The sequence below is a fragment of the Leptolyngbya sp. PCC 6406 genome (assembly GCF_000332095.2).
Taxonomy (GTDB): Bacteria; Cyanobacteriota; Cyanobacteriia; order Phormidesmidales; family Phormidesmidaceae; genus PCC-6406.
The window spans coordinates 2,735,583-2,792,598 of the sequence record NZ_KI913949.1 but is presented as its reverse complement, the minus strand read 5'-3'; the positions used below and the strand labels follow the sequence as shown (position 1 = coordinate 2,792,598).

52 protein-coding genes (2 of these 52 only partly in view) are annotated in these 57,016 nt (G+C 55.4%); 13 read left to right on the top strand and 39 right to left on the bottom strand.

Translation table 11 applies throughout. The features are described 5' to 3' along the window. A protein-coding gene (locus tag LEP6406_RS0212415; RefSeq protein WP_008309034.1) for an EAL domain-containing protein crosses the window boundary here: on the top strand, positions 1-1,984 show its 3' portion. Its footprint begins 383 nt before the window's first position; the window shows 1,984 of its 2,367 coding nt (coding positions 384-2,367); its start codon lies beyond the left edge, outside the window; it ends in the stop codon at positions 1,982-1,984. A gap of 57 nt (positions 1,985-2,041) precedes the next feature. Here LEP6406_RS0212415 and LEP6406_RS0212410 read toward each other — a convergent pair whose 3' ends face one another. Then, complete coding sequence (locus tag LEP6406_RS0212410; protein ID WP_008309031.1) at positions 2,042-3,466, bottom strand: aromatic ring-hydroxylating dioxygenase subunit alpha; 1,425 nt, start codon at positions 3,464-3,466, stop codon at positions 2,042-2,044. Between the two features lie 265 nt (positions 3,467-3,731). Between LEP6406_RS0212410 and LEP6406_RS0212405 the strand changes: the two genes are divergently transcribed. Beyond that, complete coding sequence (locus LEP6406_RS0212405; RefSeq protein ID WP_008309030.1) at positions 3,732-4,862, top strand: geranylgeranyl reductase family protein; 1,131 nt, start codon at positions 3,732-3,734, stop codon at positions 4,860-4,862. Positions 4,863-5,000: 138 nt separating this feature from the next. Next, entirely contained in the window at positions 5,001-7,739 is a 2,739-nt protein-coding gene (locus LEP6406_RS0212400; RefSeq protein ID WP_008309029.1) for a COG1470 family protein, read from the top strand. Positions 7,740-8,143: 404 nt separating this feature from the next. Here the strand turns inward: LEP6406_RS0212400 and LEP6406_RS0212395 are convergent, their stop codons facing one another. The 3 genes from LEP6406_RS0212395 to LEP6406_RS0212385 form a co-directional block, all read right to left on the bottom strand. Continuing rightward, a complete protein-coding gene (locus LEP6406_RS0212395; protein WP_008309028.1) occupies positions 8,144-9,589 on the bottom strand; it encodes an SEC-C metal-binding domain-containing protein in 1,446 nt (481 codons plus the stop codon). Further along, positions 9,576-10,811, bottom strand: a complete 1,236-nt coding sequence (locus LEP6406_RS0212390) for an ISL3 family transposase (RefSeq protein WP_027268755.1) — start codon at positions 10,809-10,811, stop codon at positions 9,576-9,578. The genes LEP6406_RS0212395 and LEP6406_RS0212390 overlap by 14 nt, the downstream gene beginning before the upstream one ends. Before the next feature lie 112 nt (positions 10,812-10,923). Further along, positions 10,924-12,711 carry an NB-ARC domain-containing protein gene (locus LEP6406_RS0212385; protein ID WP_008309303.1) on the bottom strand — a complete coding sequence of 596 codons (1,788 nt, stop codon included), beginning with the start codon at positions 12,709-12,711 and terminating at the stop codon, positions 10,924-10,926. A 1,315-nt stretch (positions 12,712-14,026) separates the two neighbouring features. Here LEP6406_RS0212385 and LEP6406_RS0212380 point away from each other — a divergent pair. Further along, a complete protein-coding gene (locus tag LEP6406_RS0212380; RefSeq protein WP_008309301.1) occupies positions 14,027-14,662 on the top strand; it encodes a 2OG-Fe(II) oxygenase in 636 nt (211 codons plus the stop codon). Positions 14,663-14,848: 186 nt separating this feature from the next. On the opposite strand, the gene LEP6406_RS0212375 is transcribed toward LEP6406_RS0212380, so the two are convergent. From LEP6406_RS0212375 to LEP6406_RS27825, 9 genes are all read right to left on the bottom strand, one after another. Further along, entirely contained in the window at positions 14,849-15,127 is a 279-nt protein-coding gene (locus LEP6406_RS0212375; RefSeq protein ID WP_008309299.1) for a hypothetical protein, read from the bottom strand. Positions 15,128-15,335: 208 nt separating this feature from the next. Then, positions 15,336-15,542: a hypothetical protein gene (locus LEP6406_RS0212370; RefSeq protein WP_036028377.1), complete on the bottom strand. Its 207-nt coding sequence runs from the start codon at positions 15,540-15,542 to the stop codon at positions 15,336-15,338. A gap of 143 nt (positions 15,543-15,685) precedes the next feature. Next, positions 15,686-17,140, bottom strand: coding sequence for a GTP-binding protein (locus tag LEP6406_RS0212365; protein WP_225886516.1), 1,455 nt, complete (start codon positions 17,138-17,140; stop codon positions 15,686-15,688). Then, on the bottom strand, positions 17,124-18,755 hold the full coding sequence (locus LEP6406_RS27830; RefSeq protein ID WP_008309293.1) for a DUF697 domain-containing protein: 1,632 nt from the start codon (positions 18,753-18,755) through the stop codon (positions 17,124-17,126). Before LEP6406_RS27830 ends, LEP6406_RS0212365 begins: the two co-directional genes overlap by 17 nt. A gap of 174 nt (positions 18,756-18,929) precedes the next feature. Then, the gene (gene lipA, locus LEP6406_RS0212355; protein ID WP_008309290.1) at positions 18,930-19,811 is read right to left on the bottom strand and encodes a lipoyl synthase; all 882 of its coding nucleotides are present in this window, start codon (positions 19,809-19,811) and stop codon (positions 18,930-18,932) included. 13 nt (positions 19,812-19,824) lie between these two features. Beyond that, on the bottom strand, positions 19,825-20,379 hold the full coding sequence (locus LEP6406_RS0212350) for an SRPBCC family protein (RefSeq protein WP_008309289.1): 555 nt from the start codon (positions 20,377-20,379) through the stop codon (positions 19,825-19,827). A 63-nt stretch (positions 20,380-20,442) separates the two neighbouring features. Beyond that, complete coding sequence (locus LEP6406_RS0212345; protein ID WP_008309288.1) at positions 20,443-21,411, bottom strand: glycosyltransferase family 2 protein; 969 nt, start codon at positions 21,409-21,411, stop codon at positions 20,443-20,445. Positions 21,412-21,616: 205 nt separating this feature from the next. Next, positions 21,617-23,410, bottom strand: coding sequence for a peptide ABC transporter substrate-binding protein (locus tag LEP6406_RS0212340; RefSeq protein ID WP_008309287.1), 1,794 nt, complete (start codon positions 23,408-23,410; stop codon positions 21,617-21,619). Positions 23,411-24,166: 756 nt separating this feature from the next. Next, entirely contained in the window at positions 24,167-24,751 is a 585-nt protein-coding gene (locus LEP6406_RS27825; RefSeq protein WP_071992319.1) for a pyroglutamyl-peptidase I family protein, read from the bottom strand. A 67-nt stretch (positions 24,752-24,818) separates the two neighbouring features. On the opposite strand from LEP6406_RS27825, the gene LEP6406_RS0212325 reads away from it, so the two are divergent. After that, positions 24,819-25,793, top strand: a complete 975-nt coding sequence (locus tag LEP6406_RS0212325) for a ChaN family lipoprotein (RefSeq protein ID WP_008307892.1) — start codon at positions 24,819-24,821, stop codon at positions 25,791-25,793. Here the strand turns inward: LEP6406_RS0212325 and LEP6406_RS0212320 are convergent. From LEP6406_RS0212320 to LEP6406_RS0212305, 4 genes are all read right to left on the bottom strand, one after another. After that, a complete protein-coding gene (locus LEP6406_RS0212320; RefSeq protein ID WP_008307890.1) occupies positions 25,780-26,565 on the bottom strand; it encodes a glycoside hydrolase family 24 protein in 786 nt (261 codons plus the stop codon). The genes LEP6406_RS0212325 and LEP6406_RS0212320 overlap by 14 nt on opposite strands. A gap of 14 nt (positions 26,566-26,579) precedes the next feature. Next, positions 26,580-27,482: a metal ABC transporter permease gene (locus LEP6406_RS0212315; RefSeq protein WP_008307888.1), complete on the bottom strand. Its 903-nt coding sequence runs from the start codon at positions 27,480-27,482 to the stop codon at positions 26,580-26,582. A gap of 17 nt (positions 27,483-27,499) precedes the next feature. Next, positions 27,500-28,210 carry a Uma2 family endonuclease gene (locus LEP6406_RS0212310; RefSeq protein ID WP_008307886.1) on the bottom strand — a complete coding sequence of 237 codons (711 nt, stop codon included), beginning with the start codon at positions 28,208-28,210 and terminating at the stop codon, positions 27,500-27,502. A 373-nt stretch (positions 28,211-28,583) separates the two neighbouring features. Continuing rightward, positions 28,584-29,423, bottom strand: a complete 840-nt coding sequence (locus LEP6406_RS0212305) for a metal ABC transporter ATP-binding protein (RefSeq protein ID WP_008307885.1) — start codon at positions 29,421-29,423, stop codon at positions 28,584-28,586. Positions 29,424-29,495: 72 nt separating this feature from the next. Between LEP6406_RS0212305 and LEP6406_RS0212300 the strand changes: the two genes are divergently transcribed. Continuing rightward, entirely contained in the window at positions 29,496-30,584 is a 1,089-nt protein-coding gene (locus tag LEP6406_RS0212300; RefSeq protein WP_155834685.1) for a metal ABC transporter solute-binding protein, Zn/Mn family, read from the top strand. 112 nt (positions 30,585-30,696) lie between these two features. Here LEP6406_RS0212300 and LEP6406_RS0212295 read toward each other — a convergent pair whose 3' ends face one another. After that, positions 30,697-31,515, bottom strand: a complete 819-nt coding sequence (locus tag LEP6406_RS0212295) for a GDSL-type esterase/lipase family protein (RefSeq protein ID WP_008307881.1) — start codon at positions 31,513-31,515, stop codon at positions 30,697-30,699. A 107-nt stretch (positions 31,516-31,622) separates the two neighbouring features. Next, entirely contained in the window at positions 31,623-32,027 is a 405-nt protein-coding gene (locus LEP6406_RS0212290; RefSeq protein ID WP_008307879.1) for a hypothetical protein, read from the bottom strand. Between the two features lie 39 nt (positions 32,028-32,066). Here LEP6406_RS0212290 and LEP6406_RS27820 point away from each other — a divergent pair, with 39 nt between their 5' ends. Further along, entirely contained in the window at positions 32,067-32,297 is a 231-nt protein-coding gene (locus LEP6406_RS27820; RefSeq protein ID WP_008307877.1) for a hypothetical protein, read from the top strand. A 79-nt stretch (positions 32,298-32,376) separates the two neighbouring features. On the opposite strand, the gene LEP6406_RS0212280 is transcribed toward LEP6406_RS27820, so the two are convergent. From LEP6406_RS0212280 to hemE, 5 genes are all read right to left on the bottom strand, one after another. Further along, a complete protein-coding gene (locus LEP6406_RS0212280) occupies positions 32,377-33,375 on the bottom strand; it encodes an IS110 family RNA-guided transposase (RefSeq protein ID WP_027268693.1) in 999 nt (332 codons plus the stop codon). A gap of 351 nt (positions 33,376-33,726) precedes the next feature. Continuing rightward, a complete protein-coding gene (ftsE, locus tag LEP6406_RS0212275) occupies positions 33,727-34,563 on the bottom strand; it encodes a cell division ATP-binding protein FtsE (protein ID WP_008309750.1) in 837 nt (278 codons plus the stop codon). A 219-nt stretch (positions 34,564-34,782) separates the two neighbouring features. Beyond that, a complete protein-coding gene (gene ruvB, locus LEP6406_RS0212270) occupies positions 34,783-36,006 on the bottom strand; it encodes a Holliday junction branch migration DNA helicase RuvB (protein ID WP_008309749.1) in 1,224 nt (407 codons plus the stop codon). Between the two features lie 35 nt (positions 36,007-36,041). After that, entirely contained in the window at positions 36,042-37,016 is a 975-nt protein-coding gene (locus tag LEP6406_RS0212265; protein ID WP_036030295.1) for an NAD-dependent epimerase/dehydratase family protein, read from the bottom strand. Between the two features lie 136 nt (positions 37,017-37,152). Then, a complete protein-coding gene (gene hemE / locus LEP6406_RS0212260; RefSeq protein ID WP_008309747.1) occupies positions 37,153-38,217 on the bottom strand; it encodes a uroporphyrinogen decarboxylase in 1,065 nt (354 codons plus the stop codon). Between the two features lie 173 nt (positions 38,218-38,390). Here hemE and LEP6406_RS0212255 point away from each other — a divergent pair, with 173 nt between their 5' ends. Continuing rightward, positions 38,391-38,912, top strand: a complete 522-nt coding sequence (locus LEP6406_RS0212255) for a phycobiliprotein lyase (protein ID WP_008309746.1) — start codon at positions 38,391-38,393, stop codon at positions 38,910-38,912. On the opposite strand, the gene LEP6406_RS27815 is transcribed toward LEP6406_RS0212255, so the two are convergent. After that, positions 38,855-41,077: a substrate-binding domain-containing protein gene (locus LEP6406_RS27815; protein ID WP_008309745.1), complete on the bottom strand. Its 2,223-nt coding sequence runs from the start codon at positions 41,075-41,077 to the stop codon at positions 38,855-38,857. The two genes, LEP6406_RS0212255 and LEP6406_RS27815, sit on opposite strands and share 58 nt — an antisense overlap. Before the next feature lie 118 nt (positions 41,078-41,195). On the opposite strand from LEP6406_RS27815, the gene LEP6406_RS0212245 reads away from it, so the two are divergent. After that, a complete protein-coding gene (locus LEP6406_RS0212245) occupies positions 41,196-41,405 on the top strand; it encodes a Nif11-like leader peptide family natural product precursor (protein WP_008309744.1) in 210 nt (69 codons plus the stop codon). Between the two features lie 149 nt (positions 41,406-41,554). On the opposite strand, the gene LEP6406_RS27810 is transcribed toward LEP6406_RS0212245, so the two are convergent. The 4 genes from LEP6406_RS27810 to LEP6406_RS0212225 all read right to left on the bottom strand — a co-directional run bounded on the left by LEP6406_RS27810 (position 41,555) and on the right by LEP6406_RS0212225 (position 44,770). Next, a complete protein-coding gene (locus LEP6406_RS27810) occupies positions 41,555-41,884 on the bottom strand; it encodes a hypothetical protein (protein WP_008309743.1) in 330 nt (109 codons plus the stop codon). 424 nt (positions 41,885-42,308) lie between these two features. Further along, positions 42,309-43,298, bottom strand: a complete 990-nt coding sequence (mdh, locus tag LEP6406_RS0212235) for a malate dehydrogenase (protein ID WP_008309740.1) — start codon at positions 43,296-43,298, stop codon at positions 42,309-42,311. Between the two features lie 118 nt (positions 43,299-43,416). Then, the gene (locus tag LEP6406_RS27805) at positions 43,417-44,283 is read right to left on the bottom strand and encodes a PHP domain-containing protein (RefSeq protein WP_008309738.1); all 867 of its coding nucleotides are present in this window, start codon (positions 44,281-44,283) and stop codon (positions 43,417-43,419) included. Then, positions 44,276-44,770: a hypothetical protein gene (locus tag LEP6406_RS0212225; RefSeq protein ID WP_008309737.1), complete on the bottom strand. Its 495-nt coding sequence runs from the start codon at positions 44,768-44,770 to the stop codon at positions 44,276-44,278. Before LEP6406_RS0212225 ends, LEP6406_RS27805 begins: the two co-directional genes overlap by 8 nt. Positions 44,771-45,472: 702 nt before the next feature. Between LEP6406_RS0212225 and aroC the strand changes: the two genes are divergently transcribed. Together aroC and dacB are read left to right on the top strand one after the other, a co-directional pair. Then, complete coding sequence (gene aroC / locus LEP6406_RS0212220; RefSeq protein WP_008309736.1) at positions 45,473-46,564, top strand: chorismate synthase; 1,092 nt, start codon at positions 45,473-45,475, stop codon at positions 46,562-46,564. A gap of 71 nt (positions 46,565-46,635) precedes the next feature. Then, positions 46,636-47,568 carry a D-alanyl-D-alanine carboxypeptidase/D-alanyl-D-alanine endopeptidase gene (dacB, locus tag LEP6406_RS27800; protein ID WP_051463681.1) on the top strand — a complete coding sequence of 311 codons (933 nt, stop codon included), beginning with the start codon at positions 46,636-46,638 and terminating at the stop codon, positions 47,566-47,568. A gap of 307 nt (positions 47,569-47,875) precedes the next feature. On the opposite strand, the gene LEP6406_RS0212210 is transcribed toward dacB, so the two are convergent. The 3 genes from LEP6406_RS0212210 to LEP6406_RS0212200 are packed head-to-tail and all read right to left on the bottom strand — an operon-like array spanning position 47,876 to position 50,359. Then, positions 47,876-48,985, bottom strand: coding sequence for an AI-2E family transporter (locus LEP6406_RS0212210; RefSeq protein ID WP_008309892.1), 1,110 nt, complete (start codon positions 48,983-48,985; stop codon positions 47,876-47,878). A gap of 46 nt (positions 48,986-49,031) precedes the next feature. Further along, on the bottom strand, positions 49,032-49,901 hold the full coding sequence (locus LEP6406_RS0212205; RefSeq protein WP_008309893.1) for a M48 family metalloprotease: 870 nt from the start codon (positions 49,899-49,901) through the stop codon (positions 49,032-49,034). Beyond that, positions 49,901-50,359 carry a BlaI/MecI/CopY family transcriptional regulator gene (locus tag LEP6406_RS0212200; protein ID WP_008309894.1) on the bottom strand — a complete coding sequence of 153 codons (459 nt, stop codon included), beginning with the start codon at positions 50,357-50,359 and terminating at the stop codon, positions 49,901-49,903. Before LEP6406_RS0212200 ends, LEP6406_RS0212205 begins: the two co-directional genes overlap by 1 nt. 320 nt (positions 50,360-50,679) lie before the next feature. On the opposite strand from LEP6406_RS0212200, the gene LEP6406_RS27795 reads away from it, so the two are divergent. Next, positions 50,680-51,258 carry a hypothetical protein gene (locus LEP6406_RS27795; RefSeq protein WP_008309895.1) on the top strand — a complete coding sequence of 193 codons (579 nt, stop codon included), beginning with the start codon at positions 50,680-50,682 and terminating at the stop codon, positions 51,256-51,258. Positions 51,259-51,482: 224 nt separating this feature from the next. On the opposite strand, the gene LEP6406_RS0212190 is transcribed toward LEP6406_RS27795, so the two are convergent. The 6 genes from LEP6406_RS0212190 to LEP6406_RS0212165 form a co-directional block, all read right to left on the bottom strand. Further along, positions 51,483-52,130 carry a HupE/UreJ family protein gene (locus LEP6406_RS0212190; RefSeq protein WP_008309896.1) on the bottom strand — a complete coding sequence of 216 codons (648 nt, stop codon included), beginning with the start codon at positions 52,128-52,130 and terminating at the stop codon, positions 51,483-51,485. Between the two features lie 33 nt (positions 52,131-52,163). After that, positions 52,164-52,529, bottom strand: a complete 366-nt coding sequence (locus tag LEP6406_RS0212185) for a nitrile hydratase accessory protein (RefSeq protein WP_008309897.1) — start codon at positions 52,527-52,529, stop codon at positions 52,164-52,166. Positions 52,530-52,552: 23 nt separating this feature from the next. Further along, complete coding sequence (gene nthA, locus LEP6406_RS0212180; protein ID WP_008309898.1) at positions 52,553-53,182, bottom strand: nitrile hydratase subunit alpha; 630 nt, start codon at positions 53,180-53,182, stop codon at positions 52,553-52,555. Positions 53,183-53,438: 256 nt separating this feature from the next. Further along, complete coding sequence (nthB, locus tag LEP6406_RS0212175; RefSeq protein ID WP_008309901.1) at positions 53,439-54,185, bottom strand: nitrile hydratase subunit beta; 747 nt, start codon at positions 54,183-54,185, stop codon at positions 53,439-53,441. Between the two features lie 138 nt (positions 54,186-54,323). Beyond that, the gene (locus tag LEP6406_RS0212170; protein WP_008309903.1) at positions 54,324-54,857 is read right to left on the bottom strand and encodes a DUF1097 domain-containing protein; all 534 of its coding nucleotides are present in this window, start codon (positions 54,855-54,857) and stop codon (positions 54,324-54,326) included. A gap of 29 nt (positions 54,858-54,886) precedes the next feature. Further along, positions 54,887-55,843 (bottom strand): CobW family GTP-binding protein, encoded by a 957-nt coding sequence (locus LEP6406_RS0212165; protein WP_008309904.1) that lies wholly within the window; start codon positions 55,841-55,843, stop codon positions 54,887-54,889. A 445-nt stretch (positions 55,844-56,288) separates the two neighbouring features. Between LEP6406_RS0212165 and LEP6406_RS0212160 the strand changes: the two genes are divergently transcribed. Next, positions 56,289-56,783: an Lrp/AsnC family transcriptional regulator gene (locus tag LEP6406_RS0212160; protein ID WP_008309906.1), complete on the top strand. Its 495-nt coding sequence runs from the start codon at positions 56,289-56,291 to the stop codon at positions 56,781-56,783. A 201-nt stretch (positions 56,784-56,984) separates the two neighbouring features. Here the strand turns inward: LEP6406_RS0212160 and LEP6406_RS0212155 are convergent, their stop codons facing one another. After that, positions 56,985-57,016, bottom strand: partial view of an ABC transporter ATP-binding protein gene (locus LEP6406_RS0212155; RefSeq protein WP_008309907.1) — the final stretch only. 805 nt of this gene lie beyond the right edge of the window; only the last 32 of its 837 coding nucleotides appear in the window; its start codon lies off the right edge, out of view — the gene reads right to left on this strand; its stop codon occupies positions 56,985-56,987.

Below are 57,016 nucleotides of genomic sequence, written 5' to 3'. Positions count from 1 at the left end.
GACGGTACTTCAGCGGGCTCTAGATGAGGCGACACTGCGTCGCCAAAAGCAGGCGGCCATCACCCAAGTGGAGGAGCAGGCTTGGCGGGAATCTATCCTCAACCAGATCGTCCAGGCTATGCGGGAAACCCTGGTGCTGGAGGAGGTGCTGCAAAATATGGTGGATCAGCTCCATCTAGCCCTGGGGGTGGACTACTGTGCGGTGGTTAAGCCCACCCCCGATCAACGCATGGTGATCCGGTTCCTGAGTGCCCAAAGTGGCGATGGTCAGGGACCAGCCCAAAGGGGCTATCGCGATCAACTTCTGGGACAGCCCTGCGATGTCTATGCCCAATATGCTTCCATTCTCAAAACCCATGGGCAGATCATTCTGAATGCTGACGATCCGCAACTCGCGTCAGAGGCGGCCAAGTTTTTTGCCACGAGTGGCACCCAGTCGCTATTAGCCACCGCTCTGACCTATAACCACACCCCCTACGGCATCCTCTCCCTTCACCAAATCCAATACAGTCGCCGCTGGACCACCTCGGAGTTGTCTTTGGTGCGGGCTGTTGCCGAGCAATGTGCGATCGCGATTTATCAAGTCGCACTCTACCAACGCGCCCAAAAAGAACTTGCCCAGCGCCGCCGCATGGAGGATCAACTCCGTCACGACGCCTTCCACGATGCCCTTACGGGCCTGCCTAACCGAGCCTTATTTCTAGATCGCCTCACCCACGCCCTGCAAATTGCCCAGCGCCACCGCAACACGACCGATAGTAGTATCCGCAGCTTTGCCGTCCTCTTCCTCGATCTTGACAACTTTCGCATGGTCAACGACAGCCTCGGCCATGATGCTGGAGACACCCTGCTCAAGGTCGTAGCCAAACGGCTGAACCGATGTATGCGCGCTGGGGATACCCTAGCCCATACCAGCGGCGACGAATTTGCCATCCTGCTGGAGGGCATCAGCGGCATCGACGATATCACCCACATCGTCGAGACCATCCACACCGCCCTCAAAACGTCCATCCAGCTAGACACCCAAGAGGTCTTCGTCAGCGCCTGTATCGGGGTTGTGTTCAACGGCGACGACTACAGCGATGCCGCCCAATTTCTGCGGGATGCCGACACCGCCATGTACCAAGCCAAGGGGCAGGGACGCGGCCAATACCAAGTGTTTAACGAGTCCATGCACACCCAGGTCAAAGAACACCTGCGGCTAGAAAACAGCCTACGGCGGGCCATCTCTCGCAGTGAACTAACCGTCAACTACCAGCCCATTCTGCACCTGCCCAGCCAGCGTCTCTGCGGGTTTGAGGCTCTCGTGCGCTGGCAAGATCCCCAATATGGTCTGCGTCAGCCAGACCACTTCATTCCTATTGCGGAACAGACCGGACTAATCCTGCCTATTGGGCAGTGGGTTTTGGAGGAAGCCTGTCGCCAATTGCAACAGTGGATTCACCAATGGCCCGCCACCGATGGGTTACACATTGCGGTCAACCTTTCCGCCAAGCAGTTTGCCCAGCCCAACCTCATTGAGCTGGTGGATCAGGCCCTAGCGGCGGCTAACCTCTCGGGTCGTCATCTGCATCTGGAGGTGACTGAAAGTGCCCTGCTCGACAACGAGGAAACCGCCCTCCACACCCTCCAAGAAATTCGTCAGCGCCAGATCCAGGTGGCCATGGATGACTTTGGCACCGGCTACTCTTCCCTCAGCTACCTGCTGCGCTTCCCCAAAGATGTGCTCAAAATTGACAAGTCCTTTGTCTCTCAACTGGAGGAAAACCTAGAGCATCAGGAAATTATCAAAACCATCCTCACCCTAGGCAGCAACCTAGGGCTGGCGGTGGTGGCCGAGGGCATTGAAACCGCTGAGCAGGCTGAATTTCTCCTCAACCATGGTTGTCTCTATGGCCAAGGCTACTGGTTTTATCCCCCCCTCAATGCCGAGACGGCGGGGCAGTTGTTGGCAGCGGAGCAGGGTAGTGGAGCAGGGTGTTGAGGCTAGGGCGTGGGGATCATTCCGGGCCTTCCTAGCGTATTGCGCTACCGGACCTCCCTACAGATTACGCGGGGGAATTCGGCGACCCTCGGAGAATTGGGGCTCTAGGGTGCCCAGCCAAAACCACAGGGCGGTGGTGGCCAGGGGAATTCCCGCGAGCAAAAGGCTCGTCCCCAGGGATAGGCTACCCGCAAGGGCGATGGTGAGGGGAATCAGGGACCATGCGATCGCACTGATCCCCAGAGCGACCTGACGGATTTGCTGAATCCGCCTCAGGGCCGTGCGGCAGCTTCCACAGTGTTGGGTGTGGGACTGGTAGCGATCCAACAGGGCAGCCTGGGACCACTCTGGCGGTAGAGATTCCCCCGCAAAGGGATCAGCCTGGAACTGCTGCACCCACTGGCGAAAGGCAGTTACATAGCGATCCGCCTGGGTAGGCAGATAACAGGTTTGGGCATAGGGCTGGTCCCCCGCCTGGGCCAGGAATCGCTCCTGGAGGTGAAGGAAAATCTGATCATCCTCCAGCACGCCATTGTTACCGATGTGGCTGAGCCAACGGGGGATGACTCCGATGAAAAACCGGGGTAGTGGTGACGAAAACTTGAAGGGAAAACGAGCAAATAGGCGACATTCCCCCTTGCGGATGGGCGTAGCGTAAACCACCGTCAAGGTGCGGCCAAACTGCTTTGAAGTGAGGTCGTGGTACATCAGTCCCGGTGCGACAAAGCGGGTGGATTGGGTGCCCAGTTTTCCCTTGCGCGGCCCCTCCGGCCACAGCCCCTGGAACCCCTGTTTGCCGGGATCAATCACCGTCATCTCCATGGGGGCAGCATTCTCCCGCTTGCCCACAGTTTTGTGGTGGGTGTAGGGAATGTGGCTGGCGTCTAGGACGTTTTCCAACAGGGTCAGGGCATCGTAGGGTAGATCCCGAAAGGTGTTGAGCATCACCCAGCCCTCGGGCTCCGCCTCCACCGCCTCAATGATGGGGACGGGCACCTGGGGCGCGTTTTCTACCCGACCGGGATAGACGAACAGCAGCCCCTGGCGTACCGCTGTGGGCAAGGAATGGGCACAGGCTCGGGGAGAGCGATGGGCCGCTGTCTCCGGAGACTGCTGGGGAATCTGTTCACAGGCTCCACTGCCGGAGAAGGTCCAACCGTGGTAGGGGCATTCCAACTGACCCGCTTCATTGATGCGCCCTTCGGAAAGGGGAGCGAGACGGTGGGGGCATTGGTTCGCAAAGACCCGCCATGCTTTTGCCTGGGGCTCCCACCAGATCACCAAATCCTGACCCAGCAGGGTGAAACGGGTCGGTCGCTGGGGATCTAAATCTTCGACATAGTGGACTGGATACCAAGCCTCGGCCCAGTCAAACTTGTCTGGATCTGGGCCACCAGGGGCGAGAGCCTGGGGGCTGGGATCAGTGGAAATTTTTGATGGGGCCAGGGTTTGGACTCTGGGGGCGTCTTGGGTGGCGGTCATGATTTCAATAGTTCAATACAAGGGTGGCAACACTGGCATCACGGGCAACGCTGGAAACGCTGTACACACAATGGCGTGCAGCCTACCTTCATTGTGTTGCAAAACTTCATGGTTGACCGCCACGCGCTATATCCTGGGCGCAAAAATTTCTTTACCCGTGCAATGGGGTACCGTGCAAGTGCTGCCGAATTGGGCAACTTAAAGGGGATCATCGGGGGTAGCTCGCCCCTCGCCTTGCCCCATGCGACTACAGGAGTAATCTGGGATGTACGACTGCATTATTGTTGGTGCTGGCCCCGCTGGCAGCACTGTGGCCTATCACTTGGCCAAGCAGGGTCATACTGTTCTGTTGTTGGAACAGGCAGTTCTGCCTCGATACAAGCCCTGTAGCGGAGCCTTGTCCCCCAGTGTGGCCCAGTGGTTTGATTTCGATCTGGCTCCTGGCCTAGAGCTGACGACGCGCAAGCTGCGCTACACCTGGAAGCTAGAGGATGAGGTCTGCGCGGAACTCAAGACCCAGGAGCCGATCTGGTTGGTGCGGCGGGATGTGTTTGATCAATTTCTCGTTACCCAGGCCCAGGGAGCAGGCGCTGAGGTGCGGGACCAGACTCCTGTGACGGGGATTGCGTTGCAGGGTGACCATTGGCAAGTCCATGTCCCTGGGGAAACCCTGGAGTGCCAATATTTGGTCGGGGCCGATGGGGCCACCGGACCCATGGCAAAGTGGCTGGGCTTCCCGGAGCAAAAGTTGCGGACGGCGGCAATTTTAGAGGTGGATGCCGATGGTCCGGTGGTGGATTCCTTTGCCCTGAACTTTGAATTTGGGCTGGCGAAAAATGCTTGTATTTGGGGGTTTCCCCGGCAGCAGGGCTATACGTTTGGTATTGTCAATTTTCTGGGGGGCAAGATCAAAGATCTCCATGCTCCCCTGCGGGACTATGCCCAGGGCTTGGGGATTGACCCGGCTCAAGGGCAGGAGTATACCCATCTGGTCAAGCTCTGGGATGGTCATCAACCCCTCCATTGCGATCGCGCCCTTTTAGTGGGAGAAGCGGGGGCCATTGTCGATCCCCTCACCGCCGAGGGGATTCGTCCCGGTGTCTTTAGCGGCGTCAAGGCCGCAGCGGCGATTCACCAAGCCCTAGGGGGAGAGGCCAATGCCTTAGCCCAGTACACCGAGATCATTCAACAGGAATGGGGGAATGACATGCAGTGGGCGCAGCGTATTGCTAGCGTTTTCTACCGGGTACCGGGAATTGCCTACCGCGTCGGGGTTAAACGCCCTACAGCTACAGAGCGCCTAGGCCAGTTGCTGACCGGGGATATTCGCTACGGCGATATCGCTAACCGGGTCATTAAGCGGCTGTCTACGGGGCTGCTGCCGGGGCGGCGGTAGAGGGGATTGGCTGATCAAAAACTGGAGAGTCGCGCTTTCGCAGTTTGCTATTCTATTCCACAACGTTGCTCCTTCGGAGCCGCTACGCGAACAGGGCAGGCTTCTGCCTTTCGGTACTAGCCCTCTCTCTCTCTGTTAATGACCTATTCTTCGACTGATTCTGGCAGCTCTGGCTTCGCGCCTGCCGCTCCTGAGAGCTTGGCAGAACTCCTGGATTTACCAGAAGGGCAGCGGCGGCTAATGCTGTGGATGCTGCGCCAAGGCATTGTGGACTTTGATGCGATCGCAGTCCAAATGGAGCTACCAGAGCTAGAGGTGCGATCTCAGATAGCAACCTTGATCCAGCAGGGCTTGGTTATTGTTTTAGGGGAAGACCGCTACCGGGCCTATTCTCCCCAGCGTCGCCAGCAGGAGGTGGCCGATAGTCTGTTGCAAACCCTCAGCCCCACCAAACCCCTAGCGGTGATTCTGAGTTCCCCCGGACGGGATCTAGTCACCCCTGGTAAACCTTTTGAACTAGGCATTACCGTTAGCAATCGCGGCCCCCGGAGCGCCATTATCCATGTCTTCATCGACGACATGTCCCCAGCGCTGAGACAGTGGTGCCAAGACAGCCAGGGAGCCTTAGCCCTCGCCCCCGATCAGTCAGGAGAAGTGGTCTTTCGCTTCAAGATTCCGGTGGATGTGATGCCGGGACTCTTGAACTACCTGGTGGTGGTAGATGCCCCAGAGCATTACCCCGAGTTTCCCCCCGCTCGATATTCCCAACAGATCCAGATCCTACCCACCGTCCAGGACCGGACCCAGACCGCTGACCCCACCTTCGCCATCACCCCCGTCAGCAGTGCCCAGTCACCCCTGCCGGTGCTACCGGGAAACCACCTGCAATTCCAAATCCAGATCTTTAACCGATCTGAGCAGGTAGACCGCTTTCGCCTGATCTGTCTAGATCTAGCCCCTGACTGGGTGAAATTTGACTACCCTCAGGATCCCGAAGGGTTGGGACTGTTGATGATTGCTGACAGCCTAGGGCTCAACCCCGGCGATCGGGGTGTGGTCATGCTCACCCTTTCGCCACCAGAGGCAGCTCTAGCGAGTATCTATACCCCCACGCTGCAACTGCTTTCGGAAAATAACCCTGACCTAGCCCTGCTGGATCTGATCTACCTGCAAGTGAAGCCGATCTATCAGCTCCAGCCTGAGCTGATTACGCTGGCCAATCAGGTTCGCACCCAACCCGCCCTCTTTCAGCTTTTTCTGGCCAACCAGGGCAATAGCCCCCGCACCCTGAACCTGGGAGTCCGGGGGCTGGGCAATCCCGAACTCTGCACCTGCACCCTAGAGGCGGAGACCGTGACCCTGGCTCCCCGCCAAACTCGCCAAGTGGGGGTGACGGTCCTGCCCAGCCGCTCTCGCCAGCGTCCCTTTATCGGCAATGGGCAGTTGTTTAACTTTCAGGTCGATATCGCCGATGCCGACGCCCTACCCTTGCCCACCAAGGGGTTCCAGGGCTACTTCACCTGGATGCCGCGCCCCTGGTGGCATCTGCTGCTCGTGATTTTGGCGGGGCTGGGGGTCTTAGCGCTGCTGATATGGCTGGTGTGGTGGCTATTTTTTCGCCCCCCCGCTGTGCCTACGGCCCTGAGCTTCTTTGTGGAAGATGAACGCTATTCCGCCGCCAAGGGGGATCGGGCGCGGGTGGGTTGGCAAATTCAGCATTCCCACCGCCTCCAAACCCTGCGTCTCACCGGGCTCACCCCCGATGGAGCCGTCCTTAGTGGACCGTTGGAATACGACCTCTCCGGCGACGAACTGCCCCGTGCCCTGGCCCCCTTTTGCACCTTACAAGCTCGTCTCCTCAGTTGCCGCAATGTCTACACCGACGCCCGTCAGCCGGGGGAATACATCTTTGAACTGACCCTGATTCCCAAGGATGGTCAGCGGGATATTGCCCCCATCCGCACCTCGGCGATTGTCATCGATCCCGTTCCCCTACCCACCGTGCTGGAATTGGTGCCGGGGCAGGCCCAATATGCAGAGCAGGGCACCCCCTTTGATGCGGAAAATCCTCAAGGGTTGCCCCCCGTCACTGCCGACGGCATTCTCCTAAATTGGGTGCTGGCAGCGCCAGAAAATCTGCAAGATCTCCTGCTAGTGGTACGCCCTCAGGATGGCTCGGTTCTGGGGGGACGGCGCTATCGTTTCCGCGATCCGGAAACTGGAGAATTTGTCATCCCTAGTGAGTTAGAACCCTTTTGCACGGTTCAAGTACGGCTGATTTGTCAGAATGTGGCGACGGGGATTGGGGAAGTGGGGGAGTACACCTTTGAGCTGAGTCCGGTAGCCTTTAGTGAGCCGGATAGTTCGGCAGAACCCATCGTCACGGATTTGGTCAAGGTAATTCCCCGCCCTATTCGCTTGCTGTCGTTCCAGATTAACGGCCAGGAGGCCCAGCCCAAATATTTGGTTCCTGTGGTTCAGGGGCAGGATCCGCCAGTGTTGGTGATTTCCTGGGAGATTGAAGGGGGATCGACGGCGGTGGCTGAACTGTCACCTTCTCCGGGCACAGTGGGACTCCGGGGCAGTGCCCCCTTTCCCCTCAGTCAGGATCCGGGCAGCATTACGCTGACGCTAAAAGTCAGTAATGGCATCGGGGAGCCGATTCTGCGATCGGTGACGGTGGAAACCTTTGATCCCAATCCTACCGATCCGGCAGCGGCGGCGGCGGCAGCGGCAGCAGCAGCGGTTCAGGCGGGCGCAGGGGCAGGCAATGGGGCTGGGGCTAGCGGCGACAGTGCTCCCCCCGCTCTCGATCGTCCTGCCCCCAGTGATCCCGGTCGCCTCTCTCCTTCGGAAACTCCACCCCAGTTTGATTGAGATGGGGAAATCGCTGTAGGGGGATGAACGAAATTTCATGAGTCTGAAGCCCCTAGAGTATTCCATCTAAAAAATCGTGCCTTGGATCGGTTAAGCCTGCTGCCCTAGGGCAGCAGCGCAGCAGGGGATTCTCATACAAAGACTCGGTCAACTCAATGCGAGTCTTTCTGCGAGACTTGCTAGTCCCATCTATTTGGACTGCTAGTCTTACACGACTTATACTAAATCCTGCTTAGTTACCCCCGATTCAAAAGGGCGAATGGCATTCGCCTCTACAGTTTGACCGTTTGTGAATCGGGGTTATGTGACTCGGATTTGGCATTATTTTTCTGCGAGTCCCTAAGGCTTTTATAGAACCAAACTGAATTTCAGTAAGGAAAATATTTTCACGACTTTAACAAAGCTCACTTTCGGCGCTTCCCACAACAAGACTTATATTTTTTCCCACTTCCACACGGGCACTTCTGATTTGGAGAAGCCTTAGAAGGGCCAAAGCCTCGCGCAGCAGGTCTTTCAAAGGTAAGCAGCTCTAAAGATAAAGCCTCTTGCTCTAAATCGGGTCTACGCTTGATTATGCTTGTTACAGCTACTTGCATAACTTCTTGGATTTTATACTTCTGAGGAAGCAGTAACATGAAAGCTTGATTTTCATGAAACTCATAAAAATCAACATCCTTTGTAAGAGAGCACTCATCCATAAAAGAGAAAAAGTATGGGTGTTTTTTCTCTAATCTAGACATAGAGTTATGTTCCAAATAAAATTCAAATGCCTGTTCATAGTATTCAAGGTACCAAGAAGTTACGGTTAACCATGCAAGGGTATGCCTTTCTGCTCCATCATCTTTAATCTCATGTTGGCGGATGATGCCTAAGGATTCACGCAGATTGTTATGAGCATGATCAAAAATTTTCAATAAACATTGATTTTTTCCCAAATGATTTAAGGAGTGGGCCAAACGATGATCAACATTTATGGTGCGGTCTATTTCAACACATTTCTCCCAATATGGGACACTCTCTTGATGTCTTTTTAGCCTACTGTATGCTTTGCCAAGTCCTGAGGATATAAAATACTCAGCCTCAACGTCATAAACATTGAGTTTTTCTTTCATATATTTTTGGATAGATTGGCTTTCTTCCAAATATTTAATTTGTTTTTCAAACTCATTTAAACTCTCAAAAATTTGTGATAAGTGAAAGTTGATGCCAGACACCAGCTCAGGAAAGCCTTCTTTTTTAGCTATATCTAAAGCATCTAGAAGTATTTCTAAGCCTTCATTTTTTTCGCCAAGATTAACTTTTATACTACCTAAAATAGATAAAGCTCCAAGCCTTATTCTCGGTTGATCACAATTCAATAAATCAATACAGTATTCTGTAGCAAGCTCATACAATTTTGATTTGTCTTGCCCTTCTCTTGCTGACATTTTAAGTAGAACACTAGCTATTTCACTTTTTGCTGAAATTCTATAAAATTCGTTGCCTGCTTTAGATAAGCAAATTTCATATTCTCTTCTTGCTTCTTCAAGTTTCTCCTTGAAGCGAAAAGCACGACCTCGAAAATGATTGACAAAACCCCAATCGCGTACTTTCGGATTCTTAAGAAGGCCCAAGGAAATATCCAAGGCGTAATCATATTTACCACTATTTATTGAACTCGCTAATACCTGCTCAGCTGTTTTTATTGCAGTTTCATCTAATTCAGCCTCTAGGGCATGATGAATTAACTCTAAAGCATCCAAGTAGCGCTTTTCTGGTAATGACTGATAATATAACGCAGCTTTTTCATGCAATGCCAACAAATCTTCAGGAGAAGTTTGGGCTCTTCCGGTCTGGCTATGGTGTTTCAAAAGGAAATACCCACGGCAACAAAGCTCTTAACTTGAAATTGTCAAAATTGCCAAAGCCATAACCTAATCTCTTGATCAACTTAAGCTTGTTATTTATTCCCTCCACAACCCCATTAGTTATTCTCAGTTCAAAGTATGATGTCACCTCATCAAACCATCGTTTAATCGTGCCACAACTCTGATTGAAAAATGTCGATGAATCCGCCATCCAGTCCAGTAACTTTAACGTCCCTTCTGCCCAATTCTCGAAGGATTCAAAGATTTCTCTGAACTCTTCTTTCAATCGATGCATCGTTGCTAATTTAGGGGATACTTCGCTCACTTCTATGAGCTTCTTCTTCTGTTTCTCATTCAAATTCCCTTCGTTCTTTAGTAACGCATACTTACTGCCATTAAGACCCTCTATGACGCGCTCCCTCTCAGCCTTTTTTGCGATCTTCTTGGCCGCTCTCTTCTCCGCTTTCCGTTCGTTATCTAACTCCTCATTGACGAGTTTGGTGACATGGAATCTATCCGCGACAATGGTCGCATTCGGCATCATCTCTTTTACCAAACTTTGGTAGGGCTTCCACAGGTCTATGCTCACCCCTTCAATCCCCTCAAGCACCTCTGGTCCCCATTGGCTAAGGACTTGGCGCAATCCCTCTTGTGTTCGTGAGGGTAGAAGGGTGATCGGCTGGTGCGTCTCTAGGTTCACTAGCACCCCATAATAGTTACCCTGACCTTTGACGACCGCTATCTCGTCTATCCCGAGATATCTAATCGGTTCTGGGCTCTCGGGTAAATACGCCTTTCCGGCATCCTTTATCATCGTCTCAATCTGCTCGTCACTCAGCCCTGTCCGAGCCGCCACACTGTGAATGCTACTCCCTAACACTTGGCCGACAATCTGCTTCGCTAGCCGCTGCGTATACAACCGCCTTTTCTTAACAAAGGCCAGTTCTTCGCTAAACACTTGTCCACATTCCTGGCACCAAAACTGGCGGCGATTGACTCGCAACACTACGGGCTGTTGATTCCACGGCAAATCCTCAATGTTATACCGATGATTCTCATGCAAATGACGACTTCGCTTCCCACACCGGGGACACTCTGCATCTCGGCGGGTGGGGCTAATTACAAAAAATAGCCCCACCCCATCTATCATTGTCATATCCTCTACTTTTGTCTCAGGAAGACCCAGTAGCTCTGTCAATTGCCTCGCGTCAGATTCTGTGATCATGGCGCTCACCCATATATGGCGACTTTCTCTCACCCTTTAATTCTAGCCAATCCCTTGTATATCAAACACTTAACGCCTTTCTAGCGTTTATTTCTCTCTCCATTTCCCCTGCTCAGTAGCCCTTTGTCCATAGCCAGACCGGAAGAGCCGAAGTTTGTAGCTTGCAGGAATAACTTTTCACTAGACTGTGTAGTTCGTATCGAGCTTCTTTCTGAGATATCCTAGTTATCAAGAATCTTCTGGACAAAAGCTCAAATATTTTAAGTCTTTTTGATGAGTCTTCAAGATATTTGACGGCGTCCAATTCAAAATCAAACCGAAATATTGACAACTTAAGTAAAAGCCCCTGAGCTTCTACAGGCAATTTTTCAAATACTTTATCTTGAATGTAAGCATGAGCTTCATCTATAAAACAAGGAAGCTCTTCCAGTAATTTAGTCAGTGGAAAAACCTCACTTAAACCTATGAGTAGAAGTAGAATATAGGGGTGTCCAGCAACTCTTGAATATATCTGATTAAAGGTTGACATAGATGGTGCAGGAACCCCCAGAATTTGAGAATGGTGCTTAAAAAGAGAGTAACTTGCTTGGTAACTTAAACTTTCAACAGTGAAAACACGAGGAGGGTTGAGTAATTCGTGTATGGGATACCATTCTTGTGTTGTAATCAGAAGCTTAATGTTGTGTCCTAACTGGCTGATTATTTTAAGAAGAGGTATTAATGAATTATTATACTTCTGGTCAAACTGGTCCCAAACCATAAGACATTTATATCTACGTAAAGCATTGACAGCCATTTCGCAACGATCGTTTTCATCAAGTTTTGAGATTTGTAGTGCTCGGGATAAACTTTGATCTGCAAATCGATTAGCTAAAAAAGACGAAATTTTAACGATAATCTTTTCTAGTTGGCCGTAGATTTCACAATTTAACCACAGTACCGGATGTTCTTCATTCATCTGCTGGGCTAGTTTTGCCGCCAAGGTAGATTTACCAATCCCCGAAATCCCTCCAAGAATAACCATTCCATTATCTTGAATTGCAGAACTGATTTCTTGTATGATTTCCTCACGTCCAAAAAAGGCGGAAATGACGGGATAATTACAGTCATCATTAGAAGTCTCAAAGAACAATTTTGGCCGAACAGATTTCTCTGCGACCTGTTCCAAGAGAACCGGGCAAGTTACTCGCCAGTTCTCCTGCTCTGATCCTTTAGGTTGTGATCTGTTACTGATAGGGATGGAATGGCTGTTAAGGAGAGAATACCAAGTCTCTTGATCTCTTCTTCCACGATTACTAGTGAGCCTTTGTCCTTCGTCACAAAGTATTTTCCAGACCACACTCGCTTGATCCTGATCCGAAATCAGTTTCGATAAAAGCATCTGAGCAATTTTGGCCCCTTGTAAGTCATCATCCAAGTCCAGAACAATAATACGAAGCCTACAAAAGATGCCCGAGCTATCTTTTGGCAGGTTTGCGTTAGCAAGCTGCTCTTGAAATTCTTTTGTAATAGGCTTCAAGCTGTCAAAGCGACCTTGTCCCATCTTTAGTAGGTCTTTACGCAAGTGTTCTCGAATTGGCTGACTAGCCGTTGTATCTGTCAGTAAGACCCCATATAAATTTGGATTTTCGTATAACCCCTTGGCTAACTTCAAAAGTGGTTCAAATAGTTTTCCCTTCTGTAAGCCATGTTTTGCTTGTAGCTCAACTAAGACATTATTGTGAAGCGTAATGGAAAGATCATCGCCCGGTCCACCTGTTTCAGCAGCTACGGCTACTGGAATATCTGGGGCTCCGATTTCAAGCCACTCAAGTGATTCATCTGCCAAAATGTGAGCAGCTACATATCCAATAGCATTGTGTTGATATTCGTATCCGCCAGAGCCACCACTACCACTCATTCAAAAGAAATATCTCAAATAACGCTTTGAAGATTTGGGCAATATTACGGCCTTTCCAAGGCTAGTGAGGTACACCTAATCCTGGCAAAATAAGGGTTTCAGCCCCGAATTCGCACCTCACTAGAGGGGGAAATGCTGTATGTTTCTGCCTCTAAGGAGCGATTGTAGCTATTTCAAGCAGCGATTGCCTCATTCACCCACCACAACAAACCAAACACCTCCCCCTGCGCCGGCGTAATCACCATCCCCACCACTGGAATCGCGATCGCCTGACTTCAGGTTGTCTGCGACCCATACGGGAGCTAGGGCGCGGCTTCTACGCCCTAGCAGCTTCCTAAGCACGTTGTCACCTGCCAAGCGACTTAGCAGGCTTTTCAGCTCGTTTCAAGACATAACCTTCCAAATCGCATGTCTTATTTAGAGACTTAGTCGAACTGACTTGGATCTCTGAATAAGATACTTAAGCCTCATGGCAAGAAATGCTCTTGTGGGTAAATGCTAGATGGCAGCTTCTGCTGACTCAGCACAGGTCTTGCGAGATTGGCTAGGCCCATCTGTGTAGACTATTCATCTTATACCGAGACTTGTGCGGCCTGGATTGAGTCTTGCTGCGATACAGTTGAATCTCATTGAAAGAAAGTCTTTGTGGACAGAAAAACTGGGTGCCGCAGTTATGCAAATACGCAATCAACAAGGGGTGTCTTTTTGTGAGACTCATAAGCCTTGTTCACGGTCTTGCTTCGTACCTTGTGGGTCTTGCAAAAAGACTGATCAACCTCAGTTCGGGATAAGTGCTGACATCCCCGCCCGGAATTTGAATTCCCGGCTAACAGGGTCAAGTCCATTTTCAATGGACTGTCGATTCAGTGTCTCGCTCTGATCTTGAGTCCGTTTCAACGGACGTTTGCTGTGAGCCAGGGAATTGATTCCCTGGCGGATGGGCAGCGAAGCCTAGCCCGAACTCAGATTATGCAAGTACGCAATCAACAAGGGGTGTCTTTTTGTGAGACTCGCAAGCCTTGTTTATGGTCTTGCTTCGTGCTTTGTGGGTCTTACGAAAAGATTGGTCAATAATGCCTGATCGAGAAATGGACGGGGGTTGCTACAATTTGGCAGCGCAAGGACCAAGGATCGGTCAGAGATTTTCGCACTCAAAAGGCCGTCTGAATTTAGTCCAATTCTAGTCCATGGCTATTGGCACCAGTCTTAAGTCCCTTTTTTGGTAAGGCTTTGAGCGTATTGAGTGATTGCGTGATACGCAACTACTCAGTCTCAGTCCATAAAGCCAGTTCACCCCATCAGCATCCCTTGCTCCGTGCCCTATTACCATTGCCAACCCAATGCCTTTGACCTGGAGTATCTCCATACTCTGCGCGGTGAAATCCAGGCGTGTCAGTATTTCGATACCAATAATCTGAATCGGGACTTTGTTGGAACTCGGGGCTTTTCGGTGGTCTTTAAGCCCTCGGGACGATCTGCCCTCGATCAGCGGTTCCCATTTTTTAAGCCCTATCTAGATCGGGCGCTCCAGCCGACCTGCAATGCCTTTTATCTCAACCCCCTGATGTTGCAGCAAGGATCGCGAGTAGATCCCCATATCGACCGCTCTCTGCGGGCCTATTGCAAAACCATTGCCCCACCGCTGCATGTCAGTGTGCTCTATGTCCAGGTGCCTAGGGAACTGGTGGGCGGTGAGTTGGTCCTGCGGCGGGGCTCTCAATCCGTAGGACGGATCACGCCTAAACTCAACCTTTTACTGCATTTCCAGGGCGATTTAACCCATGGGGTGAATGCTGTCACCAGTCCCGGCACCCGGCTTAGTTTGGTCTGTGAGCAGTATTGTCTAGAGGAAAAAGAACTCTGGGATATTCCTGAATTCCGCATTGAATCGAGGGCGAAGGCCAAAGTATCGATGGCTAAACCGGGTCAGGTCAAAGCCCGCCCGCGTTAATCAGGGGAGTAAGTAGGTGGACATTAATAAACGTAGTTCTGTCATGCTGCGGAGGGACTCCAACGGAGTAACGGAGCGAAGCGCAGTCGAGACATCTCGGTCGTTGTCGGAGTCCGAGATTCCTCCTTTGGTCGGAATGACAGCATTTAATTATGTCCACCTGCTTATCTCTGAGAATCCTCAAGGTTAGGACAGCAGCAGTTGACTCCGCCAGAGTTGAGCGCGGCAGATCAGGGGGCTGAAGCGGGAGATGAGGAGCTTTTGGGCTGAGGAGGGGCGGCGATTGACGATGTCAAATTTTGCGATCGCGGCGGCAATTTTGAGAGCATCGGCTTGGGGGATTCCGGCCTTCATCAAGAGCTGCCAGTAGACAACACCGATCCGCTTCACGCTAGTGCGCTTGGAGGTCAGGGAAGTCTGAGCCAGGATCATGGGGGTGGCGGTGGGAGTCATCGTGGAAGTCATGGCAGTCGGGAGTCACAACAGAACCGTATGTTGTTTAACTATGATGGATTTCGGTCAAAAACTCCGTGATGATACGGGGATGTCTCCGTGATGTTATTAGCGCACCTCCGTGACTCCACGGCGCTGATCTGCGTGATGGCGGTTATTCCCAAAGGTGATGGAGAGCAGGGCCGATTGTGATCGCTATCACAATCGGCCTGAGAGCAATCTATTCCTCGGGGAACACCCACTTGGGGGGCTGGGAAGCCCGCTCGATCATTCTCTTCCGCACTGCTTCATCAGCCATGGTCAGGATTTGATCCAGGGGAGTGTCTTGAATAAACTGGGTTGCCTTTTTTTGGTAGTCCAAATGGGGACAGTCTTCCCCCAGAACACAACCGTTAACGCAGGCTTCGGCACAGTTAATCTCGGCCATAGTGATGTTTTCTCCGCTCGTCTCTAGTTTCCTGGTCATGGACGGGTACCACCCTTCACCCTCCATCCTTCGACTCCGCTCAGGGTTCACCAAACCCCTCCACCCTCCAGTCCTAAGGCATTGTATAACCTGACCTACCCCTATCAGGATCCGGAAGCCGAAGTCTCCGCTGCCAGTTCCGCCTCAATTTCCCGCCGTAGGCGAGCCACCGTCGAATTGGCATCGATCTGGCTCAAAATGTCCTGCATGACGGATTTCACCCCCTGGGGTCCCCAGGTGCAACCCCGTTCCAGATAGACCTGGGCCGCTTTGCCCACGGCGTAGGTGCCATATCCGGCGGCTCCGGCTTGGGCGGCCATGGCCCCGGTCAGTGCCGTCAGCCCCCCAACCCCGTCGAAGAAACTCCAGGCAGCGGCGGCGGTTTTGCCCGTCCCCAGCAGTAGCCCAGTGCCCAACTCGCTGAGGAGCAGCGTGCCGGCGCTGGTTGCGATCGCACGCCACAGTTGTCGAGCTTCGTGGCGGGTGATGGGCAGACCATAGAGGTTTGCCAGGGCACGAATCATGGCCAAATCCGCCACCAGTCCCCCCAGGAGATCCAACACCGCAATCGGGTTAAAGGCCACCGCCAGCGCCTTGTACTTGGCAAATCGCCAGATCAGCGCTTCGGCATCAGATTGGTGCAAGGCAATCGCCCGCTGGGCTAGATCCATTTCCAGCACATCGGCCTCCCGCAGAGTATTCAGGGCCATCAGGGTCATGCCATCCTGACGGGCCAGGGTCAGCAGGGCCTTTTTTAGGGGCGTGATGTCGGGAGGCGGCGTTTCCCACTCGTGGGTAATGCGGCCATCGGGCCATTCCACCCGCACCTGCACTGGAGCCGGGGCAGCAGCCACCATGATAATGTCGTCCACAGCCAGGGCGGCGTTGGCCTGTCGGGGGCTGTCGCGCCAGAGCGCCCCCAGGGCATCGTAGATGGCTTGGCGATCGGTCTCGGGGTAGAGATCGATTTTGTTGAATACCAGCACTAGAGGCTTGCGGGCCAGTTGCAGCTCCACGAGGGCGCTGTATTCTGTGCGGGTAATGTCCCCCGCCACTACAAACAGGATTAAATCTGCCTGATGGGCCACCTCCTGAGCCATGGCGCTGCGGGCTTCGCCGTCCACTTCGTCCAGGCCGGGGGTGTCGATGAGTTCAATCTGGGGCAGATCATTGCGATCGCGCACCGCATCGATAGGGGGTCGCCAGTAGACCGATCGCGGCCAGCGAGTAACGCCATGGAGCGGCCCCGTAGGCAATATCGCTTCCCCCAATAGAGCATTAATCACCGCCGATTTGCCCCGGCTCACCAAGCCAAATACCGCCACCCGCAGCACCGGATTAGCCAAGCGGGCATCCAGGGCTGCCAGGGCATCGACATTGGCTTTGGCAGCAGCCCGTTGAGCCTCACCCTCCGGCACCGGGGTTTGGAGGGGACGACTCTGGCGCTGAATAGTTTGGCGTAGGCTCTGCCGGACCCGCTGGAGCATATAGGCAAGGGTAGGGACGGAAGAATAGGCGGCGGGCTCGGGAACAGGCACCGGATTAGGTTGCCGACTCAAGGGGTGACAGGGCAGAGATCGGTTCCGCCTGCGGTCCAGTGAGGGCAGTTCCTTCCCCTAGGGCTAAGGGCGAGGCTGGACCTCGGGCCAGGGCCAGGGTACCCTGAAGGCGTTGTGCCCCCTGCTGGACTAAGGCTTTGAGGAAATCCCCCTGCTGGGTGCGCTGCATCAAAGCTTTGAGGGTCTGGGCAATGGCACTGGGACAGAGGGGCGTTTCCATTTCCCCTGCCAGAGCCCGCGATTCTAGATAGGCCATCAATCCTTCGCCCACGAGGTGGGTGAGATAGGCGGCGCTGAGCCCCTGCACCACCCCCCCCACCAGATAGGTGGCGGCATGACTTTTGAGGGCGGTGGTCAAAAGCTGGGTAGATGCCTCCACCAGCCCCAGTTTCACCACTAACCCCGCCAGTTCCTTCGCTGCCGCCTGAGCTTGAGCGAGGGATAGGGGTTGGCCATAGACCCGACCCAAATCCAGAACCAGTTGGCTATTGATGGCTACGGTGGCGAGTAGATCCAGGCTGGGCAGTGGACTGGCGGCGGCGGTAGCGGCAGCAGTCCACTGCATTTGCTCCACTAGGGGACGGGCGCGATCGCGACGCAGTTGATTCAGGGCAGTTTGAATCTGGCGACGCAACTGCTGGGCTTGGCGATGGGTGGTTTGCACCACCAGATGGGCCTGTTCTGTAGCCCACTGGGCCAGCAAGGGTTCCAGAGCAGCTAGGTCCGGGGCGGGGGTTTCCCAGCGCTCTTCGATTGTCCCCTCAGCTTGATGGGTGCGGACCTTGATGGGGTTGGGAGCCGCCGCGATCGCCGCCACCGTCACCGGATGGGGTAGAACCGCTGCCCGCTGGCGCAGGCGTTCAAGAATGGTAGCGCGGTCTTCAGGTAGGTAATGGTCCTGTTTATTCAGCACTAGCACCACAGCATGACCCGTGGTGGTGAGGGCCGTCAGATCAGCCTGGGCTGAGGCGGTGAGATCTTCTGTGACCAGGTAAAAAAGGGCATCTTGATCTGCGATCGCACCCGTCCAATCCAGGGTATCAGTTTCGACGGCAAGGGCAGAGCGCGATTGTTCCGTCACCGTCAGGGGTACCGTCGCCGGTAGGGTGATAGAAGCAGGGATGTCAGACAGTTGGGTCTGGGGAGACTGGGATGCTAGATAGGATGCCACCGTGGTCTTGCCCGTGCCCGGTGCCCCCACTAGGGCTAGGCGCAAGTCGGTGCGATCCAGCGCCGCGAGTAGATCCGACCGTTGACGAGTAAAGCTATCTACCTGGGTTTGCCCAAGGGCGGCATCGGCGGCGGCGGCTCCCTCGGTAGCCAGTGTGGCCAGCAGAGGGGAAAGTTCTTCTAGAGCCGTGACAACGGCTCTGCGATCGACGGAAGAAACTGCGATCGCGGCAGTAGACTTTACCTCGGGAAGCCGATGCCGCCACCACCAAACCCCAGCACCCAGCACCACAGCACTGGTCACCATCGAACCGTCAATACTGTCTTGGAGACTGTTGAGGAGCCACAGGCTGGCCGTCAGACCAAGCCCCCCGACCAAGATTGGGCGCTTCCAAACCATGGGACTGACCATCTGCCTTACTTCCCGCAGAGAACGGGACACCATATACGCTGCACCTGTCGCTAACAGGGCACCCCCATTCTACGCCCCGAGGCGCGATCACCCCATCCCTATGGGATCATTTCCTGATTTCCCCCAGATGGTTAGCGATTGCCCCCAGCAATCTGTCTACTATGCACGGGCACAGCCCTTCATCCTTCATCCTTCTGCCTTTCCACACTACGCCTCTCCCGCGTGGTAAGAGCTGCGGACTAGGGGGCCAGATCGCACATGGGAAAACCCCAGATTGCGGGCCTGCTCCCCTAAAGACTCAAATTCCTCAGGGGTCCAGTACCGCTGCACAGGCAGGTGATCCAAAGAGGGGCGCATGTATTGTCCGAGGGTGACGCGATCGCAATTCACCGATCGCAGATCCGCCAGGGTTGCCAGCACCTCCGCTTCCGTCTCGCCGTGGCCCAGCATCAACCCCGATTTGGTGGGAATGCTGGGGTCTATCGCCTTCACCTGTTGCAACACCGCCAGGGAGCGCTCGTAGCGCCCCCCTCGCCGCACCGGGCCTTGTAGCCGGGGTACCGTTTCCACATTGTGGTTATAGCAGGCGGGGCGGGCCTGGGTAACCGTGGTGACCCGCTGGCGCTGTTGCTCAGCAGCATGATCTCCGCCCCAAAAATCCGGGGTCAACACCTCAATTTGGGTGTTGGGAACGCGATCTCGGATCGCCGTCATCGTCGCCACAAACCAGCCCGCCCCCTTGTCTGGTAGATCATCTCGCGCTACAGCAGTCAGCACCACATAGCGCAGCCCCAACAGTGCCACAGACTCCGCCACCTTCTGGGGTTCCGCCGGATCAAGGGGCATGGGGGCATGGCCCTTATCCACCTGACAGAAGCCACAGGCACGGGTACAGGTCGGCCCCATAAGCAGAAATGTGGCGGTGTGGTTGGCATAGCATTCCCCCCGATTGGGACAACGCCCCTCTTCGCAGATGGTGTGAATCCCCCGCTGCTTGATGATGCGCTGCACAGTCGAGAGATCACTGGCCTTGCCCAAACCGGGGCGGAGCCAGGGCGGCAGGGTCGGGCGCGGGGAGGTTGAGGTCATAGAGAAAGGATGATCAGGCCCCACAGACCACCATGGCTTGGTGGCGAATAGCCTGTAAATTTTGGGTCAAATGTTGGCAAAGGTGGCGCTCAATCAACGTCCCTGGAATAGCTCGGGGGGGCAGCAGAGTCACCTCATAGGCCAATTGGGTCATCATGCCTTCAGGAGAATCCACCGCCTCCAGGCTCCAACAGCCCTGAAAGCGCTTGAAGTCTCCCTCCACCATCTGAAACGAGAGTTGGTGGGGAAACTGCTCCACCATGTCCAGCACCACACGGGCACAGAACTTGATATTCAAAAAGCATTGCGCCCCCACCTGCTCTAGGCGAATACCCTGGGTGGGATGGTCGATGCGGCGACTGAGGGCAAGATTAGGAATAAAGTCCGCTAGGCCATCGTAGTCCGTCAAGACCTGCCACACCTGCTCTAGAGAACAGGGCACCGTAATCCGGGCTCGAATGCGGCGATTTCGCCCTTCGAGCTTTTCTGTGGTGACCTCCACTGCTGCGGCCTGGATTGGGTCAGGAGTAGTACTGGACTGGGGAAACTGCACCATGGCGGCATCCATTGCCTTTGCCTTTATTGAACCTAATCATACCCGTGGCGTCTACCCCAAGCGACAAAGCGCCACTTATCCGTTAATCGGCTTGGTGGTGATGGCCTGCAAGGGCCGATCTTTTCCACTGAGGGGAGGCATTGTGGTCGGATAGGCGGCGGTTTCTACCGTCATCCCGCCAGAGGGGGGCGATGCCATGGTCTCCGACCGGCCTTTAGCCATCGCGGTTTGCCGCTCCCGCTTCAGTTCCCGCACCTTCAGCACAATCAAATACTCATAGAACGCCTGGAGGGTACACCAGGCAAATCCGGCATGGCCATCCCGCCAGCCCCCCAATATCAGGTACATATACACCCAGCGAATAATGGGGCGTAGGGGTAGCCGCAGAGAGAGATCCTTCAAAGCCCGCCGCCGCGCCACCTCCGACTTGCCCCAAAATAACTGCTTCCAGTCCACACGCCCCGCATCCAATTGCCGCAGCGTTTCCCGAGCCTCATCGGTAGAGTAGCGATTGTGCTTCTCGATCCAGCGAGCCAGACCTTTGCCGCAGGTGTAGTGGGGGTAGGTTTCTCGGAGAAACCCGGTGGGGCCGTCACACACCTCTCGTTCTGTGTGGCCATAGTCGGTAAACCAGACTTGGCCTCGTTTCAGTAGGCGCAGTTGGTAGCGGGGGTATTGGGTGCTGTGGCGAATCCAGTGATCCATAAACATCACCCGCTCCGCCACGTAATAGCCCACCTGTTGGGGGTGCTGCATGGCCTCCAGGCATTCCTGAAAGAGTTCGGGGGTCATGCGCTCGTCGGCCTCTAGGATGTAGGCCCAGTCGTACTTAGCGGGAATGTTCTCCAGCATCCAGGTGCGCTGTTTGCCGTGGCTCTCGAAGGCATGTTCCACAACGCGGACGGGATACTGGGCAGCGATGGCTTGGGTGCGATCGCGGCTGCACGAATCCACCACAATCACATCATCGGAGAGTAAAGCTGACTCGATGCAGGCGGCAATATCCAGTTCTTCGTTATAGGTGAGGATGTAAATGGAAAACATGGATGTCAATCGATTCCTAAATCAGTGTGAATCAACTCCTGGAGATAACCTCGCGTGTGTGGCTCCAGTTGTTACTAATTCCCCAGTTGAGGACTAAACTGGCGCGTTATCCCATTCCCTTCATCAAATCCTGAGACTTTTGCGGCAAATCATAGGGTTTAGATAAATTTTAGGCGGCTAGGGTACTGGGCAGAATAACAAAGCTTTAAGGACTCGGCCCCGGTGCTTCTACGTCTTCCGGGCGTCGCTGCCACTGGGCAATATCCCAGGTGCTCGTATCCCAGGGAGTGGGCTCCAGTCCGGTCAAGGTTTTGCTGACGCCATTGGCAATGGCCCGATGCACGAGGGGTACTACCGCTACATCCTGGGCCAGTAGGGCATCCATTTGTTGAAACAGGGCGATCCGTCGGGCTGGATCCAGCTCCTGTTGAGCGGCTTGCCACAGGGCATCGTAGTCGGGGTTGCAGTAACGGGCATTGTTAGGGCTTTGCCAATTGTTGGCCTGGGTGGCAATTTGCTCGCAGGTCCACCAGCTTAGATAAATGGTCGGGTCTGGGTGATCATTACCCGTGGTGTAAGCTTGCATATCGGCGTAGAACAGGTTGATGCTATTGGTTTCGCTGGGATTAGCGGAGAAAAAGTCATCCACCCGCACCCGCTTGATATCCACGGCAATGCCGATTTGCCTCAGGCTTTCTTGCACCATGGCCTGGGTTTTCTGGCGCACGGGGTTGACGGCGGTTTGGAAGGTGACTCGCATCTCAATGCCGTCGCGATCGCGGATGCCATTGCCATCGGTATCTACCCAGCCAGCCTCATCAAGGAGGGCATTGGCCTGCTCCAGATTGTATTCATAGGGAATGGGTTGGGGAGTCACCTTGGACCCTGGGGCCACCAGTAATTGGGCAGTGGGTCGGCCTGTGAACCCATAGAGATCTGTCGCGATCGCATCGCGATCAATGGCCAATGCGATCGCCCGCCGCACCTGCACATCACTCAGAAAGGGATGGGCTGCCGCCTGACTCGATCGCTCCCCACTCTCCGTTTCCATCAGCGGATCCGTGGGGTTCAACATCAAGCGCTCCACCAAGCCGCCGAATACGGGCACGACAACCCCCAGTCCCTCCTGTTGCAGTTCCTTCAGAGCATCCACCTCCACCTGGAGGCTATGGGCAAAGTCAGCAGATCCTTGATTCAGCACCTCCCGCGCCGCCGCATAGGGGGCAATGCCCCCCACCAGATCCACCCGCTCAAAGGCCGGGGATGCTCCCCGATAGTTCGGGTTGGGGTCAAAGGTCACCAGTCCGGGCTGAAACGCCATAACTTGGTAGGGGCCAGTCCCCACCGGACGCAGGTTAGCATCTGCATCCCGAGCATTGGCCCCGTTGGACTCCGTAAAAATGTGCCGGGGTAAAATTACCCCTGTCTGACCGGTGAAGGGAATTTGCCAAGCAGAATTGACCGTCTTGAAGGTGACTCTAACGGTGCGATCATCCACCGCTTCCACTGTTTCCACCACCTCGTAGTACTGGGCCGTCGCCGCCGCCACTTGGGGATTGCTGACGAACTCGTAGGTAAAGACCACATCATCGGCGGTGAGGGGGGTGCCATCGGCCCATTGCAAATCCGGTTGCAGCGTCCAAGTGACAGAGCGGCCATCGACAGCTACACCGCCATTCTCTACGGTGGGAATCATTTCCGCCAAAATCGGCACTAGTTCCCCATCGCCATTGGCACTGGCTAGGGGCTCAAAGATAATCCGCCCCGCTTCAAAATCCTGAGTTCCAGTCGCTAGGTGGGGGTTGAGGGTAATCGGGGCGCGACTATAGAGCATTCTCAACACGGTGCGATCGCGTTGGGTTAAGGGATCCACCACCGTCGGAGTAGAAGGAGTCGAAGCCGTCAAGTCGATCTGACTACAGGCTCCCAGCCCCCCCAGCAGCAGCCCCCCGATCGCCATGGCCATGGCAACCCGCTGTCCTTTTTTCCTCCCCACCATGCTCTTACCCTCGGCGTTTGCGCAATCCCTATCCTAGCGGGGCAAACCTGAGTTCGTGATCCGTCAGATCGGCCATGAAATGCTCCGAGGAAACTGGAGAGAGAATTTTTGCGAATTGTCCGGATGGGGTATATGCCCTGGGAAAAGTGGGGTGGTAGATGCACCCTGATAGCAATTCCCCAGCCTCCGGGCCGGGGAATTTTTTTTGCCCCACCCCCCATCACGGGTCACCCGCCACAAGGGCAACCACCCTACGGCTATGTTGCTCCTCCTGAGCCGCTACGCGAACAGGGCAAGCAAGGGATTGCCCCTACGGAATTAACTTCAATCCTGGATTTCCCGGCACTGGGAGGGCGGGTTTTGAGCCTCCCATTTGGGATTTCCCAGTCAATACGAGCCAAACCCGCCCCTACGGCGACATCCTACATTGGGCGCGGAAACCGCGCCCCTACCGCAAAGCCCTCCGGGCAGGCTAACTCCCTGGGAGTGGCTTCGCCAACGCCTTTCTTGAATGCCGTTAGGCTATACACCCCGACACGGGTCACCCGGCAACAAGGGCAACCACAAGGGATTGCCCCTACGGTATTAACCTCAATTTTGGATTTCCCGGCACTGGGCAGGGCGGGTTTTGAGGTTCCCATCCTGGATTTCCCAGTCAATACGAGCCAAACCCGCCCCTACGGGATTTACCCCAATACCCCAATACCCCAATACCCCAATACCCCAATACCCCAACACCCCCACCCCATCACCCCATCACCCCCCACCCTCACCCACCAAGACTTCCAGCCGCTCTAGCACTGTCAAAAAATCCATCAAGAGCCAAGGTCGCACTCGATAATGGAGTCGGGGTACATGGACAAAGAGTCCCTGACAATGGGGCAAGGCGGTGGGCAGGGATTCTAGCAAACGATAGTAAAGATGATTACAGACATAGTTCCCTGCATCACGGCTGATGGCGGTCAGAGCTAGATTGTGCGCTAGGACCGGGAGATTCAGCCCGGTCTGGAGACGGCGATGGCCTCGGAGCGAGGACTTTTCCCCCTCACGCTGCCGTCCGAACTGCTCTAGGGTGAGCAAGGCCCGTGCTTCTGCCATGCCGCAGCACACCACGACATCCGGGCGCAGGGCAAAGATCTCCGCCATGACCCACATCGGTGCTAGGTCAAAATGCACGGGTAGCTTGCGCAAAAAAGCCATATTTTGAGGCCGTCGAGGATGGTTGGCCACCACCTCCAGGAGATCATCGGAGGCATTCGATTTCTGATGTGCTCGCCATGGGGCGAAGGAGGTGAGCAAAATCAGGGGCTGTATCCTGGTATTCACTGCTTTCCTATTCATCTGCATCTATACCCATCACGCTATTCATTTGTATCCATCACGCTATTCATTACGCGGAGAAAGACCTATGCCCGATCGCTTGACCATAGTCCTTTCACGCTGTTGCTCCTGTAGCCTCGGGATCGCGATAGTCCCTTTGGGCTGGTCCCTGACCATCGCAACTTTCACCCTGCTACCCTTCCCAGCCCTAGCGGAGACGCCGCCCCTCCTGTCCCCCACTGCTGAACTATTCCAGACCGCCACAGGGAGCCAGGTGGATTTCCCAGCCTTAATTACGGCCCTGACAGCGGCAGATATTGTCTACCTCGGAGAAATTCACGATAACCCTGGCGATCACCAAGCCCAACTGGCTATCCTCCAGGCACTCCATGGGCAGAATCCGAAAATCGCGATGGTCGGGGACCAGCCCAAAGTGGCTATCGCGATGGAAATGTTTCAGCAGCCCTACCAGCCCGTCTTGGATGCCTATCTTGCCGGGGAGATCACCTTAGCGGAACTGCGTCAGCAGAGTGACTATGACCAGCGCTGGGGCTACGCTTGGGACGACTACGCCCCCATTTTGGAATTTGCCCGCCAGGAAGGGGTGCCCCTGATTGCCCTCAACGCCCCCTCCGAAGCTGTGCGCCTAGTGGCCCGTCAGGGATTGCAGGCACTGAATTCCCAGGATTTCCCCACTCTGCCCCCCCTGAGCAGTATCGATCTCAGTAATCAGTCCTATCGCGACCTCCTGCGCCGCCTCTACGACGATATGCACCAAGGCCACGGATCCAGTGCCGGATTTGACTTTTTCTTCCAGGCCCAAGTGCTGTGGGATGAAACAATGGCCGACCGCATCGCCCAATTTCACACCGATCATCCCGATACCCAGGTAGTCGTACTTGCGGGCCAAGGCCACATCATTTACGGCTACGGCATCCCCGATCGTCTTCAGCGACGACACCCCGATATTTCCCAAGCGACTGTACTGCTGAGTCCGGCGACGGGCTGGCCTGCGGGGGAGGGCGTGCGGGCAGATTGGGAGGGGGTAATCAACCGCCGTTGAGTTCCTGTTCCAGTAGGGTCTGATAGATCTGGGCCAGGTAGGGAGTCGTAGAGTTGTCCTCGATACCGTAGCCCAGACTGGTCCAAGTGCCGGAGAGCATTTCCAGCACCTCATTGAGACGGTCTTGGCGGAGCATGGCGGGGATATCTACGCCCCAGGCGGTGCGATCGCTGAGCCAGCGATAGACCACCTGGTCCTGATAGACAGGCTCGAAGCTGTAAGTGGAATGAAAAACTGACCAACGGGGCGGGCGAGGATGGTACTCTGCTGCCTTGGCGTCCCAGGTCGTGGTGAGAAACTGGTACCGCCCCGCTGCGGTGGTGCAGTCCCCCATATTCGGACCCGTGACAATCGTGATGCAAAGGTCGGGATGCTGACTCAAATCCGCCACCGTTTCGCCACCGTAGAGGACGTTGTAGGGGGCATCTGTATTAGATTCCGCTGCTGAAATGGTCCGCATCAAGGCCCGCAGATAGGGATCACCCCCCTCCATCTCTAGGGGCAGGGGGTCCGCGACCCAGTTGCTAGATTGGCGATGGCCAGTGGTCTGCCAGGGTAGCTGCTGACCAGGCGTCCACCGCAACAGGGGGTGATTGCTGGAAATCAACCAAGACACCCCCAACATCATGAGTGCCGTCAGCAATAATGGCCCGTGGTCTGCCCGTTGGGACTGGGGGGGCTTTTGGGGGGGCTGGGGATCTTGGGGAGAAGACTCTAGGGAAGCCAAGCGGAGAGAACCAAGGGGGGCAGGATAAAACCTAGACAGGGCCATGGTAGCGCATCCTCTCAGGAGCGTTGTTGCCAGAGGCTCCGCAGTTCTTGCCAGAGGGGGGAGGGGGTCGAGGGGGCAGCGGGCTGGGTGAGGATGCCGTGGCGGGGGCTAAATAGCAGCGCCATGAGAAACAGACCCGACACTACCAGTACAATCGCGGGGCCTGAGGGCAGATTGAACCAGTAGCTCAGGTACAGCCCGCTGAGGCTGGACAGGACACCGACGGCGGCTCCCACGGCCATGACTTGATGCAGGCGAGGGACCAACAGGTAGGCAGTGGCTCCCGGCGTGATCAGCAGCGCCAATACCAGGACTACCCCCACCGCCTTGAGGCTGGCCACCACCGTCAGGGCAATCAGGGCCATGAGACCAAAGTTCAGAAGGTTGACGGGCAGGCCCGCCGCCTGGGCTCCTTGGGGATCAAAGGTGTAAAAGAGGAGTTCCTTATACAGCAGGGCGACGACCCATAAAACCAGTATGGCCATGATCAAGGTGTCGCGCACGTCGCTGGGGGTGACGCCCAAAATATTGCCGAAGAGGAAGTGGTTGAGGTCGATCTTGTTCTGTTTCTGAATCAGGGTGATCAGGGTGATGCCTAGAGCAAAGAAGGCGGAGAAGACAATGCCCATGGCGGCGTCTTCTTTAATCGGTGATCGTGTCCGAATCCAGCCAATCACCAGGGTGCTCAGCACCCCGGCGATGAAGGCTCCGACGAAGATATTCATCCCGAGCCAAAATGCGATCGCAAGTCCCGGCAACACCGAATGGCTGATGGCGTCTCCCATCAGAGCGAGGCGCTGCACGAGGAGATAGCTGCCCACCACGGCACAGATGATACCGACCAGGACCGCCACCACCAGCGATCGCTGCATAAAGCCGTACTGCAACGGTTCGATAAAAATATCCAGGAAGTCCATGGCAATGCCTCAGGCCGCTATTTGCGAGAAGACTGGGACAAAGTTTCGACAAAGTCTCGATGCCCTGGGGAATTCAGCCCCTGTTGCAGCACCGCGAGCACCTGGGGCATATCCCCCGCCAGCATCGCCGCCCGATCCAGCCATAATCCCGGAAATACCCTGCTACGGAGGATGCCGTCATCATCGGCCTGCAAAGGCACATAGTCCTCTGCTTCCAAATTCAGCCAGTCAATCTTTTGATCAAAGACCTGCCACACCAGATACTCCCGAATGCCATTACGACGATAGGCCCGCTTTTTGTCCCCCAGATCAACAGTGGCACTACTGGCGGCGATTTCAGCGGCGAGTTCCGGTGCCCCCTCCAAATAGCCATCGGGGCTAAGGCTAGCCCCGCCACCATAGGCCGGGTCGATGAGTAGCACTGCATCGGGTTGGGGTTCATTATCCAGATCCAGACGCACGGTGGGATTGTCCCCCAAACGAATCCCAGGAGTGGCAACCTTATAGGTCCAGAGCCAGCCCATCAGATCACCATGGGGCTCAGCATGGGGTTCAAACCGGAGGGGGGAAGCCATGTAGACGGTACCTTCGATCAGCTCTGCTTTCTTCACCTGGGGCATGGCCCGGTAGCGGCGCTCAAATTCAGGGCGCGTGAGACAATCGCCATTTTCCAAGGGTGGAATCTGGTGAGGGTTAATCCGGGACCGAGCACTAGCAGTATCAACCATGGTCAAGATAGAGCAGCAGTGTTTTTGATCCTGAGGCAGTCTTTGATGAGCCAGATGAGTCCACTGTAGCCCTTGGGGTGGGGGTGGGGGGTGATGGGGTATTGGGGTATTGGGGTAAATCCCGTAGGGGCGGGTTTGGCTCGTATTGACTGGGAAATCCCAAATGGGAGGCTCAAAACCCGCCCTGCCCAGTGCCGGGAAATCCAAGATTGAGGTTAATTCCGTAGGGGCAATCCCTTGTGGTTGCCCTTGTTGCCGGGTGACCCGTGTCGGGGTGAATGGGTGTGTATAGCCTAACGACATTCAAGAAAGGCGGAGCCTGCCCGGAGGGCTTGGGTGGATAGATCCCGTAATGGTTCTAATTTTCAGATCCCTAAGCGGCGTGGAAATTGACCTGGCCACCGTAGGCGTGGTGGAGGTGGGTGGGGGTGAGGACTTGCTGACGGGAACCAGCGGCGACTAGGGAGCGGTTCAGCAGGATCAAGTCATCAAAGTGGGTGATGGCTTCCCCCAGATCGTGGTTGACCACCAGCACCAGCTTGCCTGCTGCGGCTAGATCTTGAAAGACTTGGAACAGAATCGACTCTGTTTTCTGATCGACTCCGGTGAAGGGCTCGTCGAAGCAGAAAAAATCCGCCTCCTGGGCTAGGGAACGGGCCAGAAACACCCGCTGCTGTTGCCCCCCGGAAAGGTCGCCTAGGGGACGATCGCGCAGGTCGGCAATGGCCACCCGCTCTAGAGCTGCCAAGGCGACGCGACGGCTGACGCTGGAAAATCGCCGCAGCCACCCGGTTTTACTCACTCGTCCCATCATCACGACATCCCAGACGGTGGCAGGGTAGCGCCAGTCAATTTGGTTGCGTTGCGGGACGTAGGCGATGCGATCGCGCTGGTCCAGCACGGACCTATCCCCCCACCGAGCCGTCCCCGCCGTGGGGGGCACCAGCCCTAGCAGGGCCTTGATCAGGGTACTTTTCCCCGCGCCATTGGGACCAATTAACCCCGTGAGGCGACCAGGTTGGAGGGTCAGAGTTATTCCCTCTAGTGCCTGCATACCTCGATACTGCACCTCTAGCCCCTGAATCTGGACGGAGAAAATGCCGTGGCCCAAAGGGGCCAGTCCCTGACCATGAACCCTTTGGGCCGGTTCCTGACCATCACGACCAGAGGACACCAGTTGCAGAACCGGGGGGAAGAAAGGGGACTGAGTCATGAGAATTCCCATCGAAAATGAAACCATTATGAAATTATTGTAGACTAACTTCTAGCGAATAATGAAATGATTATGAAAAGAAACATTGCCATAAAACCCAGCCTTTTTCTGCGCCCTCTCCCCAATTTCGCCATAACTGCCCCAGGCTCAAAGCAGGTAAGGCGACAGAGCAATATTCCCAAGACAGCCCTAGCCGCGATAGTTACAGACTGGTCCATTGGGGCCATCGCCCAGAACCTTGGGATTCTAGGCGTTGCGACCCTGACACTATCGGGGTGTTGGCAACAGTCGATGGCCCCCGATGAATCTGGAACGGATGCCCCCCAAGTCGTCGTCACCAGCACAATCTTGACGGATTTGGTGGCCACCGTGGGCGGAGATAACATTGCGGTGACCGGGTTGCTGGACCCCGGTGATGATCCCCACCTTTACGAGCCAGTGCCCCAGGACACAGTGGCGCTGGAGCGGGCAGACTTGATTTTTTACAATGGCTATAATTTGGAGCCCGCTTTGATTCGGTTAATCGAGGGGGCAGGCGTTCAGGCGGAAAAGGTGGCTCTGGGGGAAGAGATTCAGCCCCTGACCTTTGAAGAGGAGGGACAACGCCAGCCGGACCCCCATGTGTGGGGGAACGTGGAAAACGCGATCGCGATGGTAGACACCATCCGTGTCACCCTGGGGCAGAAATTTCCCGCAGACGCTGCCACCTTTGATCGCAACGCCGCCGCCCTCACAGCGGAACTCCAGACCCTCCACGGTTGGATTGGCGACCAAGTTGACACCATTCCCGCCAACCAGCGCACCCTAGTTACGACCCACGACGCCTTTCAGTACTACGCCCAAGCCTACGGACTGACGGTACTCGGTACGCTGATCGGCATCAGCACCGAGGAGCAGCCCAGCGCCCAGACGGTGCGGCTGTTGGTAGATGCAATTCGGCAGGCCCAAGTCCCCGCCATCTTTGCCGAAACCACCATCAACCCGGCTCTGATTACCACGGTAGCGACAGAGGCTGGGGTGAGACTGGCAGAGCCTGCCCTCTATGCCGATGCCCTGGGAGCACCGGGCAGCGGAGCCGACACCTACATGACGATGATGGCCACCAATACCGAAACTATTGTCACGGCCCTCGGCGGTGCGGTCATCCCCTACGCCCAATGACGAGGGCTAGAAGCTATTATCTGACGGTGGAAGTAACCTGCCTATTCACCAAGGCAAAACCTCTTGTGTGTCCTGGAATCCCTTTCATCCTTCTGCCTTCTGCCTTGCAGTACTAGGGCTCCAATTCTGTATTCAGGATAAGCGCGATCGCAGTACGCCATACCCAATACCCCTGGGCATTCAAATGCAGACCATCGGTGGTCAGGTCCGGGCGCAGGTAGCCCTCACCATCGGCAAAAAGGGGATACAGGTCCAGATACAGAACCCCGTGGCGACGGGCCACCGTCTGGAGGGATTCATTCACCGCCTGAATACGGCCAATGGGCAAATCCAAAAGGCGATCCCGTCCCTCCCAAGTGGCCCGCTCTCCCCCATGGGGCAAAATCGGCTGCACCACAATATCCGCCCCCGGATGCTGGGCCTGGAGGTAGACAATAGTCGCCTCCACGTTATCCACCACCTGCCATTCCGGTTCACCACCAATCAGGTCATTGATGCCAATCATCACAAAAACAGTCTCGACCTGAGCGTCATCCAGCAGATTCAACCGCTGTTGCAATCCCGCCGACCACTCTCCTGAGATTCCCTGATTCAGCCAACTGCGCCGACCGGGCAACAACTCCGGCGGAAACCAGAGACTAATGGAATCCCCCAACAACACCGTGAGTCGAGGCAGATTTTGAGCCGCGATCGCTTCTTGGCGCAGCAGGTTTACCCACTGCTGATAGTCCAAGTACTGTCGGTCCCCAAGTTGAGGCACCAAGGCTCCCGATCCAGTCATGGGGGGCATAGAGGCACTGGCCTGGGACAGCCTCCGCTGACTGTCGGCATCTGGCTGCCGCAGACTGGCCAGTACCGCCGCAAAGAGGAGGCCATTCATCACCAGGGACAGTAAAGCCCAGGCTGGTATGGTGCGTAGCGGCTCTAGCACGGTCCTCCCCTAAGGATCAGTAATGGCTCAAATTTTGACATACTCCCCGGCCTAAAGGTACGCGGCTTTCCCCGTTAGAGTCTGACGCCAGACTTGCAGACCCACGATCATCGCCAATAGCGCCGCCCCTGGGAAAACAGACCCACCGTCATCCCCACAAACTGGTACTGGCTCAAGGAGACAAAAAGAGTGGTCAGGGGCAAAAACGACTTGAGGAATATCATCGCCGTGACACAGGCCAGTAACCCCCACAGCACCCCTTGATTGATCAAAACACGGGGGAAGATACGCTCCATAATGACCACCGCCAGCGCCCCAATGCCCCCCGCTGCCAGTAATTGCAAAAGCATCAGCGTCACCCCAGACCCCAACAGCGCCATACCCTGGGGGAGAGTCTGCATCAGCAGCACCAGCAGGGTGTCTAAGGCAGTGGCAATAATCAGCGTGAACAGGGAAACCTGGAGTAACACCAGCCAAGGCAGAGTTTTCATCCGCCAAAAGGGATTACGCATAGTTACTCGACCTCATTCGTGAACAAGCTGATTTTAACCATGCCCCCCTTGCCGTTTTTGCCTGCCCTCTCCCTCACAGAAACCGCCGCCATAGACTTCCCCCTGGTGTTGGGGCTGATGCTGTGGCTCCACTGCCTCATTGGTCTGGTCGCTGCCCGCACCGCCTACAAAAAAGGGGGAAATCTGGGCCTATGGCTACCTTGGGGGCTTCTGGGGGGAACAATAGCCCTGATCACAGCCTTGGTCGGACCGCGCCGCCAGTCTGATTGAGATTACGACACAGGCAGAATAGTGCAGCGTCAAGACTAAAGATTAGGGTACTCGTAGATACTGTGTTAGCGCCTTAGGGTCAAGACTGCTGAGGCGCTAGCTTTTTGGGGTCAAATTCCTGTCCAGAGGACAAGACCGCATAGATCACACGAATGAGCTTGTGCATCACCGCCCCCACCACCGCCATCTTGTGCTTGCCATTGTCCAAGAGCCGTTGGCGAAAAGCTCTGACCTCAGGGCAATGACGCATCAGACTCAGCGCTGGGAAAAAAAGAGCTTCGCGCAGATGGGCATTGCCAATTTTGCACAACCGCGCCTTGCCATTGATAGAAGAGCCAGACTGATGCTCCTGGGGAGTCAACCCAGCAAAAGCCGCCAGTTGAGCGGCAGAGCCAAAGACCTTAATCGAGCCAATTTCCGCCAGGATAATGCTAGCGCTATGTTCAGCAATGCCAGTAATGGAGGTCAACAAGCGGCAGGGCTCCGCCAACGATTCCTCCCCTTGAATATGCTGCTGGCAGCGCTCCTTGAGAGCCTTAGCCTGTTTTTCGAGAAACTCGATATGGGCCTCAATATCCGTTCTCAGTTCCGAGTCACGACAGAGCTCAAGGCGATTTTTCTCTTGGGTGAGCATCTGCTCCAGCGCCTTCAGACGGCGGGTGAGGCTCTGGAGCTGGGCGATCGCCGCTGGCGTGGGATGCCACAGACTGGGCTGGATATCTCGACAAAAGCGGGCAATCAGGGCGGCATCAGCGGCATCGTTCTTGGTGCGGCTGAGTTGACTTTTGGCATACCCCTTGATGCGGGCTGGGTTGACGATACTGACCTGGTGGCCCTGCTCATGGAGATAGGTAGCTAAGTCATGGCCATAGATGTTGGTCGCCTCCAGACAGGCATGAATTGCCCCGAGAGCATTCCCTTGGAGCCAATGGCTCAACTGCTCAAAGCCGCTGGGGGTGTTGTCAAACTTGGCGTGTTTAGAGGATTTGCCATTACGCTTACCACCACTCAGTAAAGCTACGTCAAAGGTGGCTTTGCTGATATCAATACCGAGGAAGATGATGGGGGCTGTACTCATTGGACTGGCTCCAGAGAATAGAGGTTGGCAGGGGCTCAACAATCGCACTATCCTTGCTAAATTCGAGGTGCCCAGTCGGGCCGCTCATGATACTGTCCAGGCTGATTGGCGATGCCCTTGGGGGAGGGGGGAGGCTCAATGAATCTACGAAACAAGCTTGAAGGCTTGGGGTTGGGTTCGGAGTTCTCCCCTGACGGTCTGCTTCCAAAATAACTCTCGATGGCAGGCCGCTTACATACAAGGTTGGGTGAAACGAAGTGAAACCCAACAGCGGTGGGCCATGTTGGGTTCCGCTAGCGCTCTACCCAACCTACAAATTGAGGCTTGACAGAGCACTAGTTCTCAGAGCGCTTAATGGCGCAGATGACGGAGGTAGCCATTCCGGAGTTGCACTACGGGATGGTTGGAGAGACGCACCAGATGTTCGTCATGGGTGGTGACGATGACGGTGATGCCGATGGAGTTGAGCTTTTTTAGAATTTTGACGACCTGAAGGGAATTTTCCGCATCCAGGTTGCCCGTGGGCTCGTCCGCCAGCAACAGCGGTGGGGTTCCCACCACCGCTCGGGCGATACTCACTCGCTGTTGTTCTCCCCCCGAGAGTTCATCGGGAAAGCATTGGGCTTTGTCTTGCAAGCCCACCATCTTGAGAGTAGGCCAGAGGCGGCGATGGATTTCCTTACGGGTGTAGCCCTGAGCCCAGAGGACAAAGGCGACATTTTCGGATACGGTGCGGCGGGGAATGAGTTTGTAATCCTGAAAGACCACGCCGATGCGCCGCCGCACAAGGGCGAGACGATTGCCCTTGAGCTGGTTGACCGTTTGTCCGGCGACATCTACTTCCCCTGAGGAGGGGCGCTCTTGACCGTAGAGCAATTTCAGCAGGGTGGATTTGCCTGAGCCAGATGGCCCAGTAATGAAAAGAAAGTCGCCCGCTTTGACCTCTAGGTTCACATTGACTAGGGCGCGGCTACCGTTGCGGTAGGTCTTGCTGACGTTCCGGAGGATGACCGTGCTGGGCTGATTGCTGGGGGGCTTAGCAGGGGGTGGCGTAGTTGGGGCGGTCTTGTCTACGGCTGGGGGTTGGGGGTCTGGACTGACCATCTGTAAGCGAGTGCGCAGGCGCGATCGCACCTCTTCTGGCAGGTGCTCGTAGCGGCTATCGGGGCGAGTCACAACAGAGGTCATAGTACAAGTCCTGACAAAAGGGCGCACAGCCGGGAAGTCAACAGCTACACCCGAGGGCAACTATGCCGCTGTATTTTACTGGACTAATCTCTGATCTCCACACCCTTTGACAGATTTTTTTTGCGGGTTTTCGCCAATCTCTTAGCGTCCTAGTTGAGCCAGCCCCCCTAGATGTAGCGGTTGAGACCTGGGGAGTCCACTAAATTCCAGGAAAATCAGCTACATCAGGGACATTTGCCCATCGCCGGGGGCGGTGGGGACGGTGCCCTCGGCGTAGCCCAGATGGCGGCAAGCGGCGGGGGTGACCATGCGGCCTCGGGGGGTGCGATGGAGATAGCCAATCTGCATCAGGTAGGGCTCGTAGACCTCTTCGATGGTTTGGGCATCTTCGCCGGTAGCAGCGGCCATCGTGTCAAGACCCACCGGGCCACCGTTGAAATGTTCAATCATCACCGTGAGCAGGCGGCGATCGGTCCAGTCCAATCCACAGGGATCGACATTGAACAGTTCCAGAGCCTCAGCCGCGATCGCCTCCGTGATTGGCCCGGATGCCTTCACCTGGACAAAGTCCCGCACCCGCTTCAGCAGGCGGTTGGCGATGCGGGGGGTACCCCGAGCCCGACGGGCAATTTCCCCTGCCCCATCGGGGTGGATGGCGGTTTTGAGCACCTTGGCCGTTCGCAGGACAATCTCCGTCAGTTCATCCACCTCGTAGAAGCGCAGCCGCTGGATCAGCCCAAAGCGATCGCGCAGGGGGGAAGACAGGGCTCCGACCCGTGTGGTGGCCCCGACGAGGGTGAAGGGTTGCAAGGGCAAGCTGCGGGTACGGGCGCTCTGGCCCTTGCCAATGGTGATATCCAGGCGGGCATCTTCCATGGCCGGGTAGAGGATTTCCTCTGTCACCCGAGGCAGGCGGTGGATTTCGTCGATGAACAGCACATCCCCCGGTTGGAGATTTACCAGCAACCCGGCAATGTCTCGGGGACGTTCTAGGGCTGGGGCGGTGGTGATCTTACAGGCCACTCCCATCTCTTGGGCCAAGATCAGGGCCATGGTGGTTTTTCCCAATCCCGGTGGACCGTAGAGCAAGAGATGGTCCAGGGGTTCCTTGCGCGATTGGGCCGCCCGAATGGCGATGTCTAGCACTTCCTTCAGGGCTTTTTGGCCGATGTAGTCCCGAATCCGCTGGGGTCGCAGGCCGTCCTCCTGGGGTCCCTGGGGGGGATTGGGGGTGTCTCGCACCAGAGACGATGGCTTTTCCTTGGATGCCTTGTCTAATGCCTTGTCTGATGGATTTTCTGATGCCTTGTCTAATGGCGTTTCCGTTGCGGGCGACTTCTCCTTGGCCTGCTTCGAGGGGACAGCAGCCTGCCTGGGGTTTGAGGCGGGCTGCTGGGGGGGCTGATCTCCTTTATCGGGTTGTTTGGAGGAAATGATGGCCATGGGGGGCAGTCCTGACGGATGAGGGGAGCAGCGCCTCAACCTGCTGGAATCCCACTGACCCGCAGAAGGTCGCTGACGGTGGGGCAGTAGGTGGGTAGGCCCAGGCTAGCGGGATTAATGGGATTTTGGTAGATGAAATGGCGATATTGTATGCAGAAGCGGTCCCAGGGGGCCATTTCAATCTTGAACAGATCAATGATGCGATCCGCCAGCCATGCCGAGAGGGGAATGCCAAAGAACTGGCGCATCCCTAAATATTCGGTCATTTCTGCGATCGCATCATTCACCCTCAGGGATGGATTGCCAATCACCACCCGACGGTCAGCTCCGGGCAACGGTGGATGGTCGATCAGGTGGGCCACCACTTGAGCGATGTCGCGCCCGTGGGAAAAGTGGAAGCTACCATCGGCTTGCAGGAAACGAATCAACCACATCCACTTGCAGACCTCCGGGAGACCCGCCGAAATGTGGGAATAGGGCTTATCCTTATCGCCCCCAAACACTAGCGTGGGAAAGACACTGGTAATGCGCGGGGCGATAGCTTGCTCCGGCAACCGCAAATAGCAATCGTACTTGCTGCGAATATAGTCCGTGCCCAGGGCTCCCGCCTCCGGCAGCGGCTCATTGGCCTGGTTCAAAATACTGGCGGTGGAGAAATACACCACCTGCTGGCAGCGCTCAGGGTCCAGCAGGGCCATGAGGTCCAGATTGGCCGTGACATTAATGTCGTAAATCTCTTGGGCACCGCCCCAGGACGTAGCTGCCAGCACCACCGTATCCATGGTGGCCAATAAACCCGCGTGGGTCTGGGCTTGCCGCAGGTCTCCGGTAATCACGTGGAGACGGGGCTGATGTTGCCAGTTCAGCAGCAGCTTGGCCGGATTTCTCAGCAGCAAAAACAGCTCATGGGGCGTGTCTTGGAGCAGGGCTTCGACCAGATAGTGGCCAATGCAGCCACTGCCGCCGGTGATGAAAATACGTTTGGGGGAAACGGAGGCAGCGTCAGACACCAACGAACTCTTGCCAACAGGGTAAATACTCTGACCCAGCATTCCCCAAAGTCGTCTCGGGGTTAACCTTGATCTCGGGGTTAACCTTGATCAGAGATTCAGAGTATTTACAGCCTATCACCGAAGGGAATCGCCCCTAGGCGGGGACCGCCAGCAGTTGGTCCAACTGTTTCGCCGTTTCAAAGAAGAAAGCGGCGTTTTCCTCAGGGGTGCCGGGGAGAATCCCGTGACCCAAGTTCAGAATGTGCCCCCGTCGCCCCGCCTTTTGCACGGTGTCGAGAATGCGATCGCGGATAAACGCCTTAGAGCCAAATAGAGCCGCCGGGTCCACATTGCCCTGCACCACCATGTTGGCCCCCAGGCGACGACGGGCATCCGCCATATCCACCGTCCAGTCCACGCTGACGATATCCACCCCAGACTCGCCCATGAGATCCAACACCCCAGCGCTGCCGCTGATGTAGAGAATCAGGGGCGTATCGGGATATTTTGCCTTCACCCGGCGCACCACCTGCTGCTGATAGGGCAGGGCAAAGGTGCGATAGTCCATGGGGCTCAACTGCCCCGCCCAAGAGTCAAAGAGCTGCACCACCTGGGCACCACACTCGATCTGGTGGCAGGCGTAGATGGCAATATTGTCCGCCAGCTTGCTCAGCAACTGATGCAGCATGCCCGGTTCAGAAAAGGCCATGCCCTTGATGTGGGCATAGCTCTTGGAGGTACGACCCTCCACAGCGTAGGCCGCTAGGGTCCAGGGGGAGCCGACAAAGCCCAGCACCGCCGCCTCATTCCCCACTTCCTGCCGCAGACTGGTCAGGATGGTGCGGATGAAGGGTGTGGCACTATCGGGGTCTAGGGTATGGACCGCATCCACCTGAGCCTGGGAGCGGATGGGGGGATCGATGATCGGTCCCTTGCTTTCGATGATGTCAAAGGGAATCCCCATCCCCGTTAAGGGCGTGAGGATGTCAGAAAACAGAATCACCCCATCGGGACGGAAGGCTCGCCAGGGCTGAAGGGAAATTTCAATGGCTAGATCAGGGTTCTCAGACCGCTCTCGAAAGGAGGGATATTTATCCCGGAGATCGCGGTAAACCTGCATGTACCGCCCCGCCTGTCGCATCATCCACACCGGAGGGCGATCTAGAGTTTCTCCCCGAGCCGCCCGCAATAAACAGGGAACCTGATCTTGTCCGATCATTGAATCTTCTACCAGTGTTAAAAAACATTTTGAGCGCATTGGCTAGGGTATCATCCTGCGAATCCCAGAAATAGCAAGGCCCTGGGGCGATGGGACGATTACATCCCGGTGAGGCGATCCCTTGGGCGTAAAATGAAGGTCACCGTTCGTTTTCAGCCCCTGTCAGCAGCATTATGGATATCGTTAATTTTTTTGAAACAGTTGAGGGGACTTGGTTTTCTCAGCGCACAACCCATCGACTACCGGCCCAAACATCCCACACGGGGCAAACCACCCTGGAAATTACCCGCCTTGCCGCCGAGGATGCCACCGTGGCCCGCCTCTGTCAGCAATATGAGGCGGATCCCAGCCATACCCTGGTGGCCTTTCAGGTCAGCCATGAGGGCGGTCAACCGACGCTGTTGGTGGCGCTGAAGCCTGACCAGGACAGTGATTCAGCGCAAAATGGTGCAGCGGAGACGGGCCGATTCCTGAGTCAAACCGGAACCGCCCCCGCCACCAGCGGCCAGTATCACCTAGAGGGTGACGCCCTCACCTTTGTCTCCGAAGCCGAGGGGCGGCGATCCCAGGAGCGCCTCTGGTACCTGAATCCCAACCTGCGGATGCGGACCTGTCTGGTGGATCAGGCCGATGGCACTCAGTTGGCCACGTTTTGCTCCGAGATTCGTCGGGGGTTAACCCGCCCTGCCTCCTGATGCACAGGCACGAAGCCCTTTTGCCATAGAAACTGCTGGCCCTCATCCGTCAGCATTAGTTCGGCAAATTTCTGGCCAAAGGGGGGCCGGCGATTGTCCAGGGGATAGATCACTGCAATTGGGTAGGAGAGAGGATAGGCTCCCGTTTTTAGGGCATCCAAATCGGGAAAATACTGCCCCTTGCGGTTGCACAGATCGATTTGGGGCGTGATGGAGTCCCCTGTGGTTAGGGTCAAGGGTTGGGTTGCGCCCCGGCCTTGATCCGCCAAGGCCAGGGGATAGATTGAGCATTGGCCGCTGATTTGACTCAGGGGGGCAAAGGCGATGCTACCCACCCCCTCGGTTTCAAAATCCCGAATGAGGGTCCGTAGCATCTCCAGGGGGGGAAGTAAGGTCACCTGCTGGGTCGGGGGTTGGGGCTGGAGCCCTGCTTGGCCATAGAGCAGGGCTCCAAACAGGGCTAGGGATTCTGCATTTTCGGGGGCATAGAGACGCACGGGCATATCTGCACCGCCGAGGCTGCGCCAGGTAAAAAACTCTCCGGCATAGAGTCGTCGTACTTGCTCCAAACTCAGTTGCCCCCCGAGGGTGCGGGGCAAACCCCGCTGGCGCTGGGCGTAGCTATAGGGCACGACCACCGCTAGGGCATCGTAGGCAATAATTTGGGTGGCCACGGTGTAGGGCAAGTCCCCCACTAGGGGAATCACGGCAAAGGCGGCTTCCTGGGATTCCACCGCCGCGATCGCAGCCTCTAGAGACTCCGCTGGCCGAAATACGGGTTGAAAGCTGGGCTGAGCCGCCGCCAATTGTTCCTGTAGAGAGGGTAGCCCCAGGGTCGTGGGGCCTTGACGGGCAATCTGGCTCCAGGTGCTTCCCTCCACGGCGGTATAGAGAAACGGCTCCTCGGGCACCGCCGACACATCCTTAAGGCAACAGAGGCGGGGTTGGGCCAGCGCCTGCCGACTGCTCCAACGCTGCCAGAGCCACCAGCCTACGGCCCCTACCAGTAGCAGACCAACTAGGCCCAAACCCAAGTTTCGCCAAGGAATACGCCGCCTTCGCCGTTGCGCCAATTCCACAGGTTCCGCCGTATCCGACACCACTAGGGGTCGAGGCAAGGCCCGCAGGGCCTCCCGTGCCGCCGCCGCCGTTTCAAAAGGGGGAGCTAGGGCCAGGAGTCGCTGGATAAAGTACCGCAGGTCGGCATCCACCTCAGGCCAGTTTTGGGCCTGGGTGAAATCCTGCTTTGAGGGTTCGTTGCCCACCAGTAGGGCAAAGGCGACTTGCCCCAAATCCATCAGATCCTGGGCCACCGTATGGGTAATGGTCTTGACCATAGGGGGGTCAAATAACCGCTCCCAAAGGGCGAGGTCACAGAGGTAGATGAAAAATTTCTCTGGCTGCTCAACCCAAAGCAGGCTATCAAGACTGAGGTTGCCGTGGACTAGCCCCGTCTGCAACTGGCCAGCGGGCAGTACAAACCGCTGCTGATGGAGAAAAATCAGGGTCTGTAAGACTTGATCCAGTACTTCCCGCACTTGGAGGGGAGAAAAGGGACCAGCGGCGCTGAGGTGCTGACGCAGGGTGGGGCTGGCATCCCGGCTATCGGTGACCAGATAACAGCGTTGAAAAGTGTGGGTATCTGCGATCGCTTCTAGGGGAGCCAAGACGCGGGAGTCCTGAACCCGCCCATCGGCTAACTTCACCCCCGCCAAGCTGGTAAAGGCTTGCTGGCGTTCGGTGGCCTCTTCATCGTTAAAAAAGCGGGGAGGAAGGAGAAATTCCTTCACGACTACGGGTTGGTTAGCCCCCACCTGCATCCCAGCAAACAGGTGGCCCGTGCCCCGTTGGCCGATCCAGCGCTCCACATGATAGGTGCCCCGCTGGCCCCGAATATGGGCGTCGATGATTTGCAGAACGCTCTCATCCGGCAATTCTGCCTCAGGCGACGCAACCACCTCCTCGGCCTTGGGCTCTGGGGGAAATAGCTCGGGCTGAATCTCCTTCAGCAGATCCGAGAGCCAAGCATAGCGGGATAAAAAGTTGAACTGCGACAGCCGGATTCGGGTAGGCTGACTCCTCAGGTAGCGCTTGAGCAGAATTTGCGGGATGTTTTTCATGGCGTCTACGCGGGGGGCCAAGGCGCGATCGCAGTTACGCGCCATCCATAGGGTACGTCTCTGTTATCCCCTCTGTGGGTTTCAGATTAAATTTTCCCCGTGGGATCCCCCCCAGAGTTCTAGGTAAGCATTAGCCTAGAAGCGTTCATAGGATTCCATACCCATGCCCAAAGAAGACGTTGCCCGTCTCTTCCGTGCCGCCCAGAGCGACACCGATCTGCGCCAGCACCTCAGCACCGCCCCGAATGTAGAAGCCTTTATCGCCATGGCCGCCCAGCTAGGCTACACCTTCACCGAGGCGGAATGGCGGGAAATGACACGTTTTTCTGTAGAAGAACTGGAGGGCGACCTCTCAGAAATTCCCGGTATTTAAGCCCCGGTATTTAAGCCAAAATACGCCGGTTCCCCGTGGTAACACAGCTAGCCTCCCAAGTCGTGTGTTTAGTACTGCTTGGCGGAAGTCTCCCGACTATCGTCGCGCAAGCGTCCCGCTTGCCGCAGGCCAGGTGAAATAAGCTCCCCCTAATACTCCAAAGTCAGCATTTCAAAGGTGGCATTGCTCCCTTTGACCTTAGCGTTCGGGGGGTAAACCACACTGCGGGGTGCTGCGGGCATTGTCGGTTGGCGTAGGGTTTCAGCACTTTGGGCAAGCTGGGTCACTTGGGTCTCTAGGGTGGCAAGTCGTTGCTGGAGATGCAGCCGTCGCTGATCCAGTTCCGTTAGCTCTTGCTGAAGGCGTTTTTTCTCAACGGTGAGCTTGTAAATATCCAAGTAGTGGGCTGACTCCGACTGCTGGCGGGGCATCGTGCTGATCTTGGGGGCAGAGCGGGCAGGGGGACGACGGAAGTACATGGCATTGCGGAGACAGGGGGTAGCTCACCCCGTTACCCTCTGAGGATACCCAGCCCTGGGGGGAATTGGGGGACAGTGGTCAGGAATTCAGGAATTGCATAAATTCACGGTGTATAGATGTTCAGAAGCATCCAATTTATAAAGCGATGGTCCTTAGCGTAGGGCTCACCTCTACCCCGATTTTAAAGACACTGTGAAAACCGGCCCTTACGACATCCCGGTTCCTAGCTCTGAGGCACACTAAGGGCGTAAGAACAAAGTTTACTGATTTGCCCCCATTCAAAGGTCTTAAGGTCATGTTAAACCTGAAATCCAACCCCCCAATCCTGTCCTCAGAAGTTGTGGTTGCTAACCCCGCTACACAAATTTTCTGGCAGTCTACACTTTCTATTCTGGGGTTCCTGCTTTTGGTGGCGTTGCTGGCCTAGCCCACCACCGCCATGGATTTTGCCCCTAGGGCGGTCATGGCCTGTTGAACCTGGGCCTGAACCGCGATCGCAGATCGAGTCAAGGCTGCCTGTTCTGACTCCGTCAAGGCCAGTTCCACCACCGCTTCCACCCCACTGAGACCCAAGCGGCAGGGCACCCCCAGATAGAGATCCTGTTGCTGATATTCCCCCTGGAGATAGGCGGCAGCGGGCAAAATCGTGTGACGGTTGCGGAGAATGGCCTCCACCATCGTAGCCACCGCTGCACCAGGGGCGTAGTAGGCCCCACCAGTTTTGAGCAAATTCACAATTTCCGCCCCGCCGTGCTGGGTGCGTTCAATCAGACGCTGAATCGTCCCGGTGTCCAGAAGCTGGGTGATGGGAATTCCCCCCACAGCGGCATGGTGCGGTAACGGCACCATCAGGTCACCGTGTCCCCCGAGTACTAGCGCCGAAACCTCGGAAACAGGCACCCGTAGTTCCATGGCAATAAAGGCGCGGAACCGAGCCGCATCCAGAACCCCTGCCATGCCCATGACCTGACGAGGGGGTAGACCACTCACCTGCCAAGCCAAATAAGCCATCACATCTAGGGGATTGGTGACGATGATCAGGCGGGCCTGGGGGGATCGGGCCAGGGCCTGACGCACTGTTTCCATGACAATAGGACCATTCACCAGGGCTAAATCATCCCGTGTCATTCCGGGCTGGCGGGGTTTCCCCGCTGTCACCACCACCACATCGGAATTGGCCGTATCGTCATAGTCATTGGTGCCCAGAATCGAGTGGGTGTGGCCTTCCAAGGCAGCGGCCTGGGTCAGGTCTAGGGCAATACCCTGGGGACGGCCCGCCACCACATCAATCAACACCACATCGGCCAGATGGCGGTCTAAAATTCGCTTTGCTAAGGCGCTACCTACGTTGCCAGCCCCGACCACCGTGACGCGAGGGATGGAGCGGACCTCGGATAGGGAGGGGAATGCCATGGGAATACCTCAATACGGGACTGTGGGCAAAACCGCATTGACGGCAACTGTCACAATCCTTCCTTATTTCTCGATTATGGCAATGGCCTGGGAAGACTGGGGTCTATCTTCAAGGTTCTTAGGGTGAAACCCTTTGCCTCTGGGCGATTCCCATCCTATGGGCGACGTGCAATTCTTGGGCGGCTTGTTTCAACGGCGCAAGGAGATCCAGAGGCACCTTCAGCCCATTCAGCCCCACCCCCGCCTTGGCATCGGATCGGGAAGGGCCGTGGTAATCGCTGCCCCCGGTTTTGAGTAGCCCGTTGCGCCTGCACAATTCCTCCAGATGTCGCACATCGCTGGGGCTATGGTTGGGGTGATAGACCTCCAACCCCATGAGCCCAGCGGCAATGAGATCGGGCAACACCTGATCCACCGTCCCGCCGCGAAACAAATAGGGATGCGCCCACACTGGGACGGCCCCACAGGCCCGCAGCAATTGAATCCCCTCCTGGGCGGAAAACTTGTCATAGGGAACGTAGGCTGGTCCCCCATCCCCCAGCCAGCGCTCAAAGGCTTCTTGGCTGGTTTTAGCATGGCCTGCCGCCACTAGGGCAGCGGCAATGTGGGGACGCCCTGGGGCCATCTCTCCAGACATTTCCGGCAGTTGGATGGGGTAGCCCAATGCTGCCAGATTAGCCGCCATGGCCTGGGCGCGACGGTGGCGACCAGCGATGCGCTCCTGGAGCGGTACTGCTAGCTGGTCTCGGTTGGGGTAAAAGCCTAGTATGTGGAGCGATCGCCCGTTATAGACCGTGCTCAGTTCTAAGCCGGGGACAATCTCTAAGCGATCCCCCGCTGTGGCCAGGGCCGTATCCCAACCGGCCAGGGTGTCATGGTCGGTGATGGCGAGGGCTTTCACCCCCACCGCGATCGCGGCTTCCACCAGCGCCTCGGGGCTGAGGGTGCCGTCTGAACAGGTGGTGTGGCAGTGGAGTTCAAGCATGGTGGGCTTCGATGGTGGTAAAAACTTCGTCCACCAATTCCTTGGCTTTAGTGTCTAGCCTAAGCCAATCCACATCATCGATGTCGGCATCCCACAGGGTTGTGTCCACCGCGACGGGGGCATCGCCAGTGGGAAAGTGCTGAAAGCAGACACAGCAACACAGTTCCCACACGTCCACGATCCGCTGCTGGTCGTCCTTCTCCAAGTGCAGCTCATAGCCGGGAAATGGAGTGGGTAGGGGCTCTAGGGCTGCTTGGAGGGCTGGGATCTCTTCCGGGGAGGCGGTGACCACTTGGGCTTGGAGCGCCTTGACCTGGCGCATCTCTGCTTCACTGGTGTCCGGGGGCCACATCTGGGTTTCCTGATAGGTGCCCTGCCAAGTCGAGTCTTCTAGGTGTTTGCGAATGTTGTCGATTACGCGGATCAGGGCGGGCTGCATCAGCATATCGGCCTGACGGCGGGCGATGGCATCGGCAAACTTCAGCATGGTTAGGGTCTAAAAAAGGATGGAACTTTATTTTATGCAGAACCCCTTGCCCATTGATGGATTTACGCCCAGGCCATCAGGCTCACGGCGGTTAAAACCGCTGCTATATAGATAAAGTCGGCCTTCGCCGACTCACAAACCCACGTTAACCTGAGTTCGATTTAAGCTTCGCTGCCCATCCGCCAGGGAATAAATTGCCCTGGCTCACAGCAGAAGTCCGTTAAAACGGACTCGCCCCCCTATCTCCAGCCCAGCTCCCAGTCCATTTTTAATGACCATTAAAAATGGACTAGTACAGTAGGGCGTAAATCAAACCACTATTGTCGCGTCGCCCAACATTTTCCGGTCCCCTCTCCCCCTGGGAGAGGGCTAGGGTGAGGGGCCGAGTGTGCCACAATGGAACGGCCAGGGTATTTCCGCCGCCCAGCACTAGAGCCTGTTAGCCGGGAATTTTGAATTCCCGGCGGGGTGACAGCGCTGATACCGAATTGACGTTTTTTAGCCCTCTACTCCTTGTCGAACTCAGGTCACGTTAGCGAAGCGGTTCGTAGAACTGGCGGGTTATAACCCTTCGGGTATGCTGCGCTAGGGGCTGTGCAGGGGCGGTTTTAACCACCCGCCCCTTAACGTTTGTCAGTCAACCAGGGACAGAATTTCTGCCAGCCAGTACTAGGATGAAAAAGCACTTCATCCGGCACTGTCATGGGCAACACCTTCGGCCATCTTTTTCGCATTACCACCTTTGGCGAGTCCCACGGCGGGGGTGTCGGCGTGGTGATCGATGGTTGCCCGCCCCAGGTGGAAATCTCTGAGGCCGAAATCCAGGCGGAACTTGATCGTCGTCGCCCTGGCCAAAGCAAGATCACCACCCCTCGCAAAGAAGCCGATCGCTGCGAGATCCTCTCCGGCATATTTCAGGGCCAGACACTAGGGACGCCTATTTCCATCCTGGTGCGGAACGAGAATACTCGACCCCAGGACTACAGCGAGATGGTCACCACCTATCGACCTTCCCATGCCGATGCCACCTACGACGCCAAGTATGGCATCCGCAACTACCAGGGGGGCGGTCGTTCCTCGGCGCGGGAAACCATTGGGCGGGTAGCGGCGGGTGCGATCGCAAAAAAAATTCTCTACCAGTACGCTGGCGTCGAGGTCATTGCCTACGTCAAGCGCATCCAGGATATCGAGGCCGCCATTGACCCCACCACCGTCACCCTAGCCCAGGTCGAGAGCAACATTGTCCGTTGTCCTGACACCGAGGCCGCCCAACGCATGGTGGATCGGGTAGAACAAATCCGTGACCAAGGCGACTCCATCGGCGGCGTAGTGGAATGCATTGCCCGCCGGGTGCCCAAGGGGCTGGGTTCCCCCGTATTTGACAAGCTGGAGGCAGATTTGGCTAAGGGCGTCATGTCCCTCCCCGCCAGCAAGGGGTTTGAACTAGGGTCCGGTTTTGCAGGCACCCTCTTAACCGGCAGCGAACACAACGACGAATTTTATATGGATGACAGTGGCGACTGGCGCACCCGCACCAACCGCTCCGGTGGCACCCAGGGGGGCATCAGTAACGGCGAAGATATCGTGATTCGAGTCGCCTTCAAACCCACCGCCACCATCCGCAAGGCCCAAAATACCGTCACCCAAGCAGGGGAAGAAACGGTGCTGGCGGCACGGGGACGGCACGATCCCTGTGTGCTGCCTCGGGCGGTACCGATGGTGGAGGCGATGGTAGCCCTGGTACTGTGTGACCATCTCCTGCGTCACCATGCTCAATGCAGATTGTTGTCCTGAGGACGGTAGGCAGGCGCGTTTAATAGAACGCGGGGTGATATCTCGTCCGTCGTATAGGAGCAACGATGTCTATGGCTTGGCAGCAACATTTTTCCACCTGGGGACAAGGATTCACCGTAGCGATCGGGGCCGTGATGATGGTGGCGGTAGGCAGTGGGGCCAACGCTACCCTGGAGTCTGCGTCTTCTGCCGACCCTAGTTTGGAAATCGTAGCGGTATCTGCAACTGGAACTGGGATGGTCAATGATCGGCCCAACGGGGCCATCGCCCAGGCTGCACCCAGCCCTACCCTGTGTCCCCCTGATCTGAGTGCCACCCTCAACACCATCGTCAGCCAGCCCCGCTTTGCCACCGCTCAGTGGGGCATTGTGGTGGAACCGCTGACGGATACCAGTCCGCTCTACAGCCACAATGCCGAGACATTGATGATTCCCGCCTCGAACATCAAGCTATTGACTACGGCGGCGGCGCTGCGAATTGTGGGCAGTCGTAGCCCCCAAGATCTCAACCAGTTGCGCCAATGGATTGACCCGGTGAACCGCAACAGTGATAACCGAGCTGCCGACGCCCTCCTGCGCCGCATTGGCGGCCAACATGCGGTACGACAAGCGCTTCTGCCCCTAGGGATTGATCCCGAGGGCTATCAGCAGGTGGATGGTTCTGGACTATCTCGCCAGAACCGGATGCGCCCTGCCACCCTGGTTACCCTGCTCAAGGCCATGGCAGCCCATGAAGACACTGGACTGTTTTATGCCTCCCTCCCGGTGGGAGGGGTCAGCGGCACCCTTCGCAACCGTTTTCGCGATTCCCCTTTGCAGGGGCGGGTACGGGCCAAGACGGGGACTTTGCAAGGGGTCAGGGCATTGTCCGGGTATGTCCAGAATGGGGACTATGGCGAGATCGCCTTTAGCCTAGTCATTAATCAGCCAGGGCAAACCGGCACGGTGATGGTGCAAACCATCGATCAAATGGTGCTCCACATTTCCCAGGTGCAGCGCTGCTAAGTCGGTGGACTCAATACGCATCCTATAGCGCTTCTCACTCGGGTTAAGTACAGACAAGGGGCTTAAGCCCCTTGTTCCCCGAATTGCCATCAAGTTGAGCTGTACCTCATCCATTAGGGAACCGCTATATATTCGTAGGATGCGTATTGCCTGCGGCATGGCTGCGCTAAAGCGGCAGGCGGGCATCATGGGCTCCGAGGAATTCAGAAGTCAGGAGTCAGTACTCTCCTAGATGCTGACCCCTGACTCCTAACTCCTCCCCAAGAGATTTGTCCCGCTTTGAGTTGATACCCGTAATGTCCATGATTTAGGATTTCGAGGGTTCAGGTGCCGACCGCTCTTTCTCCAATTCACTGAGAGCGGGCATTGCCTTGGTGTCGGGCTGGTCCTTTTCCAGGATGTCAATAATCCAAGCTTCCTCTAGCCAGGTTTTACACACTACCGCGAGGGGAAGGGCCAGAATCAGGCCCGCTGGCCCGAGGAAGGTGGCAAAAAAGATCTGGGCTGTGAGGGTGGCAGCGGGCAGTAGGGAGACCTGCTGTTGCATCAGCATGGGGCTGAGCCAGTAGCTTTCTAAGTTTTGGATCAGGACATAGAGCACAATTACCGCGATCGCACTGCCAAAGGATTGGGACAGGGCCACAATGATGGGAAAGATCGCACTCAGGGTTGGGCCGATATTGGGAATAAAGTTGAAAATGCCCGCCAGCATTGCATTGGCAAAGGGAAAGGGCACCCGCAGCACCAATAGCCCAGCAAAGCTGAGGGTGGCGACAAATAGGGAACTAATGGAAACACCCACCAGCCAGCACATCAGTGCATCTTCGCACTTGGTCAAAATCTCATCGGCGCGGCGGCGATACCAACTGGGGAACAATCGCAGTGTCAGACGACGATAGGACAGGGGATCGATCAACAGCATCAAGCTGATCACCACCAGTAGCAAGAGTTGCAGCAGTGTCGTCAAGGACTCGGAGAAGAAGCTGAAGAAGTTACTGAAAAATTCGCCACCAATGTCCCAAAATTGGCTGATTAGGTCCGAAAACCGAGGAATTTCCGTGGTAGTAGCCTGCTCCGGCAACCAAAGCGGCGGGTCATTCAAGAGGGCAGTTCCCCATTCGCGCAGTCGGTTAAAGCCCTTGGGCACCAGTTCCAGCACTTGCTCAAACTGGCTGATAAACAGGGGTAATACCAGTACCACAAACAGCACAAGGCTGAAGAAGACTAGCCCTAGGGTAAGTGCTACTGCCTGACCACGGGGTATCCGAAACTGTCTGACGAAACGGCGCACAATACTATTCAGTGCGATCGCAATCACCATCGCGGCAAACAGGAGCAGCACGATCTGTCGAAATCGCCACAGAATCGCCAAGGCAATCAGCAGACAAATGAGACCAATCCAATCGGAGATTTTCATAGGGGGGAGTGACTACGGTCGGTCATGACATTTCCGCCGCGATGTACTAGGCATGCCACCAAGGTGTGGCCAAAGGCAGTGCGGTCAGGAGTATCCCCAGCAGTTCCCCTGACTGCGGCGTTCCCACCTCTGCCTTAAAGTTGGGATCCAGCAAAGCGTTGACTCGTTGCTCTAGACGACTAGGGGTGAGGGATTCGTCAAAGGCCAGGTAGGGTTCCAGGAGAGGGATGCCCTTCTGGGTAGCTAAGACAATCTGGCGACAGAGGCTGACGAGCAACTCAGCCAAGAGTAGGGGATCGCTGCTGGCGGCAGCTCGATGGTCGGCTCGCATTTCTCGCAGTAATAGCAATTCTTCCCATAGGGCCTGGGTTTGGGGTAGCCAGCCAGAAAATTGGCGCAAGATGCTTAACCCCATAAACCACATCGGGTCGCCATAGTGGATATGGGCCTGTTCGTGGGCCAGCATCGCCTGTTGTTCTGTCGGGGTGAATTGGGTCAGCCAACCCCGGCTGACAACCAGAGTAGTGGGGTACAGCCCTACCACAGCAACCACTGGCAGGTCGATGTCGATACAGCGGGCTAGGCCCCCATGGGGTAAAGCCACGATGGAATGCTGGCGCAGCCATAACTCAGTTGCCAGGGCTTGTCCCAGGCTATAGCAAACTATTGCCCCCAGGCTCCCAAGGATACCTCCACTGAGCCAACACCCCATTGGGCTCACAGACCAGCCCATCATGGTGCCGTGGTGTCCCATCATCAGTACAACTCCAGCGGCCAAGATCACCATTAATGGCGGCAGACAAAAGGTACTGAGGGCAGACTGCCAGCGCCCTTGCCAGGAACCTGTGGGCGATCGCCACTGCCACCGCCAGACTAAGGCGATAAGTAATGTCAATAACAGCAGGCCACTGTGCATTATTCCTCCTCCCTGGAACTAGGGAGCTGAGGGGGGCGCAGGGCACGCAACCGAGTTGCGATCGCATCCAACCGATCCAGTTCCGCCAGATCCAGGCTGTCAGCAAAGGCAGCTACCAAGTCAGGATTTCCTACAGCTAAAAAGCTCTGAAGTTTCTGGTGAGCCACAAGCAGCTTCGCTTCCTGCTGAGACACCATGGGGAACCACCGATAGATACGACGAACACGGCCCGGAACTTGGGGGGCGATCGCTTCGCGTCGTAACCAGCCCTTCTTGGCCAACCGTTGGAGCACCGTAGTCACCGAAGCTTGAGTGAGATCGCGATCGGGATCAGCCAGAATGTGGTCGTGAATTTCTTTCACCGTAGCACTGCCCCGTAGCCAAATAATCGCCAGAATCTCGGCCTCTAGTGGCCCCAAAGAAAGTTGATGGGGTTGATGACGGGGCAAAGGAGCCATGACAAAAGCAGGGGAAAACAGATAAAAAACCGGGTGCCAACCTAATCTCTGTTACCTTACCCCCTTTCTGACCTTGGCTTAAGTTTAGCCTCTTTGCATTTCGCAACATTTGACAGGCTGTCTTTTGATTCCATCACCCCCGATCTAGACAATAGACTTAATTGGAAACAAATTGAGGGCTCTACTGGTAGTGCCAAAGCCGAGACAATTGTTCTTATAAACCACTACTGATAGCGTAACTTCCTTGTAATCGATAAAAGTCTAATGTGGCCGTTTATATTCTCGGTCAAGCGGAGCAGGGCTAGTAAGGAGTGGATTGAATGCGCGGCACCCAACGCTTAGGTTCGATGTCTAACTTGGTCCTGGCTGGGCTGGTGCTAGGGCTGAATGTTAGTTGCGGTCAAACAACCCCGACAGCAACCTCCACAGATACTGGAGAGGAAGCCAGCGATGTTGCTCAGGGTCACAGTGAGGCAGAGAACGGTCACAGCCCTAGAGCTGAAAACCAGGCCCATGAACATGCAGCCGCGAATCATACTGGCCATGGTCATACCGATGGTCATGGTGCCATCGAAATTCCCCCTGGACAACCTGTACCAACCATTAACCTGGTTGCCCATGCTGACCCCATGCGCGGCTGGAATTTGGAGATCCAAACCACCAACTTCCAATTTGCTCCGGAACAAGTCAACCAGACTAACCAGCCCAATGTGGGCCACGGCCACTTGTATATCAATGGCGAAAAGGGAGCGCGGGTCTATGGTCCATGGCTACATTTGCCTGAGCTACCCCCCGGTCGCAATGAAATCACCGTCAGCCTCAATGCCAATGGACATGAGGCCCTGATCCACGATGGTCAAGCGATTGAGACCATCGTGGTTATCGAGGTTCCCGACTGAAAAGCAAGACTGAAACTTGCTTCAGCTAGCCCGCGAGGACTAACTGTGGTCTCGATCGCTAGTACCGCAGGGCGTACATCAGTCCACTATTGTCGCGTCAGCCCAACATTTTCCGGTCCCCTCTCCCCGTGGGAGAGGGCTAGGGCTTCGGCGTGAGATCAGCCGAACGGTGAGGGGCCGAGTGTGCCACGATGGAACGGCCAGGGTATTTCCGCCGCCCAGTACTAGCCTAAAACTGTGGCAGAGAGGAAAGCCGCGCCAATACCCATCAGGGTAAACCCAGCAAAGCGCAGATTTAAAGGTTTTACATCACTGCTAGCTCCAAGCTGCTTTGCTGTCAGATAAACACCGACAGAGATCGCCATTTGAATGGTAGAAAACCCGATCAGGTAGGCCAGCAAGGATGGCATACCTGCACCCACAACGGCTTCTCCATAGGCATAGCCGTGAAATAGACCTGCTGCTGCTGCCAGGGCGATCATAATTCCTGATGGCAATGAATTTTTCATGGCTAACAGTAATCCAAACACCAATACCGATGCAGAAATGAAGAATTCTGGTGCCGGTAAATTGACATTCAAAAGATGTACTACTGTGCCCAGCAGCGAAGTCACCACAAAAGCCACTGGAATGAGTAAGCCTCGATTAAAAATGGCCGCTAATAAACCGACAGTAATGATAAATGCCAAGTGATCAAGGCCAATTACTGGGTGTCCAACTCCAGATAGAAACCCTTCAATGGCATTAGTCGGTGCTTCACCACCAAAAGGGTGATGGGCCATAGCCGGGGCGCAAAGTAGTAATGAGCCAATTACTGCCAGAGCACCCATGATGAGTTTTGGGCTCAGGTTCGCAAAAGATCTAGTAGGCATGGTGAATCTCTCCTCTACAGTGTCTCAGGTGTTTTAATGAGTTGGCTCTTCATGGGTACTGGCGCAGTTCAGCAAAGCAGATGATTTCTCATCCAGTTCTGATTTATCGACTAGACCCGCTTCTAGAACGAGCTTTTCCAAAACGGTGTACCAGCGCTGGTAGTAATCCCAGGTAGGATCTGACAAGTCATGGTCTGACTCCCATTCACCAATAGTGGCGATTAGATTTTTGCGAAAATCCTCCCACTCATAGTGACCACTTTTTGACAGGGCAATAGCAAGGGCAAACGCAACCTGCTCCCAACTGCGATTGAAGGCAAGGTGCCCATTCTCCCGAGGGGGAGACTCTTCGCTACCCATCAAGCTAGAGGCAGCAAAATGTTCAAATCGGGTAAACATGGGGACTGTTATTTCTCATTCATCTAAGAAGCGGTGACCTTAGCAACGCCCATCATCGCCTCTGGCGTGACGAGGGTAGCCAGCTCTTCTTCACTCAGATGTTCGGTACCAGGAGGTTGCTCAGGTAACACCCACCAGCGAATCTGGCCACTGCTATCCCATACCCGAATATCGACAGCGCCATCCAGATCCAGGCCAAACTCTTGCAAAACCTTGCGCGGCTCACGGGCCGCCCTAGCCCTAAACGTCGGATCTTTATACCAGTAAGGGGGCAGCCCTAAGGTTGGCCAGGGGTAACAGGAACACAGGGTACAAATAATCAAGTTATGGACAGCGGGGGTATTCTCAGCCACCCGCATGTGTTCCCCTTCTGCGCCAGACATCCCAGTGGTCATGCCCAGGGCACTACAGGCAGCATTACAATCTTTGATCAGCAGCTCCTTGAATTCTGGATCTGTCCAGGCTTTTGCCACAAGTTTGGCCCCATTAAAAGGCCCCATTTTGGACTCAAAGTAGTCCAGCACTGTATTGACTGTCTCACTACCGATAATTCCTTTTTCAATCAGCAGCGCTTCGAGTGCCCTGACTTTTGCCGCACTTTCCAACTCACGATTGGAACTGTAGCTAAATTGCTCGTCTCCAGGAATTGACATGAAAAACTTACCTCACTTTTTTCAAGAATTACCGCAAGAATCAGACCCAAAATGGATCGAATATTTCACGGGTGATCGGGCTGATATAGCAATCCTGCATGAACGTGTAACCGTCCAAGGAATTACGCTGGCTGAGCGAAGTCGTTCGTGAAACGTCTCCCGAAGGGAGAAAGCCAAAACCCAACCAGAATGTCCCCTAGCCCCGCTGGGGCGGCAAAGCCAACGACTCCGCTCAGGGGACGGTTACCATGAACGTTTAGTCAGCATCGAGATACATCTCGAATATGTCCGCATAAAAAGTGGAACCTGGTTCGGCCAAATCTTCACCCCAAATATCCTTAGGATCAAACCGCACACTGTAGCTGGGTTGAGCAGGCCCTAAGCCATCAGAAGGGCCTGGAAAATAGGCATAGCAGCCTTCATAAACCAGATCAATCACCCCAGGTTTACCACGTAAATGCCCTGGCAATCGGGTATGCTCAGCCACGGGCAGATCTTTGACAATGACGGCGTTCCCCACCGAAAATTTGGGTTGGATACCCACATCCCGCTTGGGGGAGTCGCCCAGCTCTAAATACTTGACCACTTGTTCGTCTACGGCAGGGAGTTCCTTCTCAGGTAGTGGAGTCGGATCGACGTTACCCTCCTTCAGATAGAACTTGGTTTTCTCGTCTAACTCTGCTTGGGAAATATAGCCTTTCTCAACAAAGAATCCTGAAATCCCTCCCAGCCACTTTTCGTAATAGCGCAGCTTAAAATAGTCGAAGGGATTCATGGCTTCTGCCCCCCGCCGGAGATCCGCCCAGGTCCAGATATCCTTAAAGGTGGTCGGCACTTGATCAATGGGATATTGGGGCAGGGCATCTTTTAAATGAGCACTTAAGCTCATCATGGCTGTATGGATGCCGAAAATGCGCTTTTCCCACTGTTCAACGAATACTTTTTTCTGAAAGTCAACGGGGCCGAGTCCTTCCAGCCCTCCCAGGGAGTGTTGTAATTTCATCCGCGTCTTAGCTCCTTTGTCTGATTGTGATGTCGAGAATTTACCGGATTGAGATATCGAGAATTGAGCGGTAGCCTATCCAAGCCAGAATCTTAAGCCTGCCCTAGCCAAAAACGCCCTACTGGACTTGGCAATGGTTTAGCTTTGGATTTTCCTGGCGGATTCCCCAGCGGTAGCTATGGCGGGGGCGGTTGTCATCGCCTTGCCCCAGGCTTCGGAAAGGTAGCCGAAGATGTTGCCCAAAATCATGGCGGCGATCGCAATTAAGACCGGGTTATTGGGCAAGGCAGCGGTCACGGGCAGACCAGTGACCGCAACTGTGCCAACGGTTTGGGAAAAGCCCCACACAATGGCCGGAGTAATGCCGTAGGTGAAGGGAAGTTTAGAAGCCTGCACCATAGCCGCACTGCCAATCCCCACACAAATGGCGGCGACCAGGGGATTGGGGCCAATTAAGTCGATCGCCCATAGGGACAGGGCCGCAATAATAATCCCCGTAATATTGCAAGAAATAGACTTAATAAATCCCTGTATGCCGCCCCCCACAATAAAGAAGGAAGCCCAGGCGGTAAAGGTCACCCAAACCGGGACAGGGATGACCGTTGCGGTCAAGAACACATCGACACCGCCGAGCACGCCAATGCTAAGGGTTAAGGCTTCGGATTGTTTCATAGCAGATTGCGCTCCGAATTATTTTTGGGTTACATCAAGCACTCGCTAAAACCACGTCGCAGTTCAGCTTCATCTAAGTTGCGGCCAATAAAGACCAATTCATTCCGGCGCATCTCCCCCGGTTGCCAGGGCCTACCGGGGCGACCATCCAGGGTCATGTGCACCCCTTGAAATACGAATCGCCGGTCTTCGCTATCCATATCCAGAATGCCTTTCATGCGGAAAAGGTCGGGACCTCGGGCCTGCACCAGTTGATAAAGCCAGCGATTGAAGTGATCTCCGTTCACCACCCCAGGCTCCTGAATCGCGACCGATGAAACGGTCTCGTCATGATCGTGGGCATCTTCGTCCAGAAATTCTGGATCGATGCTGAGGGCGTTCTTCAGGTCGAATGCGCCGACTCCCAGCACGGTATCCAGAGGGATCTGGCAATGCTGAGTTTTCTGGATTTTGGCGATCGCATTCATACCCCGAATCCGTTGCTCCAGTTCTTCCAGCACTGGGGGCGAAACCAGATCGACCTTGTTCAGCAGAATCACATCAGCAAAGGCGATCTGCTCTTGAGCTTCGCTGCTGTCCCAGTGATCCCAGATATATTTGGCATCGACAACGGTGACAATGGCATCCAGTAGGAGACGCGATCGCATCACCTCATCCACAAAAAAGGATTGAATCACAGGGGCTGGGTCGGCTAATCCCGTCGTTTCAATCATGAGGTAGTCGAAATCCCCAGAGCGTTCCATCAGATTGCTGACGATACGAATTAAATCACTCCGCACCGTGCAGCAGATGCAGCCGTTATTCATCTCAAAGATTTCTTCATCGGCATCAATCACGAGCTGATGATCGATACCGACTTCACCAAACTCGTTGACAATAACGGCAATCCGCTTGCCGTGCTGGGCGGTGAGGATGTAGTTGAGCAGGGTCGTCTTGCCAGCACCCAGATAACCCGTCAAAACGGTGGTCGGAGTCAGATCTTGCAAGGATAATACCCTCCGCATAACACTAAATCAGCTTCAGATTCGTCAGTTGACCCAGCCTCAGAGATATTCTTGGGATGGTATTTTCCCCTTCAGAAACAGAATTGCGAAACATTTACGAGGGCATTTATTTTCATGCTTGCAGCGGTTTTAACGCATAAAGTATACGTCAATTCAATGGCACCTCAGTGAACGAAGGGCTTAAGTCCTTTGCCTGTACTTAAGTCAATTGAGGACCGCTGCATGACAACATCTATCTCCTGCGACGAATCTAGAAAGATATTAAATAAAATGATCTAAAAAAACTGTATAAAAAGCAACATAGCACAAGATTGATTGTAGCAAAGTTGCCCTGTAATTCCGAAAATACCACTTCCCGAATAACTGTCAGCCCTGTCAATCAAAAGTTAGCTGCTATACTGATCTCAAACATTCTAAAATCAATTCAATGATGACTAGCAGTAATGTCACCATAGAGAATCTCCGAGACCATGAAGTCGATAGTCTTGACCTTAAGATTATTGAGCTATTGCAACAAAATGGTAGGATTCCCTACCGTGATATTGCCCGTTCAATTGATACTCCAGAAGCAACTATCAGATACCGGATGAAGCGGCTGCTGGATGATGGAATTATTACCATCAGTGCTTTTATAAATACCGGCAAAGTGAGGTATGAGAATGTTGCCTATATTGAACTGAAGGTCGAGCCGGACTTTTTTGGAACGGCCTTAGAAGAACTAGTCAGCATGGAAAGTATTAGTTATCTATCCGCTGTGACAGGTGAGTTCGATATCATGCTGGAGTACATTTACAAAGACAATGAAGACCTCCTGTCGTTTATCAACTGGCTAAAGAACAAGGGCGTCGTCACGGGGTTAAATTCTAGAAATATTTTAAAAATCTATAAGGCTCAGTATCCGGCTAGAATCAGCCAGGAGTGAGTCCGGAACAGGGGCATCCCACTTTTATCACCCTGTTTGTGAAACGGCGTCCAAGAAATTTCCCTCTGTTTCTTCCGGGTATTACCCAAAATTTTGGGTTGGGTCGGTTGCTCCTTCGGAGCAACCGAATGACATTTACAAACCTGGGGTGCACCCAATCAGCTCCAGTCTGGGGTTGGGCTGTACATAGTTTGATTCGACCTACTTACTTTGTACAGCCGCTAAGTCTCGGG

What these genes read in the sequence shown, in the direction of transcription:
- LEP6406_RS0212410 (WP_008309031.1), bottom strand. Translation starts at nt 3,466, where the DNA reads ATGACCGCCACCCAAGACGCCCCCAGAGTCCAAACCCTGGCCCCATCA.
- LEP6406_RS0212405 (WP_008309030.1), top strand. Translation starts at nt 3,732, where the DNA reads ATGTACGACTGCATTATTGTTGGTGCTGGCCCCGCTGGCAGCACTGTG.
- LEP6406_RS0212400 (WP_008309029.1), top strand. Translation starts at nt 5,001, where the DNA reads ATGACCTATTCTTCGACTGATTCTGGCAGCTCTGGCTTCGCGCCTGCC.
- LEP6406_RS0212390 (WP_027268755.1), bottom strand. Translation starts at nt 10,811, where the DNA reads ATGATCACAGAATCTGACGCGAGGCAATTGACAGAGCTACTGGGTCTT.
- LEP6406_RS0212385 (WP_008309303.1), bottom strand. Translation starts at nt 12,711, where the DNA reads ATGAGTGGTAGTGGTGGCTCTGGCGGATACGAATATCAACACAATGCT.
- LEP6406_RS0212375 (WP_008309299.1), bottom strand. Translation starts at nt 15,127, where the DNA reads ATGACTTCCACGATGACTCCCACCGCCACCCCCATGATCCTGGCTCAG.
- LEP6406_RS0212370 (WP_036028377.1), bottom strand. Translation starts at nt 15,542, where the DNA reads ATGGCCGAGATTAACTGTGCCGAAGCCTGCGTTAACGGTTGTGTTCTG.
- LEP6406_RS27830 (WP_008309293.1), bottom strand. Translation starts at nt 18,755, where the DNA reads ATGGTGTCCCGTTCTCTGCGGGAAGTAAGGCAGATGGTCAGTCCCATG.
- lipA (WP_008309290.1), bottom strand. Translation starts at nt 19,811, where the DNA reads ATGACCTCAACCTCCCCGCGCCCGACCCTGCCGCCCTGGCTCCGCCCC.
- LEP6406_RS0212350 (WP_008309289.1), bottom strand. Translation starts at nt 20,379, where the DNA reads ATGGATGCCGCCATGGTGCAGTTTCCCCAGTCCAGTACTACTCCTGAC.
- LEP6406_RS0212345 (WP_008309288.1), bottom strand. Translation starts at nt 21,411, where the DNA reads ATGTTTTCCATTTACATCCTCACCTATAACGAAGAACTGGATATTGCC.
- LEP6406_RS0212340 (WP_008309287.1), bottom strand. Translation starts at nt 23,410, where the DNA reads ATGGTGGGGAGGAAAAAAGGACAGCGGGTTGCCATGGCCATGGCGATC.
- LEP6406_RS27825 (WP_071992319.1), bottom strand. Translation starts at nt 24,751, where the DNA reads ATGAATAGGAAAGCAGTGAATACCAGGATACAGCCCCTGATTTTGCTC.
- LEP6406_RS0212325 (WP_008307892.1), top strand. Translation starts at nt 24,819, where the DNA reads ATGCCCGATCGCTTGACCATAGTCCTTTCACGCTGTTGCTCCTGTAGC.
- LEP6406_RS0212320 (WP_008307890.1), bottom strand. Translation starts at nt 26,565, where the DNA reads ATGGCCCTGTCTAGGTTTTATCCTGCCCCCCTTGGTTCTCTCCGCTTG.
- LEP6406_RS0212315 (WP_008307888.1), bottom strand. Translation starts at nt 27,482, where the DNA reads ATGGACTTCCTGGATATTTTTATCGAACCGTTGCAGTACGGCTTTATG.
- LEP6406_RS0212310 (WP_008307886.1), bottom strand. Translation starts at nt 28,210, where the DNA reads ATGGTTGATACTGCTAGTGCTCGGTCCCGGATTAACCCTCACCAGATT.
- LEP6406_RS0212305 (WP_008307885.1), bottom strand. Translation starts at nt 29,423, where the DNA reads ATGACTCAGTCCCCTTTCTTCCCCCCGGTTCTGCAACTGGTGTCCTCT.
- LEP6406_RS0212300 (WP_155834685.1), top strand. Translation starts at nt 29,496, where the DNA reads ATGAAAAGAAACATTGCCATAAAACCCAGCCTTTTTCTGCGCCCTCTC.
- LEP6406_RS0212290 (WP_008307879.1), bottom strand. Translation starts at nt 32,027, where the DNA reads ATGCGTAATCCCTTTTGGCGGATGAAAACTCTGCCTTGGCTGGTGTTA.
- LEP6406_RS27820 (WP_008307877.1), top strand. Translation starts at nt 32,067, where the DNA reads ATGCCCCCCTTGCCGTTTTTGCCTGCCCTCTCCCTCACAGAAACCGCC.
- LEP6406_RS0212280 (WP_027268693.1), bottom strand. Translation starts at nt 33,375, where the DNA reads ATGAGTACAGCCCCCATCATCTTCCTCGGTATTGATATCAGCAAAGCC.
- ftsE (WP_008309750.1), bottom strand. Translation starts at nt 34,563, where the DNA reads ATGACCTCTGTTGTGACTCGCCCCGATAGCCGCTACGAGCACCTGCCA.
- ruvB (WP_008309749.1), bottom strand. Translation starts at nt 36,006, where the DNA reads ATGGCCATCATTTCCTCCAAACAACCCGATAAAGGAGATCAGCCCCCC.
- hemE (WP_008309747.1), bottom strand. Translation starts at nt 38,217, where the DNA reads ATGATCGGACAAGATCAGGTTCCCTGTTTATTGCGGGCGGCTCGGGGA.
- LEP6406_RS0212255 (WP_008309746.1), top strand. Translation starts at nt 38,391, where the DNA reads ATGGATATCGTTAATTTTTTTGAAACAGTTGAGGGGACTTGGTTTTCT.
- LEP6406_RS27815 (WP_008309745.1), bottom strand. Translation starts at nt 41,077, where the DNA reads ATGGCGCGTAACTGCGATCGCGCCTTGGCCCCCCGCGTAGACGCCATG.
- LEP6406_RS0212245 (WP_008309744.1), top strand. Translation starts at nt 41,196, where the DNA reads ATGCCCAAAGAAGACGTTGCCCGTCTCTTCCGTGCCGCCCAGAGCGAC.
- LEP6406_RS27810 (WP_008309743.1), bottom strand. Translation starts at nt 41,884, where the DNA reads ATGTACTTCCGTCGTCCCCCTGCCCGCTCTGCCCCCAAGATCAGCACG.
- mdh (WP_008309740.1), bottom strand. Translation starts at nt 43,298, where the DNA reads ATGGCATTCCCCTCCCTATCCGAGGTCCGCTCCATCCCTCGCGTCACG.
- LEP6406_RS27805 (WP_008309738.1), bottom strand. Translation starts at nt 44,283, where the DNA reads ATGCTTGAACTCCACTGCCACACCACCTGTTCAGACGGCACCCTCAGC.
- LEP6406_RS0212225 (WP_008309737.1), bottom strand. Translation starts at nt 44,770, where the DNA reads ATGCTGAAGTTTGCCGATGCCATCGCCCGCCGTCAGGCCGATATGCTG.
- aroC (WP_008309736.1), top strand. Translation starts at nt 45,473, where the DNA reads ATGGGCAACACCTTCGGCCATCTTTTTCGCATTACCACCTTTGGCGAG.
- dacB (WP_051463681.1), top strand. Translation starts at nt 46,636, where the DNA reads ATGGCTTGGCAGCAACATTTTTCCACCTGGGGACAAGGATTCACCGTA.
- LEP6406_RS0212210 (WP_008309892.1), bottom strand. Translation starts at nt 48,985, where the DNA reads ATGAAAATCTCCGATTGGATTGGTCTCATTTGTCTGCTGATTGCCTTG.
- LEP6406_RS0212205 (WP_008309893.1), bottom strand. Translation starts at nt 49,901, where the DNA reads ATGCACAGTGGCCTGCTGTTATTGACATTACTTATCGCCTTAGTCTGG.
- LEP6406_RS0212200 (WP_008309894.1), bottom strand. Translation starts at nt 50,359, where the DNA reads ATGGCTCCTTTGCCCCGTCATCAACCCCATCAACTTTCTTTGGGGCCA.
- LEP6406_RS27795 (WP_008309895.1), top strand. Translation starts at nt 50,680, where the DNA reads ATGCGCGGCACCCAACGCTTAGGTTCGATGTCTAACTTGGTCCTGGCT.
- LEP6406_RS0212190 (WP_008309896.1), bottom strand. Translation starts at nt 52,130, where the DNA reads ATGCCTACTAGATCTTTTGCGAACCTGAGCCCAAAACTCATCATGGGT.
- LEP6406_RS0212185 (WP_008309897.1), bottom strand. Translation starts at nt 52,529, where the DNA reads ATGTTTACCCGATTTGAACATTTTGCTGCCTCTAGCTTGATGGGTAGC.
- nthA (WP_008309898.1), bottom strand. Translation starts at nt 53,182, where the DNA reads ATGTCAATTCCTGGAGACGAGCAATTTAGCTACAGTTCCAATCGTGAG.
- nthB (WP_008309901.1), bottom strand. Translation starts at nt 54,185, where the DNA reads ATGAAATTACAACACTCCCTGGGAGGGCTGGAAGGACTCGGCCCCGTT.
- LEP6406_RS0212170 (WP_008309903.1), bottom strand. Translation starts at nt 54,857, where the DNA reads ATGAAACAATCCGAAGCCTTAACCCTTAGCATTGGCGTGCTCGGCGGT.
- LEP6406_RS0212160 (WP_008309906.1), top strand. Translation starts at nt 56,289, where the DNA reads ATGATGACTAGCAGTAATGTCACCATAGAGAATCTCCGAGACCATGAA.